The following is a 57,671-nucleotide window of genomic DNA, read 5'->3' on the forward strand; positions in this document are numbered from 1 at the left end:
CCCTACTCCCTACTCCCTACTCCCTACTCCCTACTCCCTACTCCCTACTCCCTACTCCCTACTCCCTACTCCCTACTCCCTACTCCCTACTCCCTACTCCCTTCCTAAGCTTCGATAACTACTCGCAAATTACCCCGTTTTTTAGCAACGCGACAAGCAGTGGTAGTACCAGAACGCTCGAATTCCAAATCGAGGATGGTGGGGCCGACTCGCAAATTATGGAAAGACAAGCGATTAATCGATTCTGGCAAAGCGGGGTCGATTATTCGCAAACAGTTATTTTGAGCATCAGGTACTAAGTTGACCATCATTTGCAGTAGTTGGAAAATACTACCAGTAGCCCAAGCTTGGGGAGTGCAGGCAACTGGATACTGTACAGGAGCATTATCACCGTTCCGTTCGTAGCCGCAGAAAAGTTCTGGAGGACGTTGGTAAGGCTGCCGATTAGTCATGTCGAATAAACCTTGGAATATTTCCAAGGCTTGATCGATCAGACCGAGCGATCGCAATCCCATTGCAATCAGAGCGTTATCATGGGGCCAAACCGAACCAGTGTGATAACCCATTGGATTATAAGCGGGTGACAAACTACTCAGAGTCCGAATACCCCAACCATTAAACATATCTGGTGCCCGCAACCGTTCTGCTACGCTATAGGCTCTTTCGGGTGTGAAGAGGCCCAAATGTAGACAATGACCAGGATTTGAGGTAATACTGTCTACTGGCTTACCATCTCCATCCAAAGCTAAACCACAGAAATCTTGGTCTTCCACCCAAAAATCTCGATTAAAACGAACCTTAAGACTTCTAGCTTCTTCTTGCCAACGATCTGCCAAATCAAGCCGCTTCTTCATCCTAGCTATTTCTGCTAGGCGCATTTTGGCAGCATAGACGTAAGCTTGCACCTCACAGAGGGCAATTGGGCCGTTGGCTAATTCTCCCTTGTGGTCTACGATACAGTCGCCAGAGTCTTTCCAACCTTGGTTAACAAGACCGCGTTTGGATTTACGGAAGTAACTAAGGTAGCTGGTTTGTTTGGTATTGCGATCGATCCAGTCCATTGCTGCTAGAGCATTCGGCCAAAGTTGCTCTAGAAGTTCTTGATCGTGAGTCCAAGCATAATGTTCGGCATAGAGCATCAGCCATAAGGGAGTGGCATCAACTGTACCGTAGTAAGGTGTATGGGGAATTTCTTGACAACGAGCCATTTCTCCCAAACGTAACTCGTGCAAAATCTTACCCGGTTCTTCTTCGCGCCATTCGTCGTCGATTTTACCTTGGTATGTCGCAAGTAATATCAGAGTTTCCTTGGCGATTTGCGAGTTTAACATCAGGGTTTGAGAAGCTGTAATCAGCGAATCTCGCCCAAATAGTGTCGAAAACCACGGCACTCCGGCGGAAACAGTCTTATACTTACCAAAAGATTGGCGCAACAAATACATATCTTGTTCAGCCCGCTCAATCACTCGATTGAAGGTACTCTTATCTGAGCTAATGCGTGTAATTTGTTGTACCCAGTTTTGCTCCTCCATCAACTCAGCAGCTTTCGCCTGTCCTAAGGTAATGGCGGCGCTCACGGTTGAACTGGACTGGTTGTTTTTCAACATATTTACTCGGTAGCCCAGCTTTTGAGTTTCGTGAGAAGCCAACTCTAGCTGCCAAACCGCAGTGTAACCCTTGAAATAGTCTGGTTGCCGATGCTGAAATAGAATACGGGATTCCATCACGGAGCCATCCAGACCTTGATAGGCGAGTGTCAAGGATTCTTCCCTAGATGCGGATGGCTCTTTGGGTACAGGCGAAACGCCATCGACCTGAGAAAATGTTCCTTCCTCAGCCGTCAGTTCCACTAGCCGTAAAAGCCGACCTCGTTTTTCTCTGTCATAACCCCGGACTTCAAATAAATCAACAAAATCTGCATCGAAGCTGATGCTTAGTTCAAAATTGACAGTTGTTGTGCTGTAGTTAGATACCTCCATTTCTTCAAATAGTGCGCCATTGAGAACTATTTCTCGGCGAATTCCCACAGTTTCAGCTCTTAGGCGTTCGTCGATTCTGGGGTTGGTACACAAAGCTGAGAGTGAAAACCCTTTTTCGGCAGTACTACTGAGCAGTACAGGCGATCGCCCTTCAATTTGCAACTCCAAGCGATTGAGAAATCTCGTATCACAACAAAACAGTCCCATGCTGGGATTGCCATCGTTGAGGGAACAGCCAGAAATATTCCCGATAGTATCTGTCACAAAAAATAAATCATCATCTTTAACCGTCAGTGTCGGTTGTGGTCTTTCACTCACAACACAAGGCCACTCCGGGATAGGTAATTGTTCGGCAGGAATAAAAGTTTTTCCATCCAGGAAAATTTTTTCCGGGGTCATTAGCGTATCCGGTGTCATTAGCCAAAGTTCCGTGTACAGGTCTATATTTTTGTGGTCTTCCGAGTAGAGGTTGCTGACCCTCACAACTTTCGGAAAAAAGATGCTCTCTAAAACTCGTTTGAGCCATTAGAGCCAAAATAATCCTTACATACTGCTGACAGAATAGCAGCGCTCAAATCCATATAAGCAGATATTGATAAATATAAATTTATATTTTATAAGTCTAAAGTCAAGACTGAAAACTGAGGATTTTGAGATAATTCATTAGTCATTGAACTTTTTCAAGAGACAAGACATATAGTATACTCAGCAAAAATGCGAAATTCACAGTTTTTGTTGGGTATAGAGAGCATTTGTTCCCTACTATTATATGATTTTGTCTTAAATATCTTTGGTATTTGATTAGACAAATTTATGATAATTAATTAATTGATTAATTTTAATCACTAATTAGGGATTAAATTATGTGAATGTAGCAGTGATGATTTTTGGGTAAGAAAATTTATTTAGTGAATATAAATCAACTTAGGCAAAGTAGGCGATATCTCCGACGATCTGTGACGCTCTCTACGAGACGCTGCGCGTAGCTTGCTTCCCCGTAGGGGTACGCTATCGGCGTCGCGTGGACCATCAATCAATGATCAGTAGTTATTAATGAACACAACAGTTTAAACCATACAATAATTAGTGTTTTATTACTTAGTGCTGAAAGATTTTACCTGTGTAAGCAAAAGCATAAGTTGGTCGAGAATGTATATTGGGCGTAGTAGGTTGTCAATCAACAAATCAAGTTGTACGCACTTCTCCTAATTAGTAACAAAGTGTTACGCCTGCTTTGGCGAAAAGGGCTTTTTAGCGTTCTTTACATATTGCAACCGTCTGTTTAACTTGAGAGTCCCTTGGAATTTGTACAATGCAGCTGTGAAGTGGATCTTATCGAGGTTGAGCGTTTAACAATAATTCATGAGCATTTCGACTTTTGTGCTGAGTGATCTGCTAAAGTCCCTACCCTACTTGCGGCCCCAGCTATATTTCAAGGCTTCACTAACGGCGCTCTCCCACGCAATGGAAGATCAAGTTTTGGCTGCGACTTTAGCCCAACCCCTTGTCATTGCTAGTTTCCAGCGAGAGCGATTCTACCGCCAAGAAGCTCATCGCTATCAACGACTTGCTTTGCGAAGTAATCAAATATACGTATTATCGGCTCCAGAAACGGATTTCACCAACAGTTCGGAACACTACGAAAAGATCGCTTTTGAGCCAAAAGATGGCTTAAGTCAGGAGTGGCATTTGGTAGTGATTGCTGACAATTATGCGACTTGTCTGGTTTGCCGAGAAAGCCTTGGTTCTATTGCCAAAAATGCTAAAAACAAGGAACTACCGGAACTAAGCCCTAATCTGGATATAGACACAGCGCGAAGATTTGAGGGAATTTGGACATCGGAAAGGGGAGTTAGCCTCAAAGCAGCCGAATTGCTGTTAGACAGGATTTTGGTTTACAGACCCGAACTGGCAAGTAAAATTGAGGAGGCACATCAGAGGTTTGGCATCGGACAGCCGCGAAGCCATTCTGGAGCAGAACACTTCAACGAATATGCTTGTGACATCGATACAGATCCCTTTGTGCAGCGCTTAGTAACTTATTTGCAAGCTAGCCAGTACAAATTGCACAAAGCCTACCGTTCCATTGCTGCCCAAGCACGAAAAGAACGATTAGTCAACTCGATTAGCACTGCCATTCGGCGATCGCTCGATCCTCACGAAGTTCTCCAAGTGGCGGCACAAGAATTAGGACAACACCTAGAAGCTTGTCGCTGTCTAATTTACCGCGCTCAAGCCACAGATAGGCAAGCCATAATTGAACACGAATTTTTGAATCCCGGTATTTTATCGGTTCGTGGGCAAACTTGGGAGTTAGAGAAAAATTCCCTCTTTCGGGACACAGTGGAACAAGGCGAAGGGGTTTGTATTAGCGATACGCTGAATGACCCTCGTGTTAACAATTCGCCAGGACTTTCGTTGATTGCCAAAAAGTTTGCTATTCGTTCTTGGCTAATGGAACCAGTATTTTATCAGGGGCGATTATTGGGCATTGTGGAGTTACACTATTGCCGGATGCCACCGCACGAGTGCCAACCTGGGGAGTTGGATCTGGTAGAAGCGATCGCTACCCAAGTGGGAGCAGCTCTCATCCAAGCGGAAGCTTACGCCAACCTAGAAGAACTTAACCAGCAGCTAGAAGCCCTAGACCGCACCCGTAGCAACCTCATAGCCATTACCGGACATGAACTGCGTACCCCCCTATCCACAATTCAAGTGTGTCTAGAAAGTCTCGCCAGTGAGCCGGATATGCCCTTGGAGTTGCAGCAGATTATGCTCAATACTGCTCTTTCCGACTCAGAGCGGATGCGAAAACTGGTACAAGATTTCCTCACACTTTCCAACTTGGAAAGCGGCCGGGTGGAATGGCATCCAGAATCCCTCACCTTACAAGAGTGTATAGATTTATCACTCAGCCGCAATCGCACGCGTTCCTCAACGGACAAGCCGCCCCAAGTAAAAACTCAAATTGCCGAAAACCTACCTCTGGTAAGAGCTGACGGTGATTGGCTAGTAGAGGTATTGGCAAAACTCATGGATAATGCTTGTAAATTTACACCCCCTGAAGGAGAAATCACCATTAAAGCGATTCACAACAGCCATCAAATGGTCGAGGTGACTGTAGCTGACACTGGACGCGGCATTGAACCAAATCGTTTAGAAGTAGTTTTTGACCGCTTCTATCAAGAAGAGGGAGCGCTGCGCCGCACCACTGGCGGGACTGGACTTGGTTTAGCAATTTGCCGTCAAATTGTTAATGGCTGGGGTGGGGAAATTTGGGCAGAGTCAACTGGCAAAGACCAGGGTAGTCAGTTTCACTTCACCATCCCGATTGTTCAGAATAGCCAAGAGGAAAAGCGGACAAAAGTCAAGAGTAAATAGGTATTGGGCATGGGGCATTGGGTACTAGTTTTTAACAAATGACAAAGAACAAAGAACAAATGACTAAAAACTGTTACAGTCTATAACGCGATCGCAATATGATCCTGGTTGCGGTGTTAGGATTCCCTAAAAACGTTGAGAGAATCATCTTTATGGCAAAAACACTCTCTGGACAAACCCCGCTATTTGCTGGCAGCACTGGTGGCTTGCTCAGAAAAGCAGAAGTGGAAGAAAAGTACGCGATCACTTGGACTAGCCCGAAAGAGCAAGTATTTGAATTGCCTACAGGTGGTGCTGCTACTATGCGGAAAGGTGAAAACCTGCTGTATATAGCTCGTAAAGAATATGGCATCGCTTTGGGCGGTCAGCAACTCCGGAAACTCAAAATCACAGATTACAAAGTTTACCGGATTCTACCCAACGGAGAAACCACCTTACTTCACCCAGCCGATGGTGTCTTCCCTGAGAAGGTGAATGAAGGTCGTGGAAAAGTTGGTTATATCCCACGCGGTATTGGGCAAAACCCCAATCAATCACAACTCAAGTTCAGTGGTAAAGCTACCCACGACGTATAGGGACTAGGGACTGGGGGCTGGGGACTGGAAACTGGGGACTGGGAAATCCTTTCTGATACCCAATCCCTAATCCCCAATCCCTAATCCCTAATCCCTAATCCCTAATCCCTAAGCTATTTATGGTATTCCCCGATTTCTCCGAATTTTCTCAGCTAGCTCTACAAGGCAACTTCGTCCCGGTATATCAAGAATGGGTCGCGGACTTAGATACGCCCGTATCTGCTTGGTATAAAGTCTGTGCAGGTCAGCCTTATAGCTTTTTGTTGGAATCGATAGAAGGTGGGGAAAAGCTGGGACGCTATAGTTTAGTGGGCTGCGATCCGGTTTGGGTTTTGGAAGCAAGGGGCGATCGCACGACCCAGTTAAACCGTGACGGTTCAAAGGTCGTTTTTGCAGGCGACCCTTTTACAGCTTTAGCCGAATGTTTAGCACCTTATCACCCAGTCAAGCTACCACAGCTACCGCCAGGAATTGGCGGTTTGTTTGGGTTTTGGGGCTATGAATTGATTCACTGGATTGAGCCGCGCGTGCCAATCTATCCACCAGATGAGCGAAATATCCCTGATGGCTTATGGATGCAGGTAGACCATCTGTTGATTTTTGACCAGGTGAAGCGGAAAATTTGGGCGATCGCTTATGCTGATTTACGTGACCCCAATGTAGATTTATACGCAGCATATCAACAAGCTGGCGATCGCGTCACCCAAATGCTCGAAAAGCTATCTCTACCCCTATCGCCAGAAAAAACTCGATTGGAATGGAAACCGCCAGGGAGCAGGGGAGCAGAGGAGCAAGGGAGCAAGGGAGCAGAGGAGTACAACAGTAATTTTACCCGCCCTGATTTTTGCGCCAGCGTCCAAAAGGCAAAAGACTACATCAAAGCAGGCGATATTTTCCAAGTAGTAATTTCCCAGCGACTATCGACAACATACACAGGCGATCCATTTGCCCTTTACCGCTCCCTACGTCAGATAAATCCCTCGCCTTACATGGCTTACTTTAACTTCCAAGATTGGCAAATCATCGGTTCCAGTCCGGAAGTGATGGTGAAAGCCGAAACTGCTCCAGATGGTGGCGTGATAGCAACAGTACGCCCCATTGCTGGGACACGTCCACGAGGTAAAACCACCCAGGAAGATGCAGCCTTCGCTCAGGATTTACTCCAAGACCCCAAGGAAATTGCCGAACATGTAATGCTTGTGGATTTAGGGCGGAATGATTTGGGGCGTGTTTGTCAAAGTGGTAGTGTCAAAGTTGATGAATTAATGGTAGTTGAGCGCTACTCTCATGTGATGCACATTGTCAGCAATGTTGTGGGTAAATTAGCATTTGGTAAAACCGCATGGGATTTACTGAAAGCTTGCTTCCCAGCCGGTACGGTAAGCGGCGCACCCAAAATTAAGGCGATGGAAATTATCCACGAGTTAGAGTCTAGTCGTCGGGGTGTTTATTCCGGTGTGTATGGATATTACGATTTTGAAGGACAATTAAATACTGCGATCGCAATTCGCACAATGGTAGTGCATGATAATACGGTGAGTGTGCAAGCCGGCGCAGGTTTGGTGGCTGATTCTGAGCCAGAGAAAGAATACGAAGAGACGCTGAATAAAGCTAGAGGACTATTAGAGGCGATTCGTTGTTTGCGTTGAATTACGGACTGCCGGGATACGTTTAAAATTCAAAATTCAAAATTAACTCCTACCTTTTAACTCAGCACTCTTTAAAGGTAGGTCTAATATGGTTATCAATGCCTGTTGTATAGTTACTTTCGCCTATAATTCAATACACTTGATTAAAGATAATTGTAGGTTGGGTTGAACGTAGTGAAACCCAACAAAGTCCAGAAAATGTTGGGTTTCGTCCCTCAACCCAACCTACGCCTAAACAGAGTTTTTTAGACCTATTGAAAATTGAAAAAAAGTCCTGGTATCCAAATCCAAGACCTCAGTTTAGGTTACTACACACTAGAAATGAACAAACTTGCTCATCCCAATTGGCTGAAGTAAATCGCCCAAAGAATTCCAGTTGCTCCAATGGCAATTAAAAGGTTAGTGAAAAATTTACCGAATTCAATTTCTTGTCCTAGCCCCTTGTCGTCTTGACCGACTGTGAAAAACAATGACCAGGCTTGATTTGCATTGATAATCTCAAAGTTGTTGAAATCAGGTCTAAAAACAACAGTCCCAATTAAATCTTTTTTGGGGTAATCAAAATCAGTTTTCATAGTTTCTCTCTAAATTGTTTTATTTGTCAAGTAAGGAAAAGTTGTAAATCTGAAGTGTCTTATCTAAAGGCTGGTTAGCCATCCAATCAAACCATGTCCGGTGAGAACTTCCAAAGCGATGAGTGAGACAAAACCAATCATTGCCAAACGACCATTGAGTTTTTCGGCATATTCGGTGAAGCCTGTCCGTGAGGTTTGATCAACATAAACCTTGGGTTCAATCGCAAATCTGTTGAGTTTACCGCGCTCGTTAATGGTAAAGCCTCTATTTGTCATCTTTTACTCTTCATTTTTGTTATCTGTAAATCAATATAAACTATTGTAAATATTCTTTGCAAGTACTTGACATAAACATAAAGGTAGTAAAATCCGTACTAAGCAAGCCTTTAATTTGACTTCAGTAAAACTTATTTTTTGTATAAACAGAAATTATTAATGTATAACTGAGGAAGTATTGCTTCTTTGTAACAAAGTTGATATCTTTCTTTACATAAAGATACAAAGCAATATAATGCGTTAAACCACTGTTGATTAAAGCGATCTAAATAACTATGCAGTTGAGCCTGCAATGTGCTTTGCCGAGTATCCAAACTCAATGGCAACATAATTGCTATGCTCTTTGGTAAAGCAATCGCAAAGACTGCTGAGTGCCTTTGTTAACAGCTAAACGCATTTACCCTCCGTATTTGCACATTTGATTTTTAGATTCGATAGAACTGTAATTTTCTTTTGGGAATTTCTGCTATGCCTTTTACCATCCAGTCGGCTCAAAGTATTTTTCCCGGCACCCTAATTGCTGACGTTGTTCCAACTGTTATCGAATCATTCTCTCAGCTCAATGCTGAAGATCAACTAGCATTACTCTGGTTTGCCTATACCGAGATGGGTAAAAGTATTACGGTTGCTGCTCCTGGAGCTGCCAACATGATCCTCGCCCAAGGCTTACTCGAACAAATTAAGCAGATGTCTTTTGAGGCTCAAACGCAAGTCATGTACGATTTGGCTAACTCTGCTGACACTCCCTTCTGCCGTTCCTATGCATCCTTCACCGTGAACATCAAGTTGGGCTTCTGGTATCAGTTAGGAGAATGGATGGCCCAGGGAATCGTTGCTCCAATCCCAGAAGGCTACAAGCTTTCTCCAAAGGCTGCCGAGGTGTTGCAAGCCATCCGCAATGCTGATTCCGGTCAACAAATCACAATCCTACGCAATACCGTAGTCAGCATGGGATTTGACCCGAACGCTCCGGGCAGTTATAAAAAAGTCTCAGAGCCTGTGGCTCCTCCCACTGCACTAGCATTTCGGACTAAAGTCACGATTGAGGGCATCAACAACGCTACGGTGCTGGGCTATATCAACAACATGAATGCCAATGACTTTGATGCTGCGGTTGCTCTGTTTACCTCTGAAGGTGCCTTGCAACCTCCCTTTGAAAGACCGATTGTTGGTCAGGACGGAATCCGCGTTTATATGCGTGAAGAATGCCAGGGATTGAAGATGATCCCAGAGCGCGGTGTCTCTGAGCCAGTGGAAGATGGCTATACACAAGTTAAAGTCACAGGCAAAGTTCAAAGCCCTTGGTTCGGTGCCAGTGTGGGTATGAATATTGCATGGCGGTTTTTGCTAAATCCCGAAGGCAAAATCTTCTTTGTAGGGATTGACTTACTCGCTTCTCCTAAAGAACTGCTCAACCTAGTACGTAAATAGAGGGCTAGATTAGTTGCCGCTTCAGCGTGGATGAGTGAAGGAGCGATCGCCACTCGACCACGCTTAAGCAAAAGAAACTTATAACGGCTTCTTTGGTATCTTCGTCTTGCGATCGTTGTTGAAAGCAACCAATTCTATCGGTAATATTGTAAAAGATTGTTAAATAGTTTTAATGTTGGTGCGGAGTTTTAAAAGTCTTGCAATGATACCAAATTGGAATAAGTAGTATTGACTTCTAGAACTTTTCTCGCTCAAGAGCATCTCAACTATTCTTTACTTGTTAATATTTAAATAACAATATCTCTTTGGATAGAGTCATAATTTATTTCATCTACCAATAATAATAGATTATCAATGACTTTTTTCAATTCCTCTGAGCCGCTCCTGCGTGAAAACCAGCAAGAGCTAGATTTTCAAGATATTCAAGGTTTAGTGTGTCTAAAAGTTAAGCTAACAAATATAGTTCCTAACACTAGCCATCGAGACAACCAAAGCATCTAGATTTTTCAACCCTCTAAAGTATCAAGCTATAGAGCATTTGTAACATTTAACCAGAAGTTGTTTCCATTGCGATCGCTCCTGCAAAAAATCATGTTTTGATTGGATGCATAATGTCTGTAGCATTGATGTTAATTCTACAGCCAAAACTGGCGATCGCCCTCTAACATACTGCTTGGATAAATTCCCCTTAAGCGCAATTTAGCAGTCTTATTGGCAACTTATAAAGTGCCTAATATCTACTTTAATTAAACAGAAATGGTTTGACAGATGAAATCATCCGATCTAACTCGGTTTTATTGTGTTTGAGAAGATCATGACCCCACAATTCATTCGTGTTATCAGAGCAATCTTTTGCAAGAGCTTCTCCGATCTTTTGAAAACCCTTGTTAATATCTTTCCTTAACCTCTCTGGTTCAGAGAACACTCCAAGAACAAATACTCTATTTTTTAAATCATCTGGAATCTGATGCTTTACATAACTCAATCTATCTTCATCCTCATCAAAATCAATCAGTAAAGCAATCATTCTGTGTGGATATTGTCTCATTGTAGAGGCATAATCATTCGTGAATGTCTCCACAACATTTTGCCAACCACGAGCCTCTGGTTGGAGTTGAATAGTGCGGTTATTCAGTCTATTGATGTTTACAATAAATTCGTTCGCAATCTGGCGATTAGCATCGTCTTCAGGCAACACAAGAATGTGCGGTCTATACTTATTTATGCTCATATTTCTATATCGCCACGAATCAAGGCATCTACAAGATTACCTTGAACAGACATATCACTGAGCAATCTGATTAAAGTTGGCTCTAAGTGGCTTTTTCTATCCAGTACAAAGGTATTTTCATTTGAGAACTTTCGGATTGCTTCAGGATTATGAGATGTCACCAAAATTTGGCCAACATTCCTAAATGAGCGTCGCAGTGATGTTAGAAAATGTCCAACCTCTGATATTGCGAGATAGTTGTCAGGCTCATCCCAGAAGCAGAAAAGAGGGCCGTATGATTCGTTGGCAGCTAACACAACCGAGCAAAGGAAAAAGTATTTTTCACCGTCAGATAAGGCTTCAAAGTCAACACTCAGATTCGCATTATTTTCTTGAAAGCGAACAATCATGCTTTTGGAGTCTTTGCCGATTAGTTCATTAAGAAAATCCTTAATATCAGGCATAACTTCACGGAGATATTGGACAACCTGTGTGTACGCAGCAGGATAGCGACTGAGTAACCCAGAAAACCACTCCCCGAAGTTTGAAGCATCCCGTTTTGGCTCCAAAGTGTCGCCGTTAGAGTCTCCTGTCATCAAGCTTGGGATCGGGGCTAAAATAATCATGTGAGCAAGCCAAGTCTTGAAAATACGAAGTGGATCAGTTTCTGATTGCTCCTGAATTACTGGAAGGGCGACAAGATGCCAATCCACCAAAAACTGAGCCTCACGATTTTGCGAACTGTTGTGAAGAGTGACTTTGGCTTCTTTTCGAGAGTATATTGGATCTCCTGAAACTAGCAGTTGCTCTTCAAAAACTCGAAGTTCTTTAAATTTTGCTGGCAACTCTAAAGCAAGGACATATTTGTATAATTTATTGTCAAGTAATACTTCTATTTCAAAGCGGATCGGAACATCAGACCTTCCACGAGCGAAATCCTTCGGGCTAATAAGTTTAAGATTTTCAAGTTCGCGCATTCTATTAATACCTCGACCAATAGACTGAAGTACCTCTAATGCAGAAATAGTAGTTGATTTACCTGAACCGTTTTTTCCAATTAAGAGAGCAGATGACATCCCCTTTATGGTCAGTTCAAAGTTTTCTAGGCATCTGAAGTTGTGTATATATAGTCTTTGGAGCATAGCAAAATGATTCTAATGTTTGGAAAGTGAAATAATTTTTTGATCTGCCTAAGTAATGAATAAGGATTGCCACAAACATCCTGATAATTCGGGTGCTTTGCTGATCGACAGAAGGATTAGCTACATATTAGATTACATTTACTTTCATAACAAACGCTATCCTCAAGAAATGGGAGTTGATGAACTTAACAGTGCGCTCTCCATCATCTAAAATAGAAAGTAAGATGCTCAAAATAGCCTATGGACGCCACAACAACCACTTTACCTTCTACACTCAAATTGAAAATTGACTTGACTGATGAGCAATTTTCCCAGAGCGATCGCAAAATGCCTGTAACATTTAGGTTGCTTCTACAGCCAAAACTGGCGATCGCCTTCTACTGTACCTGGAGCAATTCCTTGTAACCGCCGATAAGCTATTTTGTCAGAACCGTATAATGGGACGGGTAAGCGAGGTTCTTTCAACGCCCCGTGATGGAGCAATGTCAGTTTAAGTGTAGCTTCTATTAAACTTTCAATTGATACTTGCTGTTCATGTTCAGGATCGAGAATAACCTTTAAACGCAGAGGATAAGGTAAACCCATTTTCTCAGACTTAACTTCAGTAGTGACTAAAATTACTTCATAGGGCGATAAGCGAAGAGCTAACCCTTTAGTTGGTGCTGTCACTACAGACTGCTGAAATTTATATAGTCGCGGAATCTGAGATTTTACACACTCCACCAAAATAAACTTTGAACCAATAACTTTTGCTCTTTCTCTTAAATTCTTTATTTCATCACCACAAAAATGTCCATCACGGTAAATTAATACAGTTTTTTGTCTTAATTCAGCAGATGGTAGAAACCTCTCTAGTGTTCGTTTATCAATTGTTTCACCCTCGGTTAAAGCATCTTCCAGTCGGTAACGAATAAACTCCCCGCGCTTGTCATAGAGACGCACACTCGCACAAACATTTCTACTTCCAAATCCTTTCTTTTTAGAAATTCGGGAAACATCAAAGCCGATGAAATAATCAGCAATTTCTAAAGGTTCAGCTAAAATAAAGGGTAAATTTCCTAATTTTGCTAGAATTCCGGGAATTACTTGGTTAAGGATATTGCCATAATTGCTAGAATTTTTTAATGTATCTTCATAAATTACTTGGCTAGCAATTTCACGCCGCAGTAAACGTGAAGAAATAAATGAATAAAAGCTACCATCATCACTATTATCAGCATGGCGATCGCTTTGAGGAAGAAATGTCAAAACAATGTCTGTAGGAATAGCCATTAATTCATTAACAGCTTCCTTCATTTTTTCTCTATCTTCAGGAACCGCCATTAGTTTATCAACAGCTTCCTCAACTTTTTCTCTATCTTCAGGCACACTTGATCTATTGACTGACAGAGCAACTTTATGAACAATTATACTTTTAAATCCATAGCTTTCTAGACGTTTTTGAACTTCCCGAATAAAAGGATCTACTTTCAAATCACAAAGTTTTAAAGCAGTAATACGAATTTCTGTCAATTTATCTTCATATTGAAATTGACGACGATAAACACCTGCTTTTGATAGTCCTTTAAGAACATCTCCTCTCCTACTAATAAAATTTTGACCAGATTTATCCTTTCCAAATAGAAGTTGAGTATCTTCTAGCTTAAATTTTAGTGGCAAGAATAATTCAGAGCAATTGCCACTCTTTCTACTATTAATACAGTTTTCTGATAACACAAATCCATAAATACTTAGAGCTAGTGCAGCTTTTTCTTTGTAGAAAGCCAAACGATTTTGCCGCTCTTGATAAGGAATCTTAGCTTCTTTGAGTAAATCACCATAGTTTACATCAAATCGTTTAGCAGTATCCTCTGTAATACAGGGAATAAGAGCAGCCATTGCATAAAGATACCGTTTTTTGTTCTTACCAAATTGCACAACTACAACAGGTTGATCTCTAGGTGCTTCACGAATAGCGATTTCACTGATTGATGCAGGCTTATACTTGAGTAATTCTTCTTCACGCTCACCAATAGTTCCTTCAATATCTACAATAGTAGCTGAACTATTCTTTTCAATATCTCGAACATTTAAACCAATTAATAAATCTCTTGGATTTTGTCTATAAGGATGATTCTCGTAAAAATCAGACAATTTTCCTTTGAATACAAAAGAACTGCGAATGGTTATAGCAATAGCTGGGTGTGAAATATTTTTAATTTCAATTGCTTCTGCCCAAAATTTTGCTTCTCGCCTAACTTCAATTTTGTTAAATGGAATAGTAAAATATGAAAATGGTCGTCTAATTTTTAATATTCTTATAGCTAGTTCAGAAAGGATATCAGCAGATATCTGTGGTTGGCTTACCCATTGTATTGAATAATAGCGATCGCCAATATCTTTTTTCAAGTCCTCTTGAATTTCTGTTAAAGCTTTTCGCCATTCATCTAAACTTGGCATTGGTTGATCAGGTTTAGCTAAAACCCAAAAATTCCCATCTGCAAAAATGACTATGATATCAGGAAATTTCTGACTAAACCGCCAACTTAAACGATTTCCTATTTCAGTATCTACTCTGGGAGTCAGTCGAAAGCAGATTAAGTTAGGTTGAGGAATATTTAGTAAAAATATTTCTGCCAAAAATATTGGGGATATATTAGTTTTTAAGGGGGATTGAAGCACACCAGCAGTCATGTAGAAACCTCTGATATAGTAAATTCACAAATTGAGTTAAACGGGCAGTAGCGACAACTTACACCCGGATTTTGGGGAAATATTTGACTGAAATCAGCAGAATTTTTCCGGTAGCGTTTCAAATCTTCTTGATGTCGTTGAGCTATTAAAGCTAGTTCTATTTGAAAAGCCTTAAGAGTGTTAGATGTTGCGCTGATAGGTTCTGACCAGTTACCATTTTCTAAGTTATAAAAAGATGCTACTGCTTTTTGCTGGGGGTATCGGTAACTAGCAGCTAGTAAATAAATATACCCTTGTCGCCGATCAAAATCAGAGTGGCCAGTTTTGAAATCTAAAATGTGCAAAGTATCATCTTCTTCCGCAAAAATGCAGTCAATCGCAGCAAAGAAGTTAAAAGATTGATTACCCTGCTTAATCAGAATTGGTTCTGGAAAACCCTCATCACCTCGGCTAAGTTGAATAATTTTCTTCTCAGCAAGAATTGGATTTTGCTGGTAGTTTGTCAGTATCTGAAGTACTCGCTGCTGAACCAAATCTGACTCTTTCCGCAATTCCAGAATCTCTATCATTTGTTCTACAGCGTCTTCCTGATGTAACATCGGGGAGTTTTCATGAAACTCATAAACTCCCTTTTGTGCTAGTAATCCAATTCGCACAGGAGTGCTATCACTTGCCAAGATTGCTGCAACCGCAGGTTCTCGCGATCGCGCTTTTGTAAAACCTCGTTTCATGTCACAGTGTAAGTGTTCTTTCCCTATGGGTGGAGAGTACTGCAACCATAAGTTGTAACTGGCAAATGGTAGCCAATTTTGGCTCATTGATGTCAAACCCCAGAATTTAGCAGAGAAAAAAGTTTTACTTGGTTAGGATTTCGTAGATTGCCGTATATACACCAATCTCGGTTGACATTTCTAAGGTACGCAAGCCTTCTAGCATCTGTTCCGCAGCCTTTATGAGTTGTGGATTGCGGCTTGATTTCTGAATTTCTTCAAGCAGAACTGGTAGAGGCCTACCAACAGAAAAGGACAATTGTTCAGAAGTTGCAGCTTGTTGTTTCATAAAATTGAGTACTCCTGTTCTAGGTAGGTATAATTTGAAGCTCAAAAAAACTGAGAATTTGCGATCGCACGGGTTATGCGATGAGTTATACTGAGATTATTGCACATAATGACCATGTTGACCAACTTAATCAACTTTGTCAAGATAGCTCAGGAAATTTTGGGAACACTGAAGTGAGTAGAACTTTTGGCCATATTATTCGTACAGCTCGCAAGGAAAAGGAACTCAGTCAGCGTGAAATGGCTAAATTGATAGGTGTGGATTACACCTACCTATCCAAACTAGAGAACGATCATGCTGGGTATCCTCCTAGTGAGGATGTGATTCATAAATTAGCCCTTCACCTAAATTTGAATGAAGAAGAGCTAAGGCATCTTGCTGGTCGAATTACACCTGATGACACAAAAGTTTTTGAGGATTTGGTCAAGAAGTATAAGCAAATGCCTGCTTTACTACGCCGAATGAGGGATGAGCCTGACTTCGCTGACAAGTTACTGAGGGAAACAAAAAAATCAGAAGGTGAGGAGAAGTAGAGTTAACGGTGACCAAACAGCATTCCTTGATTCCCAAAGATGAATCAGAGTTAAAAGTTATCAAGCCGTATCGCTTCATTCACAAAAATGACATTGAGCGTCGAGCGACAGACGTTCTCATGTATGTGCAAGCAAAGCGTCAGCATCCTCTCAAATGGCCAATTGATGCTGGTTATATGGCGGAAGCTCTAGGATTGGATATGGATTGTGGGGAAATACCTGCTGATGAGTATGGAGCGATTGCAGCGATGATTTTACCCACCGAACGTAAGATTATAATGAATGAAAATCATCGTGACCTACCTCCAGGATTTGAAGAGTCATCAATCGCTCACGAAATTGGACACTGGATACTTCATATAGATCGAAATGAGGTTTCTAGATTTTCAGAACTCCAAGAAATGGGTATTGAAAAAACTGTAGAACCATTTTTATGCCGCAGTGTTAGTACTCAGCAAGGAATTGAATGGCAAGCTCAGTATTTTGCAAGTTGCTTTCTCATGCCACTTTTTAAACTAGAAGAAGTACAAATAGGACGTGATTTAACTAATTGGAAACATCTTTATGCAATGAGAGAACACCTTGGTATCACGATATCTAATTTAACTAACCGCTTACAAAGCCTTGGCTGGATTTCTATTCCCAAGGGTTCTAAGCAAATCTATCCTGGTAAAGCTGCACCGAATGGGCAGACAAATTTATTTAATAGGTAAAGTGCGATCGCCATCATCTAATTATGCGATCGCACCTCACACAGCACTAAACTAGAAAGTAAGATGCTCACAATAGCCTATGAACGCTACGACAACCACTTTACCTTCTACACTCAAATTGAAAATCGACTTAACTGATGATCAATTTTTCCAGATGTGTCAGCAAAACCGCGATTATCGATTTGAACGTACAGCATCAGGGGAATTATTAATTATGCCACCTACAGGTAGTGATACTGGCAGACGTAATGTTAAAATTACAACTCAATTAGATATTTGGAACTCGGAGAGTAATTTAGGCGAAGTTTTTGACTCTTCAACTGGCTTCACCCTACCCAATGGTGCAGAACGTTCTCCTGATGCTTCTTGGGTGAAAATTGAGCGATGGAATGCTTTAACCCCAGAACAACAAGAGAAATTTGCCCCGATTTGTCCTGATTTTGTAGTAGAGCTGCGTTCTCGTACTGATTCCTTGAAAGAATTGCAAGAGAAAATGCAGGAATATATCGAAAATGGCGCTCAATTAGGCTGGTTAATTGACCGGAAAAACAAGCGAGTAAAAATTTATCGTCCAGGTAAAGATGTAGAGATATTAGACAATCCTGCTAGTTTATCAGGAGAAAATGTCCTACCTGGATTTGTGTTGAATTTACAGCCGATTATGTAGCTTTATCGATTAGGATACACATGGCGCATTTCAAAGCGATTTTGTTCCCAAAGTGGTAGCAAAGCCTGTTTAGCAGCATTTAATTGAGCTTGCGAGAAAGAGATTTTACCATTTTCTATAATCCAAATAAATGTCCGAGTTATTAAATCTGCTTTTAAACTATTCTCGTATTCACAATTATTTATTCTTGTTACTTGCTTATCTAAGCAATCCATAGCATGTTTAAAAGTTAAGTTTTTCCAGTCTGTGGGATTGTGAAGAATTTCTTCTTGCGTATTTTTCCACTCAACCCTACGCAAATTTCCTATAATATAGTCTATGCCTGTTATGGAAGAATCAGTATTACGCACCAAATTTGTATAGGCTTGGTAATATGGTTTCAAGACCGAAGCAGCAATATTTTCCACATTTATATGTAGCCAAGATTGGATGTCGCGAAGATAAGGTACTAAATCTCTGATATTATCAATTTCTTTAATCAGCACACGTTCACTTGTGTAATTTGTTATTTTGGCTAGAAGTTCAGCTTCAGATAGTTGAGACTTTTCTGAGTAATAATTAATAACTTTTGGAATATATTTCTCTAATAACCACTGTTTGGTATATCTAGCTGTCCAGGTTCCTCGGACTCCAATATCTTGCTGCCATGAGGTAAATTTACTTGTCTCAATAGATTGTAAATTAACATCGTTTAGCTCATAGATGATGTTAACTTGATTATTAGGCACTAAAGACAAGTCTCTATCAAATTTTGGCAAGATAAATGTATGATCGCGAATTCCTCGACTCACTCGAATTGATATATCTTTTCTATGGAATAGATGCCATTCTGACTTGCCTTTAGTATAATCAAATTCATTAGCAAACTGCTGCATTAACTCCCATAATTCTTGTCTTACAGAAAAAAGGATAAAACCTCGACCTTCTGAAAATTTTACTAATTCAAAATTCCATGTTTCTAAAGCATTTTCAAATTCAATTATTAAATTTTTATATTCTTGGCAAATTCCATCAATACACAGACACAAGTCTACTGCTTCTAAATCCGATAAAATTAGAGTTGTTTTACCTAAATATACCTCAAAAGTATTTTTATCTAACTGTTTCAAAAAACGACGACATCCCCAATCTGGCTGGGTGTTTAATCCAGTTGTTAATTGACCTAAAATATCTTGATGATTTAAGTAAATTTTTAAACCTCTTAGAATAACGCTGCCGAACTCTATTTCACAATTACCTTCTCCAAAAGCTTTGGGTAAATTACATGCGATCGCTACTTTCGTTTTCACAACAACTAAGCGGTAGTCTTCTCTCGTAGTGGAAGGCTCAAAATCACATTTTTCTAAAATATCCTGTAAATCTGGATGGCGTCTTAGGAATTTTTCTATTAAGTTATATTTAGTATATGTCAAAATACTGACTGTATTTTTCTCGATATTTTTAACCGAATAAAAATTAAGTTGATTATAAAATTTTGAGGCAATATCATTATTTCTAAGAATATCTATATCTATATCAAATATCGACTCTTCCCTATGGGAATCTAGGCGTTTAAAAACCTTGATTTTATATCCGTTAGTAACAATAAAAAATAGGGGATTAAAATAATTACTATAAAATTTAGCTTCTTGAATAGCGTCATTTAATTTAGTTTTCTGCGGCTCTATTGCTTTAACAAAAATAAGTGAGGTATCTGGATTTTGTTGCTCAATATCATCTATTGTATAATAAATATGAGCAATTTCTGGATTTCTGCCATGCTTTCCTGATTTAGATGTTTTTAAAGGGTATTCACGATGATATTTCTCTGGATAGCAGAGATAATGAAACATTGGCAAAATAAACTTTTCTTTTACATCATCTTTATTTTGTAAATAACGATGGTCAAAACCTTGTATCCATGTGATGAATTGTTTAATTGACTCTGGAATAATCATCAGATAATCTACCTGCTAGTATAAATTTGCTATGCCTTATTTTGTTTGTGTAATTAGCAATTTATCAAGTCAGTTTGGATAGTATAGTGATTGTGAATACTATAATGAAACCATTCGGCTTGAACTTGACCTGAGAGCATCTCACTTTTGTAAAAATATGCCCGTATAGCACGGCATATATCCACTTACCATCTCAATTAAAAAGACTTGGGACAAAATCCCCTTGTTAAAGTAGGCAAACTGACGCCACAGTGTACTAATTATTAGACCTCTTGCATAAATCAAAAGCCCTCACCCTAAATCCCTCTCCATCCTTGGGAGAAGGACTTTTAAATTGCCTTCCCTTCTCCCAAAATTGGGAGAAGAGGTTAGGGGTTGAGGGTAGTTTTGCATTCGTGCAAGAGGTCTATTCATTCGAGCGATACCTTCTCTGCGAGACGCTACACGTAGCTTGCTTCCCCGTAGGGGTACGGTAAGCTTCTCAACTCTTGGAGAGGCTGCGCCAACGAGACGCTCCGCGAACGCTAACGCAGATGGCCAATTAAGCAATAAAATCAAGAAGCCTTTTTATTTAGTATCTTTTAATACGAAATATGCGAAAATTCGTATAAGTAAGTTTAAGCTGAAATTAAGGGCGTTACAAAATCGAAATATGATTCAGAAACGCCCTTAATTTAATTTATTAAGCCTCGACAATGCAAAGTCTAGCTACACAATTATTGTTGAAATTAGATCAGTAAAGAAGGTAAGAAATTAGCTGGGGCTTTGACTACTAAACAAACCACTAATTAAGCAAAGGCAAAAATTGGCGAATTAACCCAATTGTGACTGCTGGCAATTCCAACTGTGGTGTTAACCCCACATCTTCCAACTCTTGAAAAAATCGGATTGCTTGGGGATTAATTTCGGCAAGACGGCGACCAATTGAGGGCCCTGTAAATTCTGACTTTTGTCCCCAAATAATAGCGGTGGGAGTGGTTAACTGTTGAATGTAAAGGGATAAATCAAAGCATAAATCGCCACGGACAAAGGACAGCGCTGCATACTCAGCATTAGGCTGTAGGGCGGATTGTAAATAAGCATCTACAATTTCTTGGTAGACTCGATTAGACTGAGCAAATTGCCGTTGCTCTAAGAAGCTGCGAATACCCCCACTGGTGGCTATTCCAGTGCTGTAAAGTAAACGGTCAACAAGGGGAACGCTGACTATCTGGGCAAAAAAACTACGGGAGTAGTCTTCGCCAAAATCGGAAAGTCCGGCGGGGGTAGTGAGAATTAAAGACTTGAATAAATCAGGATGAGCGGCTGCTACTCGAATTGTAAATGCTGCGGTCAAAGAAGAAGCGATCGCTGTTACTGGCCCAGTACAAGTCTGCTCGAAAAACTCCCGAATCGTGGTCAAATAATCCTCAATATTATAACTCCGTGCCGGATGCTCAGACCTACCCCAACCGATCAAATCTGGCGCAATGACCCGATATTCGGCGGCAAAAGCCGGATAAACTTTCGACCACTCATAAGCAGAAGATCCACCACCAAAGCCGTGCAGGAATACCAAAGTTTCCCGATCATCTTTGGCAGTCACATCGTCCTGCCAAGGTGAGCCAGTGGCAGTATAATATACCATTCTACCTAGTGAGGTACTTATGGAGCGTTGTTCAAATCCTAATGGTTGAAACATAAGTATTTTTTGTTGACTGTAGTAATTAGTTGGCACAATTAACTGAATAGTTCTGTGGACGCAAAGAGAAGTCTGAGCGCAGCCTCTCCAAGAGTTGAGAAGGGTAAAGAACTTCTCCTTAGGAAGACGCGCAAGGGACGGAGGACACGGAGAGAGTATTTGATAATTTCTTTGCGTCACCACGTCTTCTTTGTTCACCCCAGAATACTTACCTATTTAGTTCAAACTCCCCACTCATTGTTATTATCGGCGAATCAATCACTCTAAGACTTCTCACCAGCGTCAGATTAAGTAGATGTAAAATTACTGGATTACTTGTAAAGATTTGGTGATTTTTTTTCACCATAAAAAGTAACTTCACCTTGTAATTACTGTTTTATAAGGCTTTAGTATGGTAGCGAGCATCACTAGAACGTGAATCAAACATAAGTTTTTATGGTAGTCTAGCAAGAAACTCATAAATAATTTTGAGCGTCAAGAATAATTAAAACACTCGTTTTAATAAGCTATTAATTCTACTTCTAAATGTAGAAACAATAACTTTTGATGTATAAATAATCTGATTATTCTCTAAGTAATGGTAAGGCGGGATGTCATGGTAAAGCAGGCTACTCTTCAATCAAATAAACTACCAACGATTGAAGACGCTAAATTTGCGCTTGACAACTTTAATATACAAAACGAAATTACAACTTCAGTTTGGCAGGGTCAGGTCGAGCCAGCTATTGATGCTGCCAGAGTGACTGTACCTACTTGTATTTGTTTAGACTTAGAAGATTTGAAGTGTTTTGAAGCAGTAGAGCGCCAGTATGAACGCTGGGGAGTCATTTTTCATAATTCTCTAGCAATACAGCCATCAAATCCAGCATTTCCAACCTATTCAGGGCTAACAGTTTTAATGGGAGCGCCTAAAAGCGGATTTTTAGAAGCTACTTTCTTGCATCCGGTTAACTCGGTTAGTGCCTTTGTCACTAGTTCGCAACGGCTAGTGCTTTCCGCCTACGATCGCGATCGGCAACTGCTTGGCCAAACTGCACTACCAAGCGCTAATCTTGCCAATTCAGACTCGGCAATTTCCCCCAATACCTTATTATCTATAACTGTGAATAACATCCACAGCGTTACCTTCTGTGCTTTTGATGGTCAATTCACCCTTGATAACTTTCGTTTTTGTCTCTAACCTAAAACGTTAAAAACTCTGTTACCAAATTAAGCTTACTCGCCCAGTCGGGGTATTCTTTTAAAGTATATTGATCATCAATTACACTCGAAGGTACTGCGAAAGTATGAAGTATAAATTAATGCAATGCGATTAATTTTTTAGCCTACCCGACTGGAAGGGCTTCGCCAAACATCGAACGGGTTTTCGTTGAGAGTACAGGAACGACTGTACCAAATAGCCTAGTACCGCATTCGCAAAATTCAAAATTCAAAATTTAAAAAGCCTTTATGCCCTTGCTCTGAGCTATTTAAAATGGTATCTTGATTTCCGCCGTGCTGTACTAGTCTCCTATCCGTCCATGAAAACCGGGCATCTTGTGGTTTGGGGCTTCACCCTTCTTCATTCCTGGTAAAACTTATACAATAGGTAATTTCGTAATCAAGTAGGTAAACACTGTGGCACAGGCTTCGTCTTCTTGGCAGCAATTGATCAACCAGATCCCCAACTGGAACTGGCCGCTTCCAAAGTTCAAGACAAAGGGAGCCATAAAGCAGCAAACATTTAAGCGCTTCTCTGGGCCTGGGGGTTTTCTTGGGTTTCTGACAATCGTCATCGCTATGTTGTTGTGGAACTGGATGCTGCTATTGGCTCTCTTAATCGGCGTTGGGGTAATGGTATTGGTTTACTCAATGCAGGAGTGGGACTGGCAATTGCACTGGTCTAAGATACGTAAGTTCTTAAACAGTTCAAATCGTCGGTTAGCCTTAGCAGTCGTCAGTGGTGGTCTTGGTACTGTCAGCACTTACATGGCAGCAGCAATTTGGGTTGATTCTCACAGTCCCTGGATTGCTGCTGGTGCGATTGTGCAAGGTGTGGGAACCCTGTTAACTTTAATTTTATTGGTATGGCAAATTATTAACTTCTATGAAAATCGAGAAGAAGACCACCTCGATCAATTGTTGGTCCATTTAACAGAAAAAGATCCATTGAAGCGGTTGATTGCCCTACGTCAACTAACTAAATTCGTCAGCCGTAAGCGAGTTGATTCTTCAGTGCAGCAAGATGTTGTCGAATGCTTGCAACTCCTACTCAGTCGAGAGGAGGAAGTTGTGATTCGAGAGGCAGCTTTTAAGAGTTTACAAGCCTGCGATCGCCTACAAGCGCTACCCCCCAAAACAGCAACAACTTTCGTACCCGTAGCTACAAAAGTCAAGCACCACGTTTATTAGTTATTTGCCCTTTGTGTTTTGCCCAGGGCTATTTCGTTCTAGACATAAACCGCCCAGAACTAAAGTTCGGCGGCTCATAGCTAAAGTCCGTTAAAACGGACTATAACCTTTTCTCAGTCGTCTAAAGACGACTTTCGCTATTAGACTCAGAATTTATTCTGAGACGGGCTAGATGAGAATGAAATAGCCCAATGCCCTATGCCCAATGCCCCATGCCCAATATTTATTTTCGAGACAGTCGTCCATTGCGAACTTGCACTACCGGATGATTGCATCGCCGCACCAATTGTTCATCGTGGGTGGTAACAATTACTGTAGCCCCAAAGGAATTTAACTTCTGGAGAATCTGGATCACTTGCCAGGAATTATCTAGATCGAGATTTCCAGTCGGCTCATCTGCCAACAGCAGCGGTGGTGTACCAACGATCGCCCGGGCAATACTCACCCGCTGTTGCTCTCCTCCAGACAGTTGATCTGGAAAGCAGTCAGCTTTATTCAGTAAACCTACCAGCTTCAAGGTTGGTTCTAAACGTCGTTGAATTTCTTTACGGGTATACCCTTGAGCTTGCAGCACAAAAGTTACATTTTCCGCCACTGTTCGTTGGGTAATCAGTTTGTAGTCTTGAAACACAATGCCAATCTGTCGCCGCAATAATGACAAGCGATCGCCCCGTAAACCCGCTACATTACATTCATCAACAATTACTTCTCCTTGTGTGGGTAACTCCTGGCCATATAGCAGTTTCAAGAGCGTTGATTTACCAGAACCACTTGGCCCCGTGATAAACAGAAATTCTCCCTTTTTTACCTCAAGGTTTGCATTCAACAAGGCGTGAGTGCCGTTAGTATAGGTCTTGGTTACAGATTGCAATTTCACCTTTGCAGTAGTATTGCTACCGTGCTGTTGAGTTTCACTGTCCTCTCTATGAACGGATTTGTCTTTCTTAACTTGAGTTGTTAATACTGGCATTGTTAAATTTTCCTCATACCCACACCAAACAGTTTGCCGACTTAGATGTGACATTCCTCTCAAAATAAGGATTCCCAGGTTTCGCCTGGGAATTTAAAATTCAACAAAGAAAATTTAAAATTTTTTGAAGACTTTAATATAAAGTAAGTAATAACACTCATAACCCATAACTCAATACAGTTCAGTTAAGCATCTCTTCCTTCTCGGCTTTTGCGTCCTTTGCAGTAGCCTGCGGCAAGCCGCTCCGCATCTACATTAAAAAAATTGACTTTGACAAAGAGTTAAGCCTTAAATGAACCGTATTGACTCATAACTCATAACTCATAACTCTTAACTAATTGCACCCCTTGCTGTCAAACGATAAATAAACGCTTTCATAGCAAACGCTGGCAAAGCCAACATCCGCCGCCAACGCCAAGGTTCTTGATAAAGCCGATACAACCATTCCAAATTATTATTTCCTAACCAGGCGGGAGCGCGAGTTTTAGTTCCCGACCAAATATCAAAACTGCCACCGACGCCAATCCAAATTGCTTGAGGACACAAATGGTGGTTTTCGGCAATCCATAACTCTTGACGTGGCACTCCCAAACCTACAAAAATCACTTGTGGCTGCAATTGAGTGAGAGTTTGTCGCAATTGTGCTTCTTCTTCTGGGGAATGGTAGCCTGAGTGAGTGCCTACTATACTCAAATCTGGAATTTGCTGCTGCCAAAAATCTGCCGCAGTTAATGCCACTCCTGGCGCTCCTCCATAGAAAAATACCTTTGCTCCTGTCTTCTGTTGCCCAAGTTCTTGCAAAAGTTTTTCTGCGAGTTCAATCCCCGGAAAACGCTGCACTTTTTGCCATAACAGCCACCGCAAATACAGAACAACCCCGGCTCCATCTGGAATCACGAGTTCAGCATTTTTAATCACCTGAGCTAAGAATTGATTTCGCTCTGCCTGCATAATCATTTCTGCATTGAGCGTTACTACATGAGTTCCTCTGCCTGCGTGCAGGCATTCTAACAACCAGCCTGGATAATTAGCCATCACATGAACTGGTATTCCCAACACTGAAAATGCTTGATTGCCGTTAGACATAGCCTATTCTTGATTAACTCTCACACCAGATTTTGCTTGAATGTTAAGTTTATCAAATTTTTTTATATTGAAACTTAGGCAGGAGAGATTCCCCATTGCCCTGCAACAAGAGAAAGCATAATTAGGACTTACGCATCAACTACGAAATGTAGAGGCAATTCATGAATTGCCCCTACGGTAAATCAAGGCTTTCACTGCCTTTTTGCGTAAGTCCTGATAATTAAACTAAGGGAACTCCAAAAAATAAATTATCCAATTTCTGGACTTCACTACGACTTTCCCTCCCCCTGCTCCCTGCTCCCTGTCCCTAAAGCGATGGGATATTTTTTTATTTGGAAGTCCCTAATTAGTCTTGGGCGCTTGTACTTGGGGTGAAGCAGTCCAAATTTTATTTTTAAGGTATAATATTAACTAAGTATAAAACGCTCAACTCGCAACTCTGGTTCCGGGAACAGAAAAGCCCCCACTATACTGCTTGCAGTTAGTGTGGGAGTATGTCACGAAACTCGACTTTACGGTTAAGGTAAGTGTAACGGGCTGAAGTTGGCTATGAGTAAAATTCGTATCGCTCTGATTGAAGATCATGACCTAACTCGTGTGGGTATTCGGACAGCACTACTGCAAAAGGATGAAATTGAAGTTGTAGGTGAAGCTGCCAATGCTGCTGAGGGACTAAAGATGTTAAAAACGGTACAACCAGATATTGCCATTGTAGATATCGGTTTACCAGATAAGGATGGCATTGAGCTGACACGGGAGGTAAAATCTACTGCTAATGGGCAGAAGCTAGTCACAAAGGTGTTAATTTTGACGCTGCGGGATAACAAAGAAGCTGTGTTGGCAGCTTTTGCCGCTGGTGCAGACTCTTACTGTATGAAGGATATCAAATTCGATAATTTGCTGGAAGCAGTACGAGTAACTTACAATGGCAACGCCTGGATCGATCCGGCGATCGCTCGGATTGTATTACAACAAGCGCAACAAAATCCCCAAAAGTTGGAATCGGCTTTTGGAGATACCAAGACTATTGCCTCTAACCCTGATTATGTCGAGAATCTGGAAGGAATTCAACCTTACACCCTGACAGAAAGGGAGTTAGAAGTGCTACAGTTGATTGTCGAAGGTTGTAGTAATGCACTAATTGCGGAAAGACTTTACATCACTGTTGGGACTGTTAAAACTCACGTTCGCAATATTTTGAATAAGCTATGTGCCGATGACCGTACCCAAGCAGCAGTCCGCGCCTTGCGTTCTGGGTTGGTTGGATAAAGTTAATTTTGCTGTGGAGCAATTGAGGATGATCAAGGGAAACTTACAACTTTGAGAAAGTTATATTTTCAAAGTGAATGGCTTCTCTGATTTTCTGTTATTTATCAGGTGGGATAAACATCATACTATCTCGCCATTCAAATATCTATGTGAAAACTAAAGTCAAATATGGCTGAGATCGGGCTGGACAAACTTAAGCTCATGGTGGTAGATGATGAGCCAGATAACTTAGACTTACTCTACCGCACTTTTAGGCGAGATTTTCAAGTATATAAAGCCAATCATGCCTTTGGTGCTCTGGAAATCTTGGAGAAATTTGGCGAAATGGCGGTGATTATTTCTGACCAAAGAATGCCAGAAATGAGTGGCACGGAATTTTTTAGTCGCACCGTAGAGCACTTTCCAGACACGATTCGGATTTTGTTAACTGGTTTTACTGATGTCGAAGATTTGGTGGATGCGATTAACTCTGGTCAGGTATTCAAGTACATTACCAAACCCTGGAATCCAGATCGACTGAGAGCGTTAGTTGAGCAAGCCACTGATACATATCGCCTAGTTAAGAAGCGCACGCAAGAGTTACGTCGGGCCCTACGGCGAGAATCTTTGTTTAATGCGGTAACAACGGCAATTCGGGAGTCTCTAGACTACGACAGTATGCTGCAAAAAATTGTAGCAACTCTTGGACAAACATTTGAAGCTACCAGTTGCTTGCTCAGACCAGTAGAGGGCGATCGCCTCACACAAGACCAGTTCTCATACCGCGATCCTCAATCCAGTGTATTAGATTGCTTCTTCGACCCCAGTATTTTAATTGAAAAAGTCCTGGAAACCCGTCATTATCAACTTGCTCAAGAAATATACGACGGTAATCCGTGTCACCATCTGGTTGTACCACTTAGCTACCAGCAGCATTTGTTGGCTGTGCTGGCCCTCCACCAATGGGGACGCGATCGCCCCTGGCAAGACGAAGACATCCAACTGATTGCAGGTGTTGCCGAACAAGCAGCCTTAGCCCTCTCTCAAGCAAAACTCTACCAGCGCCTTCAAGAAAAGCAACAGCAGATTCATAATGAGTTGGAGGTAGCACGCCAAATTCAATACAACTTGCTACGCCAAACTTTACCTGACATCAAAGGTGTGAAAGTGCAAGCCTGTTGTTACCCAGCGCGGGAGGTAGGAGGCGATTTTTTTGAAGTTTTTGTTCATCCCAAAGGTGACTTGTGGTTGGCAGTGGGTGACGTTTCTGGCAAGGGCGTCCCAGCTGCTTTATTTATGGCTAGTATTATTTCAGTCTTGCGCCGAGAATTATCTCAAGAAGCGCCAGCCGAGCCAAATGTGGTCATGCAGAACCTCAACCACGCTCTCAGTGAAGACTTGATTAGCAACAATTATTTCATCACCCTTGTGTTAGCGTGTTATACCCCTGGCACGAAGGAACTCGTCTACACGAATGCCGGTCATATCTATCCACTGTTATGGTCACGCCAAGACGCTTTAGCCGACAATCCTAATTACCTCAAAGTCCGCAGCGTTCCTTTAGGAATCTTGCCCAAGTGGCAGGCAGAGTCTGGTCGTTTGGTTCTCGCTACTGGAGACACATTGTTACTAGCTAGCGATGGAATTACGGAAGCAATGATATCAAATGATTCTGATTTAACAGTAAATACCGAGTCTGGCGTTAACCCAGTTAACCGTTCTATGCTGAATCAAGATGGTCTTTGGCAACTCTTACAACAAGAGGAACAACCGCTTTCTCTTAACCATTTACTAGCTCGCATCCAGGCAGATAACCACGTTCAAGAAGACGATCAAACTATACTTTCACTGGAGATTTTGTAAGTAATGAAAAGCGAGCTTCATGTACCAAGTGACTTGAATTTTCTTAATATTGTCGAAAACTGGTTACTGGGATGTTTGAAAATTCAGCTAGGAGAATCTGTGGATTGGTCACGGCAATCAAGTCGTTTGAGACTGGCTTTGGTAGAAGCCTACTCAAATGCAGTGCGTCATGCTCACAAGGACAAACCAAATTTACCGATTTTACTGCGTTTGGAAGTGAAAGACCGGGAGCTTGCCCTAGAAGTTTGGGACTATGGCGAAGGCTTTGATATGTCTACCTACTACGCTCCAAACCCTATGGAAAAACAAGAAGGTGGTTATGGTTGGCTAATTATGAATCGTCTCATGGATAAAGTAGATTACCAGTTGCAGGTTAATGGTGCCAACTGTCTCAAGTTAGAAGCTACTTTACCCGAATTAGTGCAATAGACAAAAGTTACTATTTTTCAAGCCATGTGATTTATATGAATTTTCGATGCCTAGATTTATGTGTTGGGTGTGAGCAAACATTGCCTAAGTCGTTATAGTTATTTGCTACTTTTCCCGACGTAAAGAAAGTAACTCTTGAGGGGAAGCTAAAAGTTTGATTCTAGTATAGAGAATTTGCCGTTGTTGGTTGAGGATAAATAGCCACAAGACATTTACACTACACCACGAAGTTTGTGCTTTGCCTGTTACCTGGACTTGGATCGTAGCGTTTTCTAAAGTCTCAGCTATTCCTGTGTTGGGGTAAGCTTTAATGTTTTGGCCTTCTTGTTTTAAGTAGGCTGCGATCGCATCTTTCCCTACAATATCAGATTCCAATGGTGGATGCATCACACCATCTACCGCAAACAAGGCAGCAGTTGCCTCAAATTCTCCTGCATTTAAGGTTTCAAAATAACGCAGTACACTTGGGTCTGTAATTCCCTCAATCTGGAATTCTTCTTTTGACTGCGCTGGGGATATAAATTCAGCAGAGGTCATAGAATTGCCTGTATCATACTAACTAAATATTAATTTCAATACAAAAATAGCTAAAAAGAAAGCTGCTATTGAGATAGATTGGCACATATTGGCAAATCTTCCTCACGATGGAAGTTTTACAGCAAAATTCAGCAGGAGGCTGTCCTAACCCTGCTTAAAAAGGAGGGAATTAAGTTCACCCAGGATCAGGGAGGCAACGCATTGGGCTATAAATAAAATTTATATGTCGGATGAGCAACAAATCTTAATCAAAGGTATTGACTACGTAATGTATAATTAATCTGCCTTTAGTTAGGCAAAATCCAGATAAAAAAAATGAATCAGTATTCCGTAACAAGCAGCAGTGTAGTGAAAGAAAAAGCCAGTGAGTTGGGCTTTCACAAAGTTGGAATTGCTGCTGTAGATAGGGTAGATGCTACAGAAGCGCAGAGGTTGCAAGCATGGATTGAACTGGGTTATCACGCCGATATGGAATGGATGGCTAACCCAAAACGTCAGGATATCCGCTTAGTGATGCCAGAAGCGCGATCGCTAGTGTGTGTGGCGCTAAATTACTACACACCACATCAACGTCCCAAAGGCGAGGAATACGCCAAAATTTCCCGTTATGGTTGGGGAAGGGATTATCACAAGGTAATGCATAAAAAACTCAAGCAGCTTTCTACATGGCTAGAATCACTTGCTCAAGGCGTACAAGCTCGCTATTATGCAGATACTGGCCCGGTGCCAGATAAAGTGTTGGCTCAACTAGCCGGAATTGGTTGGATTGCCAAGAATGGTAATGTGATTACACGAGAATATGGCTCTTGGGTATTTTTGGGAGAAGTGTTGACAAATTTGGAATTAGAGAGCGATCGCCCGCATACAGAACACTGCGGTAGCTGTACTCGTTGTCTTCAAGCTTGTCCTACGGGTGCAATTACTCAGCCTTTTGTGGTGGATGCTAATCGCTGCATTGCTTATCATACCATTGAAAATCGAGCCGAGGAATTACCAGAGACAATCATACCCCATTTGCAAGGCTGGGTTGCTGGTTGTGATATTTGCCAAGATGTTTGTCCTTGGAATCAACGTTTTGCCAGCACAACTGATATTGCAGAGTTTCAGCCTTATCCTGGGAATATTGCTCCCCAACTGCTAGAATTAGCCCAAATCTCAGATCAGGAGTGGGATAAACGATTTCCAGCATCTGCCTTGCGGCGGATTAAGCCAGAAATGTTACGACGCAACGCCCTAGCTAATCTTGACGCATCCAGGCGAAAGAATGACCCCGAAAGTAATTATTTTTGATTTTGACGGCACAATTGCTGATACAGTAGATGCCCTTGTTAGTATTGCTAATCGTCTAGCTGTAGATTTTGGTTATAGACACATAAGTCCAGAGCAATTAGCCCTCCTTAAAAATTTAACATCTAGGGAAATTATTAAGTACTCAGGAGTTTCTCTATTTAAGATCCCTTTTCTAGTTAAAAAAGTTAAAGGGGAATTAAAGAACAAAATCCCAGAATTAAAGCCCATTCCGGGAATTAAAGAAGCATTAACAGAACTCCAAAATCAAGGATATAAACTGGGCATAATCACTTCTAATTCTAAAGAAAATGTTACACAATTCCTGACAATTAATGATTTAAATCACCTATTTGATTTTATCTACTCAGGAATTACAATTTTTGGCAAAACAACCATAATCAATAATGTATTAAGGCAAAATCAACTCAAACCTCAAGAAGTTATTTATGTCGGAGATGAAACCAGAGATATAGAAGCATCAAGAAAAGCAAATATCCAAGTGATTGCAGTCACTTGGGGATTTAACTCACCAGAAGTACTAGCCAAGCAAAATCCAGATTATTTAATTCAGCGACCTAGCGAACTACTAGAAGTGATGAATACTCGTTAATTAGTCAAAAGTCGATAGTGAAAATCTTAACTATTGACGATTTAATAAAACAGTAGGGTGGGCAATGTCTAGCAATGCCGAGAACTTCAATTTTAATATTTGTGAGATTGCCCACCCGACAAAATAGTAAGATATCAGGAAAACTTAATTTTTCCGTTCACCCTTTTCCAAAGCTTGTTGTACTAGATCATCACTGACATTAGTTACACCCTCAGTCGGAGAATTCCCAACTTCCTTTGCTAACTCAAGAAAATCATCAGGATTACCAGTTGACTGGGTTTGGGTTTTTGTCTCTTGTGGTTTAGAGGTTTGATATTTAGGTGCAGTCGCTGCTTCGGCTGCTGCTGCACCTTTACCTGTGCGGTCAACTTCACTCACGCTAAATTGTTGTGCAGTTGCATAATCAGCATCAAAATTGACCGTTGGCGCTTTTTCTTCACCACTAGCTATGCTATCGGCAGCTAATTGTGCATCCTGGGTGGAAGCTTCATTTAAATTGGGCTTCACTTCTTCATCAGGCATAATTAAAACCTTAGGTAAATTTTTTATTGTTGTGGCAATTATAGCAAATTAGTGTGCTGCTTTCTTGCTTCTTGGGGGAGACTTTTACCTCTATTAAAAGGTAGATTAAAGCTGCAATTTTAAATTAATTTAACTCTTTCTATGGGTAGTAGAATCTGATTATCAAACTCTGGTACCACTTAGTTTGGTGTGTAAAATTTTCTTGGAAACAAATTTATGACTGCAAGTTACGATAAAACTATTTCTCAAGCCCAGAGCAATGAAACTCAAAAATTGGTGGACGGGTTTAACGCCTTAGATACCGATGCAAAATTAGCCTGGTTCTATTTGGTTTATAAAAAAATGGGTGACTCGATCACCCCAGCTGCTCCAGCTGCTGCCGAACCAGAGTTAGCACCACTTCTGCTAGGAGACTATTTTGAGTTATCAGATGAGCAGCAACTAGATATTATGCGGGATATAGTTAACCGCAAAGATACAGAATATTCCCGTGCTTATGGGGCGATAAAAGAAAACAACCAGCTGTTAGTTTGGTATGCTTGGGCGGTAGCTATGGGAGATACGGTGGTTGATTTGCCAAGCACCTACCAGCCAACTAAAGAAATTAAAGGTTTGGTTTCGCAAATTGAAGGATTAGAATTTGAAGAACAAATGTCGGTGTTTCGGACAATAGCTGGTGAAGTGGGTTACACCGATGTTAAGCCGATCGCAACGCAAGCAGAAACTGGGAAAACGTCAAGTCTGTAATCATATCAAAACCGCATTTATCAGCCCCAACGACTAGAAGTCGCGGCTACACAAACAAAGTCCGCCTTTGCGGACTAAATCCACATCCAAAACCTATCTTTGCCCCAACGACTAGAAGTTGCAGCTACCCGAACAAAGTCCGCCTTTGCGGACTTTAATTAAGTTATGACACAGTAAGATGATTCAATTCGGCTGGGGTGAGGTTGGAGTGTACTACTTGACCATCACGGAACCAAACGATGCGCTGGGTTTGACGGGCAACTTCTGGCTCATGAGTTACCATGACAACGGTGATTCCACTGGCATTGAGTTCGCCAAAAATATCTAAGACTTCTTGGGTTGTGCGCGAATCAAGGGCGCCGGTGGGTTCATCGGCTAAGAGTACCACGGGACGATTGACGATCGCACGAGCGATCGCTACTCGTTGTTGTTGTCCACCAGATAGTTGAGTTGGTTTGTTGTTGAGGCGATTTGCTAAACCTACTCTTGTTAGCGCAACTGTTGCGCGATCGCTTCTTTCTTTTGCGTTGATATTAGCATACACCATCGGCAACATGACATTTTCTAATGCTGTTAGTTGAGGCAATAGATGGAATTGTTGGAATACAAACCCCAGCTTTTTATTACGGATGTGTGCTAATGAGCGATCGTCCATTTGGGCTACATCGAGGTTATCTAAGTAATAATGTCCGCCTGTGGGACGGTCTAGACAACCGATAATATTCATGGCTGTGGATTTACCAGAACCTGAAGGCCCCATGATTGCACAATATTCGCCCTGTTCCACAATTAGGTTGACATTATTTAGCGCTCGTACTTCTGTTTCGCCACTACCATAAATCTTGAAAATGTTTTCTAGTCGAATGATTGCTAGTTTCGGTACAGGATTAGGAACCAGGGAATCGGTAATTGAAATAGTGTTTGTCATAAAGAGATAGTTAACAATTCAAAATTCAAAATTAAAGAAATTTTGCCTACGGCACGCTCTTTGCGTTCAGACGGGGATTTAAATCCCGATGGTTCCTGAGCTTGCCGTAATGCTGTCGTTATGACACTAAGTTTTGTCGTTGCATTAGCTTAACCCACCGTAGGTATTGCTTGTTTGGCATACTACACCACTCTTGTTAATTATAGGACTTACGCAGATGAGATCCCCCAACCCCCTTAAAAAGTTGGCTCTTTCAGATCCCCGATCAATAAGTGCCTAAAATCACAGTCAAACACTTTTCAAACAACCTCTTAGACGTGGAGAGTGTCGATGATACAGCACTTCCTGCTGCTATGAGGTACAGATACTTGGAATGCTATTAGCACAGACAAACGGTAATTCGATCAATTAGTGTACCTCATAAGTTCGGGAAGTGCTGTATGAGTCAGCAAACAGGGAATTAAGAAAGAAATATGCCTTTTTGCTTGCGGAAAACATCAAAATGAGTGCGTGATTTACCGAAATGAGTAAGCAATCAGGCATTTTGAGAAAGCAATATGCCTTTTTGCTTGCTAAATCTACTGAAACGAGTAAGCAACCAGGCATATTGAGAAAGCATTTAGTTTAAATGCTTTCTCATTTAGGTATTTTGCTTATTGAATTCGACTTTATTTATTTTTTCGATGAAGTAACCAGTTATGATGATCTGTTTGACGACAATCCCAAAGCAACGGAAACGTCTCCGGCTTTGCCTGCGTCTACGTCAACCATAATGCTTCAATACTGCAAGCCGAGCATCTTAAGTATTGTGGCTTCTTTAGTGCAACAGTGGCGATCGCTAAAAATGTGTCAATTAAAAGCAAGCTACGGGTAATCCCAGGTTTCAGCCTGGGTAGAAATAAAGTGCAACCTCACTTGTAGTCCGTCTGCTGGCGAAGTTTGACCTAACAATGTGGCTAAAGTCACCCATTCAGGTGAAGACATACAGATATTTAATACTTATTATGAAGGAACATTAAGCAACTATGAAGCTAATTATGCGTCTAGTTATTAGTTTAGTAATTAAACATTTAATCCAAAAATTTTAACAACTCCGCATTCCTGCACTTGCCCTTTTATTACAGGCTACTCGCATAAAGCAAGATTTATAGGCTTCTAGATATGGCTACGCACATAGAAATTCCTGTTATTGGCAAAGTTAAGTATCCATTACGCTGGCTGATGGGGCTGATAGCAGGGAGTGTCTTGGTTGTTGGTATCACAACCTACACCCTGGTAAATCAAAGGACAAACAAAGAAGACATTGCTCAATTAACTGTGCCAGTAGCAGCGAAAAACGTCACCTTGCGGATTACAGCTAGTGGCAAAGTCGTGCCAGTTCAGAGCGTAAATATTAGTCCGAAGAACCCCGGAGTGTTGTCGCAATTATATGTGGAACAAGGCGATCGCATTCAACAAGGGCAAATTCTCGCCCGCATGGATAGTGCCGGCATTGAGGCTCAAAGGAGCCAGTACCGGGCTAATTTAGCCCAAAGTCAAGCACAACTAGCCGAAGCCCTTGCTGGTAGTCGTCCTCAAGAAATCGCTGAAAGTAGGGCGCGATTAGCACAAGCTCAAGCCCAGTTAGCCGCCGCGAGAGCTGGTAATCGTCCCCAAGAAATTGCCCAATCTCAATCTCAAGTGGATGCGGCTCAAGCAAAGGTGAATTACACCAGTGGACAGGTAAAGCGTTATCAATACTTATACGAACAGGGAGCAGAGAAAAAACAATTACTCGATCAAGCTATCAGTGAAGATAAAAGTGCTAAAGCCAGTTTAGAAGAAATTAAAAAACGATTGTCGTTACTCCAAATTGGGACTCGAACTGAGGAAATCGATCAACGCCAAGCAGCTGTGAATGAAGCACGGGCAGCATTGCTCCTGTTGCAAGATGGCACTCGTTCTGAGGAAATTGCCCAGCGGCAAGCAGCTGTTGCATCTGCTGAGGCTCAATTGAAGGGTGTGCAAGTGCAGTTGGAAGATACAATTATTCGCGCTCCTCTTTCGGGAATTGTGACGCAAAAGTATGCTGAACCAGGGGCGTTTGTCACACCCACAACTTCTGCTTCTACTAGTGCGTCGGCAACTTCCAGTTCAATTGTCGCTGTAGCACGCGGTTTAGAAATATTAGCTCAAGTTCCCGAAGCCGATCTTGGCAGAATTAAACAGGGACAGCAGGTGGAAATTGTCGCCGATGCCTATCCCGATCAAGTTTATAAAGGTCATGTGCGCCTAATTGCTCCAGAAGCAGTGGTGGAACAAGGTGTGACATCCTTCCAAGTGCGGGTTGCTCTTGATACTGGCATAGATAAACTGCGTTCTGGCTTAAATGTGGATCTGACTTTTTTGGGCGATCGCGTCAATGATGCTTTGGTGTTACCAACAGTGTCAATCGTCACCGAAAAGGGTAAAACTGGCGTACTCGTACCAGATGCAAACAATAAACCCCAGTTCCGCGAAATTACAGTTGGGGCGCAAATCCAAGAGCAAACTCAGATTTTAGAGGGAGTTAAAGAAGGCGATCGCGTGTTTGTGAACCCACCGAAAGACTACAAAATTGAAAAGGCCAAGGAACAAAATAATAAATAATTCTCTTGGCAAGAATATATTGTTTCAACAGCAGGTTAACAAATGGAAAACCTCTGATCACAAGATTTTAAAAATTTTAATTCCGAATTAGTATGAACCTCTTAGAAAGCCTGAAAATGGCAGGTAAAACCCTGCTATCAAATAAGCTGCGTAGCGCCCTCACGATGCTGGGTATAGTTATTGGCAACGCCTCAGTAATTGCCATGATTGGCATTGGTGAAGGTGGGCAAAAGTACGTGAATAAACAGCTGGAGTCATTAGGGCCAAATGTGCTGTTTATACTGCCAGGTAATCGAGAAACTCAGCGGATCTCTTTTGAAGTGCCAAAAACTCTGGTGTTACAAGATGCCGAAGCGATCGCCTCTCAAGTTCCAACAGTAGTGGGAGTTGCTCCCGAATTAAACACCAGACAGGTAGTTATATACCGCAACAGAAACACTGATGTCAATATTATTGGCACAACTCCCAGCTTCCTATCGGTGCGGGATTTTGAGACTGCTAAAGGTAGGTTTTTCTCTGAGGTAGACATCAAGCGAAGTAACCAAGTTGTTGTGCTAGGTGGAGATTTGGCAGAAAAACTATTCGGCAATAGTAACGCCATCGGTCAGCAATTGCGACTTGGAAATACCAGCTTTCAAGTGATTGGGACGTTAACAGCCAAAGGTTCCAGCGTGGGAGCAGATTATGATAATGCTGCTTTGATACCAATCACAACCTCAGCCAACCGACTTGTGGGAAAGAATTCTCCTTATGGGATCGCCTTAGATTATCTCGTTGCTGCCGCTCGTGATTCAGAAAGCGTGGATGCAGCAGAGTTTCAAATTACTAATTTGTTGCGTCTACGGCACAAAATTAATGGTGAAGATGATTTTACTCTTCGCTCTCAAAAAGATGCTTTGCAAACTGTCGGTCAAATCACAGGTGCATTGACAATTATGCTAGCTGCGATCGCAAGTATATCGTTGTTTGTCGGTGGCATTGGCATCATGAATATTATGCTTGTTTCCGTCACCGAACGCACTCAAGAAATCGGATTGAGAAAAGCGATCGGCGCAACTGAACAAGATATTTTGCTACAGTTCATCATTGAGGCAGTAATAGTTTCAGCCGCAGGCGGTTTAGTTGGGACTGCGGTTGGCGTTAGTGGCATTCTATTAGTGGGAGCCTTGACTCCCTTAGAAGCAAGTCTTTCTCCAACAGCGATTACTATGGCAGTTGGTGTCTCTGGTGGTATTGGTTTATTCTTTGGTGTTGTTCCTGCACGTCGCGCTGCTAAACTCGATCCGATTGTAGCGTTAAGAAGTGCTTAGTGATGGGGATAGCGTAACAGTCTTTCGGGTGATATCATGTCCGCATAATTAGTTACGATTCCCACAGTCAATACGGTTCAGATAAGCCCAAAACCCTGATGTAGAGACGCGATTTATCGCGTCTTCAAAGACCGATTATTTACACCAATAACCCTTAACTGAACCGGATTGTTTTATAGGTAATCGAGCGGACATGATAAGCTGAAAAACATTTAATTTGTATAACCGAATTAAACATAACTCTTGTGGGGTGGGCATTTTGTCCGCTCCAATTATGCAAGTTAAATGTGGAACAGCTTATTACCTGCGATCGCTTTTACAAAAGATACCTCTCCCTGGTTTGACTACGCAAAACCGTCCCTCTCCGACTCGGAGAGAAACTTGAACTTTAGTTCAAGGCAGGGAGAGGTTCAGACATCTCCAGAAATTAATTATGCGTTACCTGAAACCCTTGTAGAGATGCGAAATTTCGCGTCTTTACATTCATTTTCGGAGATGTCTATTTGGTTTGCGATCGCTTGTACCCAGCACCCTAAAAGAGAACTGAGGACTTTTGTCAGCTAACCGTAGTTTAGCGCCTGTGAAAAATTTTGATTACAATGCAGATGTCCACTAGGCGGCGTGCTGTCTATCCACGTAAATCCAGAAGATAATCGATGAGTAATCAACTACAAGACTACAATCCTAGCGGCGTAGGTGAAATAAATGGCAATCTCTTAGGTTTGCCCTGCGATTATGAGTCTGCAAACCTGATTGTCTTTGGTGTGCCGTGGGAAGTCACTGTTTCTTATGGTGCAGGCACAGCGAACGGCCCCCAGCGAATTCTCGATGCTTCGACTCAACTAGAATTGTTTGATTTCGATAACCCCAATGGTTGGAAGCAGGGAATTTTCATGGTGGAAATTCCCCAAGATATTTTAGAGAAGAATACATATTACCGCGCCTTGGCAGCAAAAATTATTCAGCGATTAGCCCAAGGTAAACAACTCTCAGATCCACCAGATTTAACTCCTGTCCTCACAGAAATTAATCAGGCTTGTCAACAGGTAAATCAATGGCTGTTTGAAAATTGTCAGGAAGCAATTAACAAGGGTAAGCGAGTTGCAGTCATTGGTGGAGATCACAGTTCGCCGTTAGGTTATTTCCAAGCATTAGCAGCTAAGTACGCCAACTATGGCATTTTGCACATTGATGCCCACGCAGATTTACGCGATGCCTATGAGGGATTTGAGTTTTCCCATGCCTCTATTATGTTTAATGCGATGAAAATACCGCAAATTTCCAAGCTAGTGCAGGTGGCTTTGCGTGACATTAGTCATGATGAAGTGCAAATGATTGACCAATCTAGCGATCGCATTATTGCATATTACGACCCAGCCATTAAGCAAAAGCTTTACTCTGGAACAACTTGGATTGATTTATGCCGAGAAATTATCAGTCATTTACCTGAGTATGTTTACATTAGCTTTGATGCAGATGGTCTAGATCCAAAACTCTGTCCGAGTACAGGTACTCCTGTTCCAGGTGGGTTGGAATTAGAGCAAACATTTTGTCTATTCCGAGAATTGGTCAATAGTGGCAGAAAAATTATTGGCTTTGATATCTGCGAAGTCGGTGATGGTGAGTGGGATGGTAATGTTGGAGCGCGGGTAGTTTACAAGCTGGCAAATTTGATGGATTTATCTCAGCAGAAAATAGACATATCCAGAAATTAAATATGCGTTATCCAGAACCCTTGTAGAGACGTAGCAGTGCTACGTCTCTACATTCATTTTCACTCCTATGTCTAATGTTGTCAGCTTGTCTCTGGCAGCTTGTTCAATAATTTGCAGCAGTTCTTCGTTAGTCATTTAGGGTTTTATAGAGGCGATGCCTGACGACGAGTTGCTGCTTGGACGCGCAGCAGAGAAATTGAGCTAATTAATAATGTAGCCTGTATCAAGAATTGCATTGAAGCAATGTGCGATTATAAACTGCTGTGCGTCTACGCTTGATCTCAAGTCTGTCAAATTGCCCAAAACAAATCGACCTCTCCCCGCCTGTAGCTGACGCTAAGTACAGCATTTCATTAATTTGTAGCAAATTAAATTTGGTAATACCTTGCAATGCCAATGCATCCCGATACATTGTTAATGCGTCCCTCTGCAATGCCAATGCATCCCAATACAATGTTAATGTGTTCCCCTGCAATGCCAATGCATCCCGATACAATGTTAATGCGTCTTCCTGCAATGCCAATGCATCCCCCTGCATTAAAAACGCTACGCTTTTACGCAAAGCTGTACTAAGGCTCTCCTGCCGTAGCAGGGGCTTGTCGTTACCCACATTTTTGTAACAGTCAAAGTGTCGCGCCGACCAACATCTCACCCTAACTGAAGTTCCTGGCTCAGAGCTACTGTCCACTCAGCGTGGACTGAAATTTTCGTTTTTACAGAGTATAGCTAACTACATCGCTTAAAATCTTATATTTAGTCCTCTTGAAAGGACTTTAGCTATTAACCTCGGAATTTATTCCAAGGCGGGATGGCAAGGAAGCCCAAGATTTATAAAGATATTGCTAATGACAAGACCGAATGGCACTAAGTTAAGATATAACCCTTGCCCTGACTGGTTCCTAGCCTGAAGGCTGGGAAACCATCCTGGGAGGCTCCGCCTCCTCTTTCTTGGCCAGAGGCAGAGCCTCTCGGAATACATTCCCAGCCTCCAGGCTGGGAACGAGGCAACACAAGGCTTTGGGCTTATCTTAGTGCCATTCTGACAAGACCCAAGTCTAGTTAATTGAGATGGTAGCTGGATTTATGCCGTGCTGTACTAGAGTTAGAGAATGTTTTAAAAGTATTTGGCTGTGATTTTAGGCACTTATTCATCTCCCCTAACCACCCTTAAAAAGGAGGGAAGCAGAATCAAAGTACCCCTTTTTAAGGGGGATTTAGGAGGTTCTAGAACGTTTTGATACCTACAATATAACTTTTCAAACATCCTCTTAGAGCAAATAATTTCTGCTTGACTAAAAACAGCTTTGTTAGGAAACATCGTTAACACAACGGTGGTTTTTGCTGCTTATCCTGCGTCTCCTACGAGAATAAAGTCTTGCACCTGACTAAATCTGCCTTCCTGAGTCGATAATTCTGCAATCATTTTGCAGTAGAATTAATCGTCTAGATACAGGAGGGCTTTGAGATGACTCGTGTCATCATTGTGCGCCACGGTCAAAGCGGTTATAACACCGAGCGGCGTATCCAAGGACGCACTGATGCGTCAACATTAACCGAAAAAGGTCGTAACGATGCCAGTAAAGTAGGCAAAGCCCTCAGCAATATTTTATTTAATGCTATTTATAGCAGTCCCCTGCAACGAGCCAAACACACAGCAGATATTATCCATAGTGAGTTAGCTACTCATCCTGAACAATCTGCTGTAATCCAAGTTTCTGATTTGCTGCTAGAAATCGACCTGCCTTTATGGGAAGCACTGCTGACTTCTGAAGTCAAGCAGAAATTTGCCGAAGACTACCGCACTTGGCACCAACGCCCCGACGAACTGCGGATGCTGCTTAATGATGCACAAGGGACAAGAGAACATTTTCCCGTTCTTGCTTTATACGAACAAGCACGGCAGTTTTGGCAAGAAACTTTGTCCCACCATCAAGGCGAAACTATTCTCATAGTGGGACATAACGGAATTAATCGCGCCCTGATTAGCACAGCCTTGTCTATCCCTCCAAGTCGCTACCATTCAATACAGCAATCTAACTGTGGCATCACCGTCCTAAATTTTGCTGGAGGATTGGGCGAACCAGTCCAGCTAGAATCCTTAAATCAGACGCAACACACCGGGGAAAGTCTACCCTCATTGCGACCAGATCATCAAGGAGTAAGGTTGTTACTGGTGCGTCACGGTGAAACTGACTGGAATCGCCAAACCAGGTTTCAAGGGCAAATTGATGTCCCCCTCAACGACAACGGTAGACAACAGTCGCAAAAAGCAGGCGAGTTTCTCCAAGACGTAGCGATTGATAATGCTTGCAGTAGCACAATGCTGCGCCCTAAAGAAACAGCAGAGATTATTCTAAAACAACATCCCAATGTAAAGTTAGAATTGCAAGATGGTTTAAGAGAAATCAGCCACGGACTCTGGGAAGGAAAATTAGAAATAGAGATAGAGCAAGAGTTTCCCGGAGAATTGCAGCGCTGGCGGTTAGTGCCGGCGCAAGTGCAAATGCCTGAAGGGGAAAATTTGCAACAAGTGTGGGAGCGTAGCATTGCAGCTTGGCAATCAATTGTGCAAGCTGCATCAACCAATCAATACAAAACTGTATTAGTAGTAGCTCATGACGCTACTAACAAAACCTTGCTTTGTCACATTCTGGGTTTATCGCTGGAAAATTTCTGGAATTTTCGCCAGGGTAATGGCGCAGTCAGTGTTATCGACTATCCTTCTGGAATAGATGGTTTACCAGTATTGCAAGCGATGAACATCACTACTCACTTAGGTGGAGGCGTACTAGATAAAACAGCAGCGGGGGCATTGTAATTGAGTTAGGAGTTAGGAGTTAGGAGTTAGGAGTTAGGAATAAACTTATAGCGGTTCTCACTTGAGTGAGGTACAAGAACCCCACCCCCAACCCCCTCCCCGCAAGCGAAGAGCTTGCTCTGATGTACTTCATGTCATTAGGAAACGCTATAAGAGTGAAAAATTATGACTGATGAATAAAGTTAGAAATGATGAGCAAGGAACAAATAACTCATAATTCCTAACTTATAACTCCTAACTCCTGTACAGACGCGATTAATCGCGTCTCTCCTAACCCCTAACTCATAACTAAAAAGTTTTATGACTGAACTGCTGCAACAAGTACGGCTGATTGACCCAGTTTCTGAAATCGACGGACTCTTTGATGTGCTGATTGCTGATGGTTATATCCAAGCAGTGGCTTCGCACATTTCTGACATCAGTTCCGATACTAAAATCAGAGATTGTCAGGGATTAGTTCTCGGTACTGGGTTAGTGGATTTGTACAGCCACTCTGGGGAACCTGGCTTTGAAGAACGGGAAACCCTCTTGTCTCTTTTACAAGCTGCTGCTGCTGGCGGCTTTACCAGAGTTAGCATTTTACCCGATACATCCCCAGTTATTGATAACCCTGCACTTGTGGCACAGTTGCAGCAGAAAAGACGTGGGGAGATCAAGGAAATGAGGGAGAGAGAGAAAATTAATTTGGCTCCCCCTGCTTCTCCTCTCCCCCTGCTTCATATCTGGGGTGCTATCACTTTAGATATTGCTGGAAAGCAAATGACGGAATTGGCAGATTTAACGTCTGCTGGAGTTGTTGGTTTTACGGATGGTAAGCCCTTAGAAAATTTGGCACTGGTGCGGGGAGTGTTAGAGTATCTCCAGCCGTTGGGGAAACCAGTCGCATTTTGGCCTAGCGATCGCCAATTAGCAGCAAATGGTGTAATGAGAGAAGGGCCAGATGCTCTCCGTTTCGGTTTACCCCCAATCCCCGCTAGCGCTGAAACTACTGCGATCGCAGCAATGCTTGAATTGGTTGCAACCATAGGCACACCAGTCCATATCATGCGTGTCTCTACATCTCGCAGCGTGGAATTAATCGCTTCAGCCAAGGCTGCTGGCTTACCCATCACCGCCAGCACCACCTGGATGCACCTTTTACTTGATACAAAAGCAGTTAAGAGTTATAATACCAGCTTGCATTTAGACCCGCCTTTAGGTAATCTCCGTGATGTGGCGGCGTTGCGGGCTGGGGTACGTGCGGGTGTGATCGATGCGATCGCCATTGACCACACACCCTACAGCTACGAAGAAAAAGTCCAAGCTTTTGCCGAAGCACCGGCCGGGGCAATTGGTTTTGAGTTAGCATTACCCTTGCTGTGGCAATATCTCGTTGCAACTGGAGAATTTACAGCTTTAGAATTATGGCGGGCATTGAGTAGCAGTCCAGCCCAGTGTTTAGGGCAAAAAGTCAGTGCGATCGGACCTCATCAACTAGCAGAACTTACTTTATTTGATCCCCAGCAAACCTGGAAAGTAGAACGCAAAAGTCTTTATACACTTTCACAAAATACACCTTGGTTAGGACAACAGTTGAAGGGTCATATTGTGCAAATCTGGTGTTGAAATCTAGTTTTTGCGTTTCAGTAAATAAATACTTCTTTAACAATGAAAAACTTGGTGTAACCTGCTTGACCTCTTTGAAATAAACAAGTGCTGTAATTGGGAGTCCTATTGTACCTGTTACACATAGTAAATCATCAGTATTATCTGTCTTTCAATGCCTTTGGTGGGTAGCGATCGCCTATTTATTCCTGATTTATTTCATGCATTCTCCGCCTATTTTGTCAATGCGTAAGTCCTGTATATTGATCTTCTAGAAATTTATTTTTCCGGCTTAGGTGATTGACCTTTAGAACAGCGGTCAAACCACTCCTGGTATTTTTTCTGCTGTGACTCATCTTCAATAGTAATCGTCACTCGCACCTGCTTGCACCCGTGATTTCGCTCTAGTGCGATCGCATTCAACAATAAACTAGCAGTTTTAGGGGAGCTAAATTCGCCACTTACCGTTAAACCGCTGTCAAAATGTGTAACTTCAAGTCTTTCTACTTCGGTCAAGTCAATACCATCAATTTCCTCTTGTCCTAAATCAATTTCTGCAAGTTGTTTGTGTTCTGGACTAATTTGTTCCACAATCAGCTTTTCACGCCGGACAGGAACTTGTATCATCCGGGTTTCGATTACTTTGCGAACAATCACCTCACCAACTTTACGCTTACTGCTTTCAACAACTAGTCGTTCTTCTAGTAGACGAATAATCTGTTCTTCGCGAACCTGTTCTAAATTTACTGGCTCAATTGGGCTATTTATAGTTTGATTATTGGCTAGTTGCTCAGTTGAGTTTTCTGATAGTGTGGGATCGCCTGGTGTTTCTGCTTCTAAATATTCAGGCATATACTCGATTTCTGATTTGTTTAAGTCTATGAAAACAGATTTAGTCGGCTTGTGAATTTGTTTTATTCTCTGGCTTTGCAACCGAAATAAAGTAGGATGTTTATGGGATAACTGCTGACCATATGCTACAGTTTCTTGATTTGCCTGATTAGATATAACTAAGTTTAGCCGACGATTAGTATCCACAATTAGATCATGAACTAATCCTACTAGCTGACCTTGCCTATCGATGACAACAAAATCCTTCACCTTCTTTCTTAAATCTGCTAGTGAGGTGCTAGTACGACGAGTGTTCGTATTTGCCTGTCCAATGTTTTTTTTCATCGGTTGGCTATTCATATGCAAAATTTCTGAACTGCTTTCTAGTTAGCTAAATTAAATGTATTGATCATCTAGATCCCATTTAGAACAATTGTCTGCGACAGATTTATTTATACAATCCATATCTAGAGCGATATTCGCAATCCAAAATCTAAAATAGTATCAGCTATTGCAAGTACAGGTAAAGCTAATTCAACAGCCTCACCTGCACTGTGTAGAGTTAATTATTAGTCATTAGTTACTAGCCAATGACTATGTTTAGTTAGCGTTCTTCAATCGGAAGATTACCAGAATTCACATCTAACTCTTCACGACGCACGGTTTCTTGAGTTTCAACTGTCTCTTGATCAACCACTTTTCTAACTCTGACTTCTTCACGCAAAAATGCTTCTTTGCGAATATCAGGAGTTTCTTCATGGAGTTCTATGCGAGCAACTTCACCTTCACGGAAGTCTGCTTCGCGCCCAGAAGCGGCAGTACCTGCATCTGCTGGAGTTACCCGCTCAATCACAACTCGTTCTCTTTCTACCGGCACTGCAATTCGTGCAGTATCAGTCTCAACACGCTTGCCAATCGATACTTCTCCAGTTTTTTGGCGTCGTTTACTGGCAATCAACCGTTCTTCATACAATTTCAGAGTTTGATTATCTGGCTCATTTAACCCGTATAAAGAAGGCTCATTTTCATAAGTGTAGCTATCACGATTATAAGTGGGCGCTGTATCCAATGCTGCTACAGGTTGTGCTAAAGGTTGTGCTACAGGTTGTGCTAAAGGGTCTAGGGGTGCTGAAGCTTCTATAGGAAGGGTGTAGTTTGTGGGTTGGCGATATACCCCACGCACCCGTTCTTCATAATCGTAATCAAGGGTTTGGCGTTCATTGAACTCAGGTAAATCTTCTGCTTGCTCTCTAGTCAAGCCAATTGTGTAGACGCGATCAACGTTATAGTCGATACGGGCACGACCAATTGGTAGTAGTACTTTTTTACCAAAAATCCAGAAGCCTAAGTCAACGACTAAATAGCGAAATTGACCTTCTTCATCAACTAAAACATCGTTGACAGTGCCAATTTTTTCATCAGTTCCTTGTGTATAAACTCCAAGCCCATTGATGTCCTGACCTTCAAAGGTATCCCGGTAGTTAGGCTCAAAATCTTCTAGTTTGTAAAGTACCATTATATTTAACCTCAAAAATTTTCTCTTCATCTCATAATAACTAAACTAGAGATTTATTTACTTTTTTACCTCCTTCTGGCGAAGGAATTATTCCTAGACTTAAATAATCAAAAGTTATATATAGATATTTTTTATGTATGGGATATAAAACAATATGGTTAAATAGAGACAGAGACACAAAATTGGAAGTATCCCACTTTTATTTATAAAAACTTTTATAAAAATATGTCTAGCCTTGGTGTATGGAATTCACCGCATATATGCATCTATATTTGCTCACCACAAAATTTCGCATCTCTACACGGTTTATGAAGATGTAAATTTTTTAAAAGCTCAGATTACCGACTTATGAGAGAAGGTGGCAATATTGTTGTTGAATAAAAAACACAGGCAGAGATAAAAGTTAACTTTGCCTGCATGATTATTTAAAATAAATCTACCAAACAAATTTATTGACCAGCTACTTAAATAGCTTCATGTGTAGTGGTGCTATTTTCTTGCACATGTAAATTACCCGCAGTATCAACATCTAACTCTTCTCGACGAATAGTGTCTTGGACTTCCACAGTGTCCTGTTCTACTACTTTCTTAATTCGGATTTCTTCACGCAAAAACGCTTCTTTATGTATCTCAGGTGTTTCTTCATACACTTCTATACGTGCTACTTCCCCTTCTTGGAACTTAAGTTCATTGGGATCTACAACCTTTCCTGCTTCTGTCGGCACAACTCGCTCTATCAGAACTCGTTCTTTTTGAATAGGTACTATAACGCGGGCAATTTCTGTTTCAATGTGCTTACCAACTGTTACTTCTCCGGTTTTAATGCGGTGTTTATTGGCAATTAATCGTTCTTCATACAGTCTAAAAGTTTGATTATCTTGCTCATTCAACCCGTATAAAGCTGGTTCTTTCTGGTAATTGTATGTATCGCGATCGTAAGTCACACCGCTGCTTGGAGAACGAAATACAGTACGGACCTTTTCTTCATAATCATTATCAACGATCGCGTCTTCTTTGTGGTCAGGTAAACTTTCTATTTGCTGTCTGCTTAACCCATCAACATAGACGCGTCTTGCAGGATAATCGATCCGGGAAAGACCAATTGGTAGTAATATTTTCTTACTAACAAAATCTAAGGTTGTATCAATAATCAAATACCGGAAATGACCATCGCCATCAACTAAAACATCAGCTACTGAGCCAACTCTCTCTCCTCCCTCAGTATAAAGATCCAGCGCTTTAACGTCGTCTCCACCAAAAGTTTCTCGATAGTTTGGGTCAAAATGTTCAAGTTTGTGAAGAGGCATACGCTGTTCCTAAGTTGTCTATAAGGTTTATTTACTAGTGTAAAAAATATTGTGCTGACTCTCATCCTGCTGGCGACTGAATTTAATTGAGATATTTTATGGTTTATAATTCATCCTTTATGAGGGAAATACTCAAATTTAACACCTCTGATAATCAATAGGAGTACAACTAAAGTCATAAAAAACTCTAGCTTAGACATAAAAAACGATCGCCTCATCATATCGTTGCAATTTTCTAAGTGAATTAGCCCACCCAAACCAAGCTATATAGCTAAACCGCATCCACCTTGAAAACTGTAGTTCTTTGCGGATGAACAGAAAAAACCCTCATCCCCCAGCCCCTTCTCCCAATATTGGGAGAAGGGGAGCCGGAAACAAGTCCCTCTCCATAGTTGGGCTACGGTGTACACACAAGTCCTAAAAACCTAGCTTGATAAAACTTTCCTCGTTTCCTCGTTCCCAGTCTCCGACTGGGAATGCATTCATTGAGTCTCTGACTCAATATCTGACTGGAGGCAGCAGCCCCTAATCAGGCATTCCTAGCTTTGCATGGGAACGAGATAAACGAGAGAATAATGAGAAATCGAGCTTTTTTCGACTTGTGTGTACACCGTAGTCATACTTGGGAGAGGGATTTAGGGTGAGGGCAAAAACTACAGTTCTCAACATAGATGAGGTTGTTTACACTACTTGAAAACTAAAGCTAAGGCTTGCCCAATTATTTACATCCAAGATATATGAGTCGGCTGCTATACTGTTCATCTCCGTTTTGAGGGCGCTGGCATTATGCAAGTCTTGTAGCAAGGCTTGGGCAACATCTAAGGGATTCGATAATGGGACAATCGGCTGTTGGTCGGCTGTGGAATACTTAGCAGTGTTCAAGACGGCGAGAGTTGTGCTAAAGGGGGCAGTACTAAGAATTAGTTGTTGTTCGCAAAAGAAAGCTGGCCCTGAAATCACCCATGCGGAAGCAGCGTTAGTTTGGGGTAGAGCGAGGGTTTCACCTGGAGCGATGACGACTTGTTCGAGGAGAGGCTTGGTGTCCGCAGTGTTTGGTTCTTGGGGGGTTTCCCAAGAGGAGAAGGCAACTGCTGTATGATTATTGTTTAATCCCAGCAAGATTAAATATACTGGGCGATCGCTTTGGTTTTCCACTCGATATTGCATTCGACTACCGATAGGCACAATCGGAGTGGGGAGTGATTTTTTAATTGAAGTTTCAGTTTTGAAAGTTCGTACTGTTTCGCGCTGCATGACGAGGCGAGGTGATATGTCACTAATTATTTCTAAGGTTGCCTTGAGAGTCAAGCGAGAAGAACCTTGATTTTCTGTGAGTCGCCATAACTTTGCTGCTAGCAAGGTTGATAATTTTGGCGCTAACCTTTGCACTGGTAATTTTACTGCTTCTCCTACTTCCCCGGTGGTATTGGGAATTAGCTCACCACCAAGAGAAAATAGACCATAACGACTAGGAATTTCCTCTAGCTTGGCAAATAGATAATCAGCTGGTTTTTCTCCTATTATTACGGTGGACACACGGGAAAATGCGGCAAAGGCACTTGTGGCGTCTACCCGCTCAATTCTTTCCAATCCAGTATCCAGAGCAATTGTTAGATTAATATTTCGAGGTAAAACCCGGACTGCTTCTTGGACGAGTTGCCCGACTTGTAGGGAACTTGCACCTTCAATTTGGGAAATTTGCGCTTTTGCTGTTAACCCAGTCCGCGATCGCAATACTAATTGCTCTGTTGTTGCTAGAGTAAATCGAGAATTCACTCCGTAGTATAACAGCACTTGTGGAGGTAATCCTGCCAACCACAGATGGACTGTTTTGCCGTCTTCTTCAATAGCTGTTACCGCGCCTTCTGCACCAATCATCCCGTCTAGCAGTAGAGACGTTATATGTTCATTTTTCTTATTAGTTAATAACGCTGGTTGCTGTTTGCTACCCAATTTGGATAGAGAATTTTCCAGATGAGGGAAGGCGACTTGAGTTGTGGTGGCTGGGGTGAATTCCCACAAATACTGCGTCAAGGCGTAGGTAAATAACCCAGCACTAAAACCAGAAAAGAGTCTTTCCCTCGCTGACTGCTTTGGATTTGAGGTAGCTGCTAAGACAATTGGAGTGCTGGGTAAGTTTTGAGTTTTAAGTTGTTTGAGAAAGTCGAGTTCCTCTGCTGCTAGCTTTACCTCTACCGACTCCTGAAGGGCGCGAATTTTTAATCCTAAGACTGTGCTAGAAGCATAATAGCTAGTATCCAATACTGCTGTTACTTGGTGTGTGGGGAGCGATCGCAATAATAGCAGTAGAGTTTCTTCTAATATATAGTTGACTATTTTCTCATCTTGTGATTTTTGACTCACATTAGCTGGCACCAGAGCATTTTGCATTGGCTCTGGCGATGTTTCCAATTTTACACGACTGCCATAGCCGCTAAAGTGGAAGACGACCACATCACCAGGTCTAGCTTGCTTGCCCAGGTGATCCAAAAAAGCCGTCTCAATCAATTCCCTACTAGCTTCTTCCTCAGTTAAGGTTAAAATATCTGACCCTTTGAAACCAAAGCGATGAATCAAAAGTTCTCTTTGTAGTTCCACATCCGTCAGACAACCACTGAGGGCTGAAATTTGTGGGTATTGGTTAATACCTATCAACAATGCCAACTTGCGCGGACTGGGTTGTGCCAAAGCCTGATAATAGCGATTTCCTAAAGTCAACCACTCAGCTTCAGTTACCCCCAATACCGCGAGTATTGAGCCAATTCTGTGTAAAAACGTGCGCCGTTTCATAATTAGCTATCAGCCCTAAGCCCATTAGCTAGCAGCTTACAGGCCTGAACTCTGTATTGTAAAGTTACAGTTAATGCAATACGGTTCGGATAAGATCCCCCCGCCTGCGGCGATCCCCTTCAAAAGGGGGTAAATATCAAAAAAGCCCCCCTTTTTAAGGGGGGTTGGGGGGATCTTCGAGAGACAAACATGTTAACCAAACCGTATTGACAGTTAATGCTGTTTGCTTGTTGATCAAAGTATAGGGAGTGGGGAGATGAGGGAGAAAGAATAACTAATGCCCAATGCCCAATGCCCAATGCCCTAAACCGGTACTTCTATCCGCATTGCCCGCGCTAACTCTGCCGCCACCTCTGGACGAGTAAATTCTGGTGGAGGTAACTCCCCGCGCCGCAGCATTTCTCGGACTTTTGTCCCCGATAGGTGAATGCGTTCTTCTGGCCTGCTGGGACTGGTTTTAGATGTTGCCATCTGCTTAGTGCGCGTGCAGTAGAAAGCGTGTTCAAATTTCATCGGCACAATGCCCAATTCACTTGGCGCAAACTCTTCAAAGATATACTGAGCATCGTAAGTGCCGTAATAGTCACCGACGCCAGCATGATCCCGGCCGACGATAAAGTGAGTACAGCCGTAGTTTTTGCGGACTAAAGCATGGAATATTGCCTCACGAGGGCCAGCATAGCGCATTGCGGCGGGATTAATTGCCAAAGTTACCCGATCTAAGGGGTAGTAGTGTTCCAGCAAAATTTCATAGCAGCGCATCCGCACGTCAGCGGCAATATCATCTTCTTTTGTCGCCCCGACTAATGGGTGCAAAAATAGACCATCAACAATTTCTAAAGCGCACTTTTGAATATATTCATGGGCGCGGTGGATGGGGTTGCGAGTTTGAAAGCCGACGATAGTTTTCCAACCTTTGTCTTTAAACAACTCTCGTGAAGCAGCTGGATCTATTTGGTAGGTGGGAAACTGGGGATGAGGTTCACGTTGCAGTAGCCAAATATCACCCGCAAGATGTACATTCCCTTGGTTATAGAGTACCTGCACGCCTGGATGATTGGTATCATCAGTGCGGTAGACATTTATTGCTTCGCGGGTTTTGTCGTAGTGATATTTTTGCGTGAGTTGCAAAACTCCAATAAATTCATCACTGGAGTTATCCAGACGGATTAAGCCGCCTTCCTGCAAGGGGGAAGCTATTTCTTCGTTGACCGATAGTGTAATTGGGATTGACCACACAAGACCATTAGCTAGTCGCATTTCTGTGACAGTGCGATCGTAGTCTTCTTGGTTCATAAAACCCGTCAGTGGACTAAAAGCACCGATCGCAATCATTTCTAGATCAGAAACGGCGCGATCGTCAAGTTGCACTCGCGGCAAAAAGTCAGCTTTTGAAAGAAACTCTGCTCTTTGTTCTGGTGTGGCGATTCGGTTAACCAACTGTCCACCGTGGGGGGCTATGGCATCTAGATTGTGACTCAACGTAATCCCCTCTCTGCTTTTACTGTTATTGTTTCAGATTATGTACTAACTTTTGAACCTCGCATGACGAGATGTCACGGGATTCCTATTTCAACGAGTCTTGGCTGGATTACTCCAAGACTTAGAGACTATTTATAAAGTCAATCAAAAGTTAGGGTGTGTTACGGCTTTAGCCTAACGCACCGTGTTATATAGGACTAGTATTTGATTTTTGAACGGATCGCGGCAGTCCCTACCCTCAACTGTTAGTAGGGTAGGGGTTGGAGCGGGTTATTGAAACAAAGTGGAAATAACCAATCTATATTTATTCAGTTGGCGCATTTTGTTCTTTGATGTATTGTTTTAACTTCTCGATTGGTGCGCCACCACTAACCTCGTTTCCAGTCTCTGACTGGAAATGCTCTTCAATTGCGGCTCTGCCGCAAGTCTTGAGGCGGCAGCCCCCACATTAGGCATTCCTCCCAATCGGAGACTAGGAACGAGACTCCAGAAATTAATCAAGCATTACCTGAAAGTCTTATAGAGACGTTATATGTAACGTCTCTATAAGACTTTAACTCCTATGTCTAATGCGATCGCATTCTCCCATAACTAGCAACTTGGCGTACTAGTGTAAAACTAGTAGTTCGGGGCAAAAATTTTCCGCCACAACTGACTGTAATTTATTCCTAATCATAGAAATAAATTTGTCAAGGTCGAATGGCTTAAGTAAATATTCTTCAAACTCTACATTTGGAATTTGGTTATGAGTACCTATGGTAGATGTTGAAGTCACAATAACTGGGATATGATTCCCATTATCTGCTTCCATCGCACTCAATGTATTTAGTAATGTACAAATACTTTCACCCAAGAACCTCATCTCACAGACAAGGATGTTGGGCGTGAAGGAACTGAGGATTTCTAAAGCTTCTTTTACCGAACCAGCAGTAATCACATCTGCGCTCATGTCTCTGAGTATAAATGCGTACAAATCTCTACTATCGCGATCGTTGTCTACAACGAGTATTTGTACACCTTTGAGTATCCCAACTGTCAAGCAAAATTCATTGATTAAATTCATAATAAGACCTGCGATTCGGACTTTAAGTACAAAGTGAACTGAAAAATCCGTAGTAGACATGCAAAATTTCGCGTCTCTAGTGTATTAGGCCAAAACGGCGTATTCATTCATTGGAAACGTTTCCGTACTATTCAAAGCAAGCTACGGGCAGCCTCTGGTTCAGGAGAAGAGTAGTCAAGGAAGGATTTTTGCTAGAAATCAAATGAAAAACCTTCTTTATGCCTTCTTGATGTAATATCGCAAAGCGTTGTTTGATTTAATCAGTTAGTTGATTGACTACGACACAAAACGTAATATAACTAATTATATACCAAACTAAACCGCGTCCATCTTGAAAACTGTAGTTCTTTCCGTGTGAAAAGAAAAAACCCTCATCCCCCAGCCCCTTCTCCCAAATTTGGGAGAAGGGGAGCCGGAAAGAAGTCCCTCTCCCTAATTCGGCTACGGTGTACACACAAGTCTGAAATAGCTGATTAACCAGGATTTTACCCCACCCTAACCCTCCCCTTGGAAAGAGGAGGGAACTAGATTTATCTCGTTCCCAAGCTCCGCATGGGAATGGCTGATTAGGGGCTGCTGCCTCTAGTCAGACATTGAGTCAGAGGCTCAATGAATGCATTCCCAGTCGCAGACTGGGAACGAGTCAAAAAAGCTCGATTTCTCATTGTTCTCTCGTTTATCTCGTTCCCAAGCTCCGCATGGGAATGGCTGATTAGGGGCTGCTGCCTCTAGTCAGACATTGAGTCATATCATGTCCGCTTGATTGCTTATTAAACCCGAAGAACCCCACCCCGCCAAAGCTATGCTTTGTCTCCCTGCCCCTAATCCCCAGAGGGGGCCCCGAGTTCCCCGCCGGCGGGGAGGGGATTAAGGGGTGGGGTGCAATAACTATGGGAATCACAACGAATTACCCGGACATTGAGTCAGAGGCTCAATGAATGCATTCCCAGTCGCAGACTGGGAACGAGTCAAGCCTCATCAAGCTTGGTTTTTAGGACTTGTGTGTACACCGTAGCCCTAATTGGGAGAGGGATTTAGGGTGAGGGCAAAAATTACAGTTTTCAACATAGATGAGGTTTATTTGCTTAATTAACCAAAAGAATTATTGCCATTCCCTGTCCTGAAGTTCCTTTGTCGGCAACAATAAAGTGGCTTCAATTTCCTGCCTGATACTAGCCGTCACCTCACTATTGGTATGCAGGCAATCGAGTAGTAACTGATTAGCATCGTAGTATCGTTGCAGCACTTGCTCTTGTTCAGCGCTAAAGTTCCACTGGTGGTTAATGTTGCGATAATTAATGATTGTAATTTTTAACTGTTCAGTCCAGGCTGAATAGTTTGTCTGACACCATAGCCTAAACCTTTCTTGACTTTGACGAGAATTTGGTAATTGGTCAGAGAGTTGTTGCAAGGATTTCTGGAGTCCAACATCCAGCACTATGCCCATAATGTTCGAGAGAGCATCTCCACAGGCGTGGATGTGAGCAAAATCCTGGCTCCCATGAATTGCACACTCCAGCAGCAGGTCATTTAAAGCCGCATCCAGAAACATTCCCTGGTCGAGGGTGCTGGCTAGAGCAAAGTGAGGAGCTAGGTGAGGAGTCCGACTCAAGGCAAGGTAAAATGCTCGAACTGTCGCATCTTTTGGTTTGGTTGGAATACTGCGAGATTTTTGGCTAGCCCAGGTCAAAAACTCTTGTAAATACTTATCTTGGGCAACCAGTGCATCAATGTGTTGCTTCATCAACTGTACCAGAGAGTCTGCACTCCGAAGCATGGTAGCCGTTAACAAGAAAATTTCGTGCCAGTGTGGGTCACTCATGTGACTAACTAATCCTTCTAGAGCTTGCCCAAATGCCTCTAGGTTATGGCTGGCAACGATTTTTCTCGCCGTGAAGTATTCTTGAAATGCCAGATAGGAGAAGGAAAAAATTCCCCGCGCCCGTTCTGCGAGTAGCCCATGTTGAGCCTCAATTGCCTTCAGCGCCGCTTCGCTTTCTATTTGCAGTTCTTCTGCATCCATTGGCACTTTGGTCAGATTCTGAATATAGTCACCAATGTATTGCTCAACGATGCGTTGCTCAAAAAAGTACTGACCTTGCTCAAATGTCGCTGCCGCAATCTGACTCAATAACTTGACCTTTTGTGGTAAGAACAACCCTCGGTAAACCTCATCCCGTTGAATGCCTCTGGATTCATCCCATTTGCCCAACAGAAGGTCTAAAGCTTGCTTATAAAAGTCAGTCCGCTTAGTCGGAAATTTTTCTTTACCATGAAACACCCAGCAGGCAAGATGCAGAAACAGAGGCGTGATTACGAGTTGGCGAAATTGCCAGTTTTCATCTGAGTCCAACTTATTAATAAACTGAATGGACTCCGCCTCACCATCTCGAATGTTGGTCTTGGTAAAAGCCACAAACCATTTGTTAGCGAAGGCGGTGATTTGTTGTAAGGTAAATGGCGCAATCTCAACATCGGTAAAGCCTCGGAGTCTCAGCTTTTGACTTGCTGTTCGACAGGCCGCCACAAACTGATTTTTGTGATACTTTTCTGAAAACCTGCGAATTTCGCTTAAGACACTAATGCTTTGTTCCTTAAGAACTTCATCCATGCCATCAAGCAGCAGTAACACTCTGCCTGCATTAAGCAAGCTTTCAATCACTGAGGCATCTGAAATTCCAGATGTGAGAAACTCCCGGTTAATGTATTTTAATAGGCTGAACTCGTTGGTGACTTTAGACTCTTGGGCAAAATTTCTCAGTGTGATGAAGATCGGAACTAAGTTGGCTGCAAATCCACTTTTGTTACATTGAATGGCAAGATATTGTAAAAAGGTGGTTTTACCTACTCCTGCTTTGCCTAGCACCCTGAGCTTGGAGTATGTTTCAACTGCCTGCATACCAGGTATCTGTTGTTGGTCAATCTCACCTAAGCCAAAACGGTCAAATTCTTCTGGACTTAACTTTTGCAGTTCCAAGATGTCTAAGTAATGAAGGCTTTCAATTTCCTGCAAAATATTCACATCAATATATATGTCATCGATCGCAACGGGATGGCTGATATCCCATAACTGCAAAATTCCACACTGGTCTTGAATTTTGTCAAAGCGTCGCGATCGCACTTTTTGCACTAATATATCAATATCTAGATCAGAGGATTGAGTGTAATCTTCTAGTTGCGAGAATTCTGCCGGCGGATTGGTAGCAACCTCCCGCCAATTCAGTTCTAATACAGAACAAATTTCAATAAAGGTATGACGCTCAACCGGACGACCAGTGAAAAACCGCCAAATTGGTTGTCGAGTCTTGAGGTTAACTTCCTCTGCCAAATTGTCTTGTATCCACCCCTTGCGAGCAAATGCTTTTTTAGCCTCTTGAATTCCGGTGAGTGACGCTTGGAGCGATCTCTTGACCATACGACAAAAATCCTGCTCCTAATATTAGGGACTTTAACTTTTGTTAATGTTTGCAATGTTATAGCTTTTTCTGTGATAATACTATTATACTCGCTTAAAGTTATACAAAATTAGAGAATACACATCTTAATTCTTTAAATTTTTGTGACAATCTCAAACGTTATACGTTCATCTTATACATTTCCAGCTATGGCAAGACTTGAACTCAAACATTGATCAGTAATACTTAAGTAGAGATTGAAAGCTTACTTATAAATATTTACTTGCTCATAAATTATAGTTGCTATTAATAGATATCACCTCAATATATTTTTTGTCATCAGAAAGTTTTGATCTGCCAACTGGCTAAGAGACCATTTATAAAGGAAATCTTAAGTTAGCCCTCTTCTGTCACTCTCCGAAAACATTTGCCATTTCTGAATTCTAGAGCTTTTGTATAGCAAGCGATTGCGCGATTATTTTCTAATAACAAATAGAAGACCAATTCTTTTCTAATAGTATAGCTTGTATTGATTGCCTCACGAGGCTTCTAGCGATCACCCTCCCGGAAAATGACACAAGAGGGTTATAGCGTTTCCTAATCACATGAGGTATATCATACCCCCCTCATCGCTTGCGGGGAGGGGGTTGGGGGTGGGGTTCTTGTACCTCACAAGGGCCGAGAACCGCTTTATAAATAGCCTCTAACTTATCTCTATATATTAGATTTGTGCTTATTGACTCAAATTGGAATAAAAAATATGAGTTTATTGGCAATTAACAAAATATATAAAATTATTGAAACGGCTGAATTAATTTATAAATCAATGGCATCTGAGAGAACAAAGCAACCAGTTGTAGGTTGGGTTTGGTTTTTGGCTTTAACCCAACCGTATTGGCTTATTGACTCCAATTGGAATAAAAAATATGAGTTTATTGGCAATTAACAAAATATATAAAATTATTGAAATGGCTGAATTAATTTATAAATCAATGGCATCTGAGAGAACAAAGCAACCAGAAACATTTATAGATAAATTGTCTTATTATTTAGAGGATTTAAATATTACAGGAAGATGTTCAGTAAACATACTACACAAGTATATTGACGAATTTTCCGAGGATGAAAAA

General features: G+C 41.9%; 50 protein-coding genes (1 of these 50 running past the window's edge). 27 read left to right on the forward strand and 23 right to left on the reverse strand.

The window, feature by feature from the left end:
• Positions 1-104: 104 nt before the first annotated feature.
• On the reverse strand, positions 105-2,396 hold the full coding sequence (locus V7K30_RS04330) for an amylo-alpha-1,6-glucosidase (protein ID WP_334997458.1): 2,292 nt from the start codon (positions 2,394-2,396) through the stop codon (positions 105-107).
• Positions 2,397-3,341: 945 nt separating this feature from the next.
• Between V7K30_RS04330 and V7K30_RS04335 the strand changes: the two genes are divergently transcribed.
• The 3 genes from V7K30_RS04335 (at position 3,342) to trpE (ending at position 7,584) form a co-directional block, all read left to right on the forward strand.
• Positions 3,342-5,360: a DICT sensory domain-containing protein gene (locus tag V7K30_RS04335; RefSeq protein ID WP_334997460.1), complete on the forward strand. Its 2,019-nt coding sequence runs from the start codon at positions 3,342-3,344 to the stop codon at positions 5,358-5,360.
• A 152-nt stretch (positions 5,361-5,512) separates the two neighbouring features.
• A complete protein-coding gene (locus tag V7K30_RS04340; RefSeq protein ID WP_334997462.1) occupies positions 5,513-5,935 on the forward strand; it encodes a photosystem I reaction center subunit II PsaD in 423 nt (140 codons plus the stop codon).
• 119 nt (positions 5,936-6,054) lie between these two features.
• Positions 6,055-7,584: an anthranilate synthase component I gene (gene trpE, locus V7K30_RS04345; protein ID WP_334997464.1), complete on the forward strand. Its 1,530-nt coding sequence runs from the start codon at positions 6,055-6,057 to the stop codon at positions 7,582-7,584.
• A 335-nt stretch (positions 7,585-7,919) separates the two neighbouring features.
• On the opposite strand, the gene V7K30_RS04350 is transcribed toward trpE, so the two are convergent.
• Both V7K30_RS04350 and V7K30_RS04355 read right to left on the reverse strand, forming a co-directional pair.
• Positions 7,920-8,159, reverse strand: a complete 240-nt coding sequence (locus V7K30_RS04350; protein WP_334997466.1) for a hypothetical protein — start codon at positions 8,157-8,159, stop codon at positions 7,920-7,922.
• Positions 8,160-8,222: 63 nt separating this feature from the next.
• Positions 8,223-8,435, reverse strand: coding sequence for a high light inducible protein (locus V7K30_RS04355; RefSeq protein WP_334997468.1), 213 nt, complete (start codon positions 8,433-8,435; stop codon positions 8,223-8,225).
• A gap of 468 nt (positions 8,436-8,903) precedes the next feature.
• Here V7K30_RS04355 and V7K30_RS04360 point away from each other — a divergent pair, with 468 nt between their 5' ends.
• A complete protein-coding gene (locus V7K30_RS04360) occupies positions 8,904-9,866 on the forward strand; it encodes an orange carotenoid protein N-terminal domain-containing protein (protein WP_334997470.1) in 963 nt (320 codons plus the stop codon).
• A 354-nt stretch (positions 9,867-10,220) separates the two neighbouring features.
• Positions 10,221-10,367, forward strand: a complete 147-nt coding sequence (locus tag V7K30_RS04365; RefSeq protein ID WP_334997472.1) for a hypothetical protein — start codon at positions 10,221-10,223, stop codon at positions 10,365-10,367.
• A 241-nt stretch (positions 10,368-10,608) separates the two neighbouring features.
• Here V7K30_RS04365 and V7K30_RS04370 read toward each other — a convergent pair whose 3' ends face one another.
• Together V7K30_RS04370 and V7K30_RS04375 are read right to left on the reverse strand one after the other, a co-directional pair.
• Positions 10,609-11,064 carry a hypothetical protein gene (locus V7K30_RS04370; RefSeq protein ID WP_334997474.1) on the reverse strand — a complete coding sequence of 152 codons (456 nt, stop codon included), beginning with the start codon at positions 11,062-11,064 and terminating at the stop codon, positions 10,609-10,611.
• Positions 11,065-11,093: 29 nt separating this feature from the next.
• On the reverse strand, positions 11,094-12,218 hold the full coding sequence (locus V7K30_RS04375) for an AAA family ATPase (protein ID WP_334997476.1): 1,125 nt from the start codon (positions 12,216-12,218) through the stop codon (positions 11,094-11,096).
• A gap of 55 nt (positions 12,219-12,273) precedes the next feature.
• On the opposite strand from V7K30_RS04375, the gene V7K30_RS04380 reads away from it, so the two are divergent.
• Entirely contained in the window at positions 12,274-12,429 is a 156-nt protein-coding gene (locus V7K30_RS04380) for a hypothetical protein (protein WP_334997478.1), read from the forward strand.
• A gap of 29 nt (positions 12,430-12,458) precedes the next feature.
• A complete protein-coding gene (locus V7K30_RS04385) occupies positions 12,459-12,623 on the forward strand; it encodes a hypothetical protein (RefSeq protein WP_334997480.1) in 165 nt (54 codons plus the stop codon).
• On the opposite strand, the gene V7K30_RS04390 is transcribed toward V7K30_RS04385, so the two are convergent.
• From V7K30_RS04390 to V7K30_RS04400, 3 genes are read right to left on the reverse strand one after another with little or no spacing between them, the layout of a single operon-like run.
• Positions 12,570-14,891, reverse strand: a complete 2,322-nt coding sequence (locus V7K30_RS04390) for a Piwi domain-containing protein (protein WP_334997483.1) — start codon at positions 14,889-14,891, stop codon at positions 12,570-12,572. The genes V7K30_RS04385 and V7K30_RS04390 overlap by 54 nt on opposite strands.
• On the reverse strand, positions 14,888-15,709 hold the full coding sequence (locus tag V7K30_RS04395) for a PD-(D/E)XK nuclease family protein (protein WP_334997485.1): 822 nt from the start codon (positions 15,707-15,709) through the stop codon (positions 14,888-14,890). Before V7K30_RS04395 ends, V7K30_RS04390 begins: the two co-directional genes overlap by 4 nt.
• Positions 15,710-15,746: 37 nt before the next feature.
• Positions 15,747-15,950, reverse strand: coding sequence for a hypothetical protein (locus tag V7K30_RS04400; protein WP_334997487.1), 204 nt, complete (start codon positions 15,948-15,950; stop codon positions 15,747-15,749).
• Positions 15,951-16,030: 80 nt separating this feature from the next.
• Here V7K30_RS04400 and V7K30_RS04405 point away from each other — a divergent pair, with 80 nt between their 5' ends.
• The 3 genes from V7K30_RS04405 to V7K30_RS04415 all read left to right on the forward strand — a co-directional run bounded on the left by V7K30_RS04405 (position 16,031) and on the right by V7K30_RS04415 (position 17,863).
• Positions 16,031-16,483, forward strand: a complete 453-nt coding sequence (locus V7K30_RS04405) for a helix-turn-helix domain-containing protein (protein ID WP_334997489.1) — start codon at positions 16,031-16,033, stop codon at positions 16,481-16,483.
• An 8-nt stretch (positions 16,484-16,491) separates the two neighbouring features.
• Positions 16,492-17,196: an ImmA/IrrE family metallo-endopeptidase gene (locus V7K30_RS04410; protein WP_334997491.1), complete on the forward strand. Its 705-nt coding sequence runs from the start codon at positions 16,492-16,494 to the stop codon at positions 17,194-17,196.
• Positions 17,197-17,275: 79 nt separating this feature from the next.
• Positions 17,276-17,863, forward strand: coding sequence for a Uma2 family endonuclease (locus tag V7K30_RS04415; protein WP_334997493.1), 588 nt, complete (start codon positions 17,276-17,278; stop codon positions 17,861-17,863).
• Between the two features lie 2 nt (positions 17,864-17,865).
• Here V7K30_RS04415 and V7K30_RS04420 read toward each other — a convergent pair whose 3' ends face one another.
• Together V7K30_RS04420 and V7K30_RS04425 are read right to left on the reverse strand one after the other, a co-directional pair.
• A complete protein-coding gene (locus tag V7K30_RS04420; protein ID WP_334997495.1) occupies positions 17,866-19,800 on the reverse strand; it encodes a hypothetical protein in 1,935 nt (644 codons plus the stop codon).
• Positions 19,801-20,584: 784 nt separating this feature from the next.
• Entirely contained in the window at positions 20,585-21,481 is an 897-nt protein-coding gene (locus V7K30_RS04425) for an alpha/beta fold hydrolase (protein ID WP_334997497.1), read from the reverse strand.
• Between the two features lie 595 nt (positions 21,482-22,076).
• On the opposite strand from V7K30_RS04425, the gene V7K30_RS04430 reads away from it, so the two are divergent.
• Both V7K30_RS04430 and V7K30_RS04435 read left to right on the forward strand, forming a co-directional pair.
• Positions 22,077-22,661 (forward strand): hypothetical protein, encoded by a 585-nt coding sequence (locus V7K30_RS04430; protein ID WP_334997499.1) that lies wholly within the window; start codon positions 22,077-22,079, stop codon positions 22,659-22,661.
• A 437-nt stretch (positions 22,662-23,098) separates the two neighbouring features.
• Positions 23,099-23,872, forward strand: coding sequence for an armadillo-type fold-containing protein (locus tag V7K30_RS04435; RefSeq protein ID WP_334997501.1), 774 nt, complete (start codon positions 23,099-23,101; stop codon positions 23,870-23,872).
• Between the two features lie 223 nt (positions 23,873-24,095).
• Here V7K30_RS04435 and ftsE read toward each other — a convergent pair whose 3' ends face one another.
• Complete coding sequence (gene ftsE, locus V7K30_RS04440) at positions 24,096-24,842, reverse strand: cell division ATP-binding protein FtsE (protein WP_334998135.1); 747 nt, start codon at positions 24,840-24,842, stop codon at positions 24,096-24,098.
• A 330-nt stretch (positions 24,843-25,172) separates the two neighbouring features.
• Positions 25,173-25,928, reverse strand: a complete 756-nt coding sequence (locus tag V7K30_RS04445) for a WecB/TagA/CpsF family glycosyltransferase (protein WP_334997503.1) — start codon at positions 25,926-25,928, stop codon at positions 25,173-25,175.
• A gap of 549 nt (positions 25,929-26,477) precedes the next feature.
• Between V7K30_RS04445 and V7K30_RS04450 the strand changes: the two genes are divergently transcribed.
• The 3 genes from V7K30_RS04450 (at position 26,478) to V7K30_RS04460 (ending at position 29,468) form a co-directional block, all read left to right on the forward strand.
• Positions 26,478-27,197, forward strand: coding sequence for a response regulator transcription factor (locus V7K30_RS04450; RefSeq protein ID WP_334997505.1), 720 nt, complete (start codon positions 26,478-26,480; stop codon positions 27,195-27,197).
• 168 nt (positions 27,198-27,365) lie between these two features.
• On the forward strand, positions 27,366-29,039 hold the full coding sequence (locus V7K30_RS04455) for a SpoIIE family protein phosphatase (protein ID WP_334997507.1): 1,674 nt from the start codon (positions 27,366-27,368) through the stop codon (positions 29,037-29,039).
• Between the two features lie 3 nt (positions 29,040-29,042).
• Positions 29,043-29,468: an ATP-binding protein gene (locus tag V7K30_RS04460; protein WP_334997509.1), complete on the forward strand. Its 426-nt coding sequence runs from the start codon at positions 29,043-29,045 to the stop codon at positions 29,466-29,468.
• A 105-nt stretch (positions 29,469-29,573) separates the two neighbouring features.
• On the opposite strand, the gene V7K30_RS04465 is transcribed toward V7K30_RS04460, so the two are convergent.
• Positions 29,574-30,005 carry a nuclear transport factor 2 family protein gene (locus tag V7K30_RS04465; protein WP_334997511.1) on the reverse strand — a complete coding sequence of 144 codons (432 nt, stop codon included), beginning with the start codon at positions 30,003-30,005 and terminating at the stop codon, positions 29,574-29,576.
• Between the two features lie 315 nt (positions 30,006-30,320).
• Here V7K30_RS04465 and queG point away from each other — a divergent pair, with 315 nt between their 5' ends.
• Positions 30,321-31,295, forward strand: a complete 975-nt coding sequence (queG, locus tag V7K30_RS04470) for a tRNA epoxyqueuosine(34) reductase QueG (RefSeq protein ID WP_334997514.1) — start codon at positions 30,321-30,323, stop codon at positions 31,293-31,295.
• Positions 31,270-31,905, forward strand: coding sequence for an HAD-IA family hydrolase (locus V7K30_RS04475; protein WP_334997516.1), 636 nt, complete (start codon positions 31,270-31,272; stop codon positions 31,903-31,905). The genes queG and V7K30_RS04475 overlap by 26 nt, the downstream gene beginning before the upstream one ends.
• A gap of 144 nt (positions 31,906-32,049) precedes the next feature.
• Here V7K30_RS04475 and V7K30_RS04480 read toward each other — a convergent pair whose 3' ends face one another.
• On the reverse strand, positions 32,050-32,427 hold the full coding sequence (locus V7K30_RS04480; protein WP_334997518.1) for a hypothetical protein: 378 nt from the start codon (positions 32,425-32,427) through the stop codon (positions 32,050-32,052).
• A gap of 216 nt (positions 32,428-32,643) precedes the next feature.
• Here V7K30_RS04480 and V7K30_RS04485 point away from each other — a divergent pair, with 216 nt between their 5' ends.
• Positions 32,644-33,174 (forward strand): orange carotenoid protein N-terminal domain-containing protein, encoded by a 531-nt coding sequence (locus V7K30_RS04485; protein WP_334997520.1) that lies wholly within the window; start codon positions 32,644-32,646, stop codon positions 33,172-33,174.
• Positions 33,175-33,337: 163 nt separating this feature from the next.
• Here V7K30_RS04485 and V7K30_RS04490 read toward each other — a convergent pair whose 3' ends face one another.
• Positions 33,338-34,102, reverse strand: a complete 765-nt coding sequence (locus V7K30_RS04490) for an ABC transporter ATP-binding protein (protein WP_334997522.1) — start codon at positions 34,100-34,102, stop codon at positions 33,338-33,340.
• Between the two features lie 628 nt (positions 34,103-34,730).
• On the opposite strand from V7K30_RS04490, the gene V7K30_RS04495 reads away from it, so the two are divergent.
• The 5 genes from V7K30_RS04495 to speB all read left to right on the forward strand — a co-directional run bounded on the left by V7K30_RS04495 (position 34,731) and on the right by speB (position 39,755).
• The gene (locus tag V7K30_RS04495) at positions 34,731-34,976 is read left to right on the forward strand and encodes a hypothetical protein (RefSeq protein WP_334997524.1); all 246 of its coding nucleotides are present in this window, start codon (positions 34,731-34,733) and stop codon (positions 34,974-34,976) included.
• 287 nt (positions 34,977-35,263) lie between these two features.
• Complete coding sequence (locus V7K30_RS04500; protein ID WP_334997526.1) at positions 35,264-36,730, forward strand: efflux RND transporter periplasmic adaptor subunit; 1,467 nt, start codon at positions 35,264-35,266, stop codon at positions 36,728-36,730.
• Positions 36,731-36,822: 92 nt separating this feature from the next.
• The gene (locus tag V7K30_RS04505) at positions 36,823-38,040 is read left to right on the forward strand and encodes an ABC transporter permease (RefSeq protein WP_334997528.1); all 1,218 of its coding nucleotides are present in this window, start codon (positions 36,823-36,825) and stop codon (positions 38,038-38,040) included.
• A gap of 285 nt (positions 38,041-38,325) precedes the next feature.
• Positions 38,326-38,604, forward strand: coding sequence for a hypothetical protein (locus V7K30_RS04510; protein ID WP_334997529.1), 279 nt, complete (start codon positions 38,326-38,328; stop codon positions 38,602-38,604).
• Positions 38,605-38,696: 92 nt separating this feature from the next.
• Positions 38,697-39,755: an agmatinase SpeB gene (gene speB / locus V7K30_RS04515; RefSeq protein WP_334997531.1), complete on the forward strand. Its 1,059-nt coding sequence runs from the start codon at positions 38,697-38,699 to the stop codon at positions 39,753-39,755.
• Between the two features lie 223 nt (positions 39,756-39,978).
• Here speB and V7K30_RS04520 read toward each other — a convergent pair whose 3' ends face one another.
• Positions 39,979-40,365: a hypothetical protein gene (locus V7K30_RS04520; protein ID WP_334997533.1), complete on the reverse strand. Its 387-nt coding sequence runs from the start codon at positions 40,363-40,365 to the stop codon at positions 39,979-39,981.
• An 855-nt stretch (positions 40,366-41,220) separates the two neighbouring features.
• Between V7K30_RS04520 and V7K30_RS04525 the strand changes: the two genes are divergently transcribed.
• Positions 41,221-42,573: a histidine phosphatase family protein gene (locus V7K30_RS04525; RefSeq protein WP_334997535.1), complete on the forward strand. Its 1,353-nt coding sequence runs from the start codon at positions 41,221-41,223 to the stop codon at positions 42,571-42,573.
• Between the two features lie 300 nt (positions 42,574-42,873).
• Positions 42,874-44,178, forward strand: a complete 1,305-nt coding sequence (locus V7K30_RS04530; protein ID WP_334997537.1) for a dihydroorotase — start codon at positions 42,874-42,876, stop codon at positions 44,176-44,178.
• A gap of 258 nt (positions 44,179-44,436) precedes the next feature.
• Here the strand turns inward: V7K30_RS04530 and V7K30_RS04535 are convergent, their stop codons facing one another.
• The 7 genes from V7K30_RS04535 to V7K30_RS04565 form a co-directional block, all read right to left on the reverse strand.
• Entirely contained in the window at positions 44,437-45,333 is an 897-nt protein-coding gene (locus V7K30_RS04535; protein ID WP_334997539.1) for a YsnF/AvaK domain-containing protein, read from the reverse strand.
• Positions 45,334-45,592: 259 nt separating this feature from the next.
• Positions 45,593-46,504, reverse strand: coding sequence for a DUF2382 domain-containing protein (locus V7K30_RS04540; protein WP_334997541.1), 912 nt, complete (start codon positions 46,502-46,504; stop codon positions 45,593-45,595).
• A gap of 464 nt (positions 46,505-46,968) precedes the next feature.
• A complete protein-coding gene (locus V7K30_RS04545) occupies positions 46,969-47,811 on the reverse strand; it encodes a DUF2382 domain-containing protein (RefSeq protein ID WP_334997543.1) in 843 nt (280 codons plus the stop codon).
• A gap of 681 nt (positions 47,812-48,492) precedes the next feature.
• Positions 48,493-50,601: a caspase family protein gene (locus V7K30_RS04550; protein WP_334997545.1), complete on the reverse strand. Its 2,109-nt coding sequence runs from the start codon at positions 50,599-50,601 to the stop codon at positions 48,493-48,495.
• 303 nt (positions 50,602-50,904) lie between these two features.
• Positions 50,905-52,083 carry a sulfate adenylyltransferase gene (gene sat, locus V7K30_RS04555; protein WP_334997547.1) on the reverse strand — a complete coding sequence of 393 codons (1,179 nt, stop codon included), beginning with the start codon at positions 52,081-52,083 and terminating at the stop codon, positions 50,905-50,907.
• A 607-nt stretch (positions 52,084-52,690) separates the two neighbouring features.
• Positions 52,691-53,146: a response regulator gene (locus V7K30_RS04560; RefSeq protein ID WP_334997549.1), complete on the reverse strand. Its 456-nt coding sequence runs from the start codon at positions 53,144-53,146 to the stop codon at positions 52,691-52,693.
• A gap of 1,102 nt (positions 53,147-54,248) precedes the next feature.
• Positions 54,249-56,561, reverse strand: a complete 2,313-nt coding sequence (locus tag V7K30_RS04565) for an NACHT domain-containing protein (protein WP_334997551.1) — start codon at positions 56,559-56,561, stop codon at positions 54,249-54,251.
• Between the two features lie 740 nt (positions 56,562-57,301).
• Here V7K30_RS04565 and V7K30_RS04570 point away from each other — a divergent pair.
• Positions 57,302-57,487, forward strand: a complete 186-nt coding sequence (locus V7K30_RS04570) for a hypothetical protein (RefSeq protein ID WP_334997553.1) — start codon at positions 57,302-57,304, stop codon at positions 57,485-57,487.
• Positions 57,468-57,671, forward strand: the 5' portion of a protein-coding gene (locus V7K30_RS04575; RefSeq protein WP_334997555.1) for a hypothetical protein. The gene runs 78 nt beyond the window's last position; the window shows 204 of its 282 coding nt (coding positions 1-204); its start codon is at positions 57,468-57,470; the stop codon falls past the right edge of the window. Before V7K30_RS04570 ends, V7K30_RS04575 begins: the two co-directional genes overlap by 20 nt.

It is taken from the genome of Nostoc sp. (assembly GCF_036917655.1).
Taxonomy (GTDB): Bacteria; Cyanobacteriota; Cyanobacteriia; order Cyanobacteriales; family Nostocaceae; genus Nostoc.

Excerpts from the sequence above, each read along its gene's own strand:
- V7K30_RS04330 (WP_334997458.1), bottom strand. The coding sequence starts at position 2,396 with ATGACACCGGATACGCTAATGACCCCGGAAAAAATTTTCCTGGATGGA.
- V7K30_RS04335 (WP_334997460.1), top strand. The coding sequence starts at position 3,342 with ATGAGCATTTCGACTTTTGTGCTGAGTGATCTGCTAAAGTCCCTACCC.
- V7K30_RS04340 (WP_334997462.1), top strand. The coding sequence starts at position 5,513 with ATGGCAAAAACACTCTCTGGACAAACCCCGCTATTTGCTGGCAGCACT.
- trpE (WP_334997464.1), top strand. The coding sequence starts at position 6,055 with ATGGTATTCCCCGATTTCTCCGAATTTTCTCAGCTAGCTCTACAAGGC.
- V7K30_RS04350 (WP_334997466.1), bottom strand. The coding sequence starts at position 8,159 with ATGAAAACTGATTTTGATTACCCCAAAAAAGATTTAATTGGGACTGTT.
- V7K30_RS04355 (WP_334997468.1), bottom strand. The coding sequence starts at position 8,435 with ATGACAAATAGAGGCTTTACCATTAACGAGCGCGGTAAACTCAACAGA.
- V7K30_RS04360 (WP_334997470.1), top strand. The coding sequence starts at position 8,904 with ATGCCTTTTACCATCCAGTCGGCTCAAAGTATTTTTCCCGGCACCCTA.
- V7K30_RS04365 (WP_334997472.1), top strand. The coding sequence starts at position 10,221 with ATGACTTTTTTCAATTCCTCTGAGCCGCTCCTGCGTGAAAACCAGCAA.
- V7K30_RS04375 (WP_334997476.1), bottom strand. The coding sequence starts at position 12,218 with ATGCTCCAAAGACTATATATACACAACTTCAGATGCCTAGAAAACTTT.
- V7K30_RS04380 (WP_334997478.1), top strand. The coding sequence starts at position 12,274 with ATGAATAAGGATTGCCACAAACATCCTGATAATTCGGGTGCTTTGCTG.
- V7K30_RS04385 (WP_334997480.1), top strand. The coding sequence starts at position 12,459 with ATGGACGCCACAACAACCACTTTACCTTCTACACTCAAATTGAAAATT.
- V7K30_RS04390 (WP_334997483.1), bottom strand. The coding sequence starts at position 14,891 with ATGACTGCTGGTGTGCTTCAATCCCCCTTAAAAACTAATATATCCCCA.
- V7K30_RS04395 (WP_334997485.1), bottom strand. The coding sequence starts at position 15,709 with ATGAGCCAAAATTGGCTACCATTTGCCAGTTACAACTTATGGTTGCAG.
- V7K30_RS04400 (WP_334997487.1), bottom strand. The coding sequence starts at position 15,950 with ATGAAACAACAAGCTGCAACTTCTGAACAATTGTCCTTTTCTGTTGGT.
- V7K30_RS04405 (WP_334997489.1), top strand. The coding sequence starts at position 16,031 with ATGAGTTATACTGAGATTATTGCACATAATGACCATGTTGACCAACTT.
- V7K30_RS04415 (WP_334997493.1), top strand. The coding sequence starts at position 17,276 with ATGAACGCTACGACAACCACTTTACCTTCTACACTCAAATTGAAAATC.
- V7K30_RS04420 (WP_334997495.1), bottom strand. The coding sequence starts at position 19,800 with ATGATTATTCCAGAGTCAATTAAACAATTCATCACATGGATACAAGGT.
- V7K30_RS04425 (WP_334997497.1), bottom strand. The coding sequence starts at position 21,481 with ATGTTTCAACCATTAGGATTTGAACAACGCTCCATAAGTACCTCACTA.
- V7K30_RS04430 (WP_334997499.1), top strand. The coding sequence starts at position 22,077 with ATGGTAAAGCAGGCTACTCTTCAATCAAATAAACTACCAACGATTGAA.
- ftsE (WP_334998135.1), bottom strand. The coding sequence starts at position 24,842 with ATGCCAGTATTAACAACTCAAGTTAAGAAAGACAAATCCGTTCATAGA.
- V7K30_RS04445 (WP_334997503.1), bottom strand. The coding sequence starts at position 25,928 with ATGTCTAACGGCAATCAAGCATTTTCAGTGTTGGGAATACCAGTTCAT.
- V7K30_RS04450 (WP_334997505.1), top strand. The coding sequence starts at position 26,478 with ATGAGTAAAATTCGTATCGCTCTGATTGAAGATCATGACCTAACTCGT.
- V7K30_RS04455 (WP_334997507.1), top strand. The coding sequence starts at position 27,366 with ATGGCTGAGATCGGGCTGGACAAACTTAAGCTCATGGTGGTAGATGAT.
- V7K30_RS04460 (WP_334997509.1), top strand. The coding sequence starts at position 29,043 with ATGAAAAGCGAGCTTCATGTACCAAGTGACTTGAATTTTCTTAATATT.
- V7K30_RS04465 (WP_334997511.1), bottom strand. The coding sequence starts at position 30,005 with ATGACCTCTGCTGAATTTATATCCCCAGCGCAGTCAAAAGAAGAATTC.
- queG (WP_334997514.1), top strand. The coding sequence starts at position 30,321 with ATGAATCAGTATTCCGTAACAAGCAGCAGTGTAGTGAAAGAAAAAGCC.
- V7K30_RS04475 (WP_334997516.1), top strand. The coding sequence starts at position 31,270 with ATGACCCCGAAAGTAATTATTTTTGATTTTGACGGCACAATTGCTGAT.
- V7K30_RS04480 (WP_334997518.1), bottom strand. The coding sequence starts at position 32,427 with ATGCCTGATGAAGAAGTGAAGCCCAATTTAAATGAAGCTTCCACCCAG.
- V7K30_RS04485 (WP_334997520.1), top strand. The coding sequence starts at position 32,644 with ATGACTGCAAGTTACGATAAAACTATTTCTCAAGCCCAGAGCAATGAA.
- V7K30_RS04490 (WP_334997522.1), bottom strand. The coding sequence starts at position 34,102 with ATGACAAACACTATTTCAATTACCGATTCCCTGGTTCCTAATCCTGTA.
- V7K30_RS04495 (WP_334997524.1), top strand. The coding sequence starts at position 34,731 with ATGCTTTCTCATTTAGGTATTTTGCTTATTGAATTCGACTTTATTTAT.
- V7K30_RS04500 (WP_334997526.1), top strand. The coding sequence starts at position 35,264 with ATGGCTACGCACATAGAAATTCCTGTTATTGGCAAAGTTAAGTATCCA.
- V7K30_RS04505 (WP_334997528.1), top strand. The coding sequence starts at position 36,823 with ATGAACCTCTTAGAAAGCCTGAAAATGGCAGGTAAAACCCTGCTATCA.
- V7K30_RS04510 (WP_334997529.1), top strand. The coding sequence starts at position 38,326 with ATGTGGAACAGCTTATTACCTGCGATCGCTTTTACAAAAGATACCTCT.
- speB (WP_334997531.1), top strand. The coding sequence starts at position 38,697 with ATGAGTAATCAACTACAAGACTACAATCCTAGCGGCGTAGGTGAAATA.
- V7K30_RS04525 (WP_334997535.1), top strand. The coding sequence starts at position 41,221 with ATGACTCGTGTCATCATTGTGCGCCACGGTCAAAGCGGTTATAACACC.
- V7K30_RS04530 (WP_334997537.1), top strand. The coding sequence starts at position 42,874 with ATGACTGAACTGCTGCAACAAGTACGGCTGATTGACCCAGTTTCTGAA.
- V7K30_RS04535 (WP_334997539.1), bottom strand. The coding sequence starts at position 45,333 with ATGAAAAAAAACATTGGACAGGCAAATACGAACACTCGTCGTACTAGC.
- V7K30_RS04540 (WP_334997541.1), bottom strand. The coding sequence starts at position 46,504 with ATGGTACTTTACAAACTAGAAGATTTTGAGCCTAACTACCGGGATACC.
- V7K30_RS04545 (WP_334997543.1), bottom strand. The coding sequence starts at position 47,811 with ATGCCTCTTCACAAACTTGAACATTTTGACCCAAACTATCGAGAAACT.
- V7K30_RS04550 (WP_334997545.1), bottom strand. The coding sequence starts at position 50,601 with ATGAAACGGCGCACGTTTTTACACAGAATTGGCTCAATACTCGCGGTA.
- V7K30_RS04560 (WP_334997549.1), bottom strand. The coding sequence starts at position 53,146 with ATGAATTTAATCAATGAATTTTGCTTGACAGTTGGGATACTCAAAGGT.
- V7K30_RS04565 (WP_334997551.1), bottom strand. The coding sequence starts at position 56,561 with ATGGTCAAGAGATCGCTCCAAGCGTCACTCACCGGAATTCAAGAGGCT.
- V7K30_RS04570 (WP_334997553.1), top strand. The coding sequence starts at position 57,302 with ATGAGTTTATTGGCAATTAACAAAATATATAAAATTATTGAAACGGCT.